Source organism: Cognatishimia activa (assembly GCF_001458335.1).
Classification (GTDB): Bacteria; Pseudomonadota; Alphaproteobacteria; order Rhodobacterales; family Rhodobacteraceae; genus Cognatishimia; species Cognatishimia activa.
This window is the reverse complement of the sequence record NZ_CYTO01000003.1, coordinates 1-54421: the sequence shown is the minus strand read 5'-3', so window position 1 is coordinate 54421 and position 54421 is coordinate 1. Positions and strand designations below refer to the sequence as shown.

The window sequence follows — 54421 nt, the reverse complement described above, 5'->3', positions numbered from 1 at the left end:
AAATTTGCCAAAGCGATGAATTATCCGATCATCCCCTGCGACCTTTGCGGCAGCCAAGATGGGCTACAGCGCCAGCAGGTCAAACAAATTCTGGACCAATGGGAAAAGAACAGCCCCGGTCGCCGCCAAGTGATGTTCCGCGCGCTGACGAATATTCGTCCAAGCCATATGCTTGACCCGAAAATATTCGACTTTTTGGGGCTTGAGCGGGACTCTCTAAAATTAGACGAAAAAAACGAGAACATTCCGATACTGCGTTAAGCGATAGCTTAATCTCCTGAGCTATTCATTGAGAAACGGACCGGCCCTAAGTGCCGGAAAGAACTCATGAAAGGTCTCGCGATGCGGTTTCCATTTCGGATGGACCAAGACGCTGCGCTTGCGCGTTTAAAATGGCTGCAACAAAGACCGGAAATCCTCTGGTTCGGCTTTAGCGCGCTATGCTTAAGCGCCTATGCCATCGGCGATGATCCATTGGTTCTTGCCGCTTTGTTGGTGACCTTTGGGATCAGCTGCCTCATTTTGCGAAAAAGCACTGTGAGGAACAGAAAGCGGTCACCCTCGGATAGTTTGACTGGCCTTCGCCCGCCGGAAGTCATTTCCGAAGTTGGGGAAAAATGGCTTACAAACGGTGCAGAAACACAGCGCGAACTCGCATGTTTTGTTGTCGTGATGGACAATTTTGCGGAATTCAAAGCCAAATACGGTGAAACAGCTGGTCAACAAGCCCAGCGCACAATTGCGTCGCGTATCTTACGCGGTCTGCGAGAGGACGATATGTTGACCCGCATCGGGGATGGCGAGTTTATGTTTATCCTAACGCCAGTGCGCCATTTGGATCTGGAAATTTGCGTACAGCTCGCGTCTCGCTTGAAGGCAGCCATCGAGATGGCATTGCCGATTGACGCGACAACCGTACGAGTCACAGCCTCGATTGGGTTCTGTCGAAGCGACCAAATCGCAGTCAAAAAATTCGAAATCCTCTCTAAGGCCGCAACCTTGGCGATGGAAGACGCTCGGCGGAGCGGTGGGTCCATTCGCGCCTATGCACCTGACCTCGACGAAAAAGAAAGAAGTCGAAACAAGCTTTCTTCAGAAGCCGCTAAAGCGCTGAAGTTGGATCAGATTATTGCTTGGTATCAACCTCAAATCTCAAATGAAACTGGTGCCGTCACCGGATTTGAAGCCCTCGCGCGCTGGAAACACCCGGAACGTGGGATCCTGTCTCCCTTTGAGTTTATGGATACGCTAACTGAAACCGGTCAATTAGAAGATCTTGCAGATGTCATGCTCAAACAAGCGCTTCATGCGCAAATGAACTGGGAGAAAAGCGGGTTTTCGGTGCCGCATGTCGGCGTCAACTTTGCTGGCGAAGAGTTAAGAAACCCGATGCTCGTCGAGAAAATACACTGGGAGCTAGATCGCTTCGACCTTGCCCCCAATCGGATCGCCATTGAAGTCTTGGAAACGGTGATCGCCGATGCAGCTGACGGCGCCATTGCGCGCAACGTCAATGGCTTGGCAAATCTCGGTTGCTACATTGACCTTGATGACTTTGGCACGGGCCATGCCTCTATCAGCTCCATTCGTCGCTTCGCAGTCTCTCGACTGAAGATAGACCGTTCATTTGTGATGAAAGTCGACAAAGACCCTGAGCAGCAGAAACTGGTGGCGGCCATTGTCACAATGGCGGAACGGCTTGGGATGGAGACGCTGGCCGAAGGTGTCGAGACCGCAGGCGAACACGCCATGTTGACGCAGCTGGGTTGCGGTCATGTTCAGGGCTACGGCATCGCGCGTCCAATGCCGTTTGATCAAACGATTCCTTGGATGCGGGAGCATGCTGCATCACAGGTTGCACCGCAGGTCTTACGGATTCAGTAGCTCTTTGACCGGTTTCAGAGGGCTGAGACCCTTTGAAACAAGGAATCCGCTTGACCTTTGGGCTCTACCTCTGTTGAACCACCATGAACAGATCCAACACTGGCCCCTTTGGGGGCCTTTCGTGCTTGAAACGGATCCGGTGAGACAACAGATAAAGCCAGCGTGCTGCGGCGATCCCGACATGGGTCTACCCACACAGCATGCGCCAAGACAGACAGGTGGCCCTGCGCAATGGACGACAATAACAAGAACCTCATTCTTGCAACCGTGCTTAGCATCTTTGTGCTGATCGGATGGTTTTACTTTTTCCCACCGCCGGAACCAGTCATCACCGAAGATCCGAATGCCGTCACGACGACAGAAACAGCACCAACCGCTGCTCCTGTTGCAACTGCAACCGGCACATCCAACGCGTCCACCGCGGCGGTGACCGAAACCGCGGAAAACACCGATGCGCCGCGTCTTAAGATCGACACCGCGCGCTTGAAAGGCTCAATTTCCTTGCAAGGCGGACGGATCGACGACCTGTCTTTGAAGAATTACCGCGAAACGCTGGATGCGGATTCAGACATCGTTCACTTGTTTAACCCAACTGGTTCCGTAGGCAGCTACTATGCGCTTTACGGCTGGGCACCGGGTGCAGGCCTTTCGCTTGATCAAGTTCCGGGCGCAAACACCATTTGGACAGCGCCATCCGGCGGAACTTTGACAGAAACCAACCCCGTTACATTGACTTGGGACAATGGCAACGGTCTTGTATTCACGCGCGAAATCTCTGTGGATGAGAACTACATGTTCTCTGTCAAACAAAACGTGCTGAATAACGGTGCTGGCACCGTATCGCTGGCGCCATATGGCATTTTGGCCCGCCATGGCGAACCACAGGACACAAAGAACTTCTTCATCTTGCATGAAGGCATGATCGCGATGTCTGACGGTGAGCTGACCGAGGCGAGCTATGGCGACCTCGCAGACTATGACTTCAACGCCTCCGAAGGTGCAAAAGCGGAAGTCACTCAGGTGTCTGAAGCTGGTTGGATTGGCTTTACGGATCACTATTGGATGGCGACTCTGATCCCAAATCAGACAAGCCCATTTAAGTCCGTCGCTAAATATGATGAGCGTCGCGACATTTACCAAACCGAAGCGGTGCTGCCGACCCAAAGCCTGTCCAATGGCCAATCTGCCACAGTTGAAACTCAACTATTCGCGGGTGCGAAAGAATGGGCTGCCATTCGTGAGTACCAAAACGCAGGTGGTGTTCTAGGCTTCCTAGACAGTATCGACTGGGGTTGGTTCTTCTTCCTGACAAAACCAATCTTTGCCCTGCTGCATTGGCTGAACTCTATCATCGGCAACATGGGTTGGGCGATTATTGCTCTGACCGTCATCATCAAAATCATCGTGTTCCCATTGGCTTACCGCTCTTACGCCTCCATGGCGAAGATGAAAGAGCTGCAGCCAGAAATGGAGAAGCTGAAGGAAAAAGCGGGCGACGACCGCCAGAAAATGCAGCAAGCGATGATGGAGCTTTATAAGAAAGAGAAAGTGAACCCAGCAGCTGGTTGTTTGCCAATCCTGCTGCAAATCCCAATCTTCTTCTCGCTCTATAAAGTGATCTTCGTCACGCTGGAACTGCGCCACGCGCCTTGGGTTGGTTGGATCACAGACCTGTCCGCTCCGGACCCAAGCTCGATCCTCAACCTGTTCGGCGCCTTGCCTTACGCCGCTCCTGACCTTGGCCTCTTTGCCTTCCTGTCACTTGGTATCCTGCCAATCTTGTTGGGTGTCTCCATGTGGCTGCAGCAAAAGCTGAACCCGGCACCAACTGACCCAACCCAGCAAATGATCTTTGCTTGGATGCCTTGGATTTTCATGTTCATGCTGGGCACGTTTGCATCTGGCCTGGTTGTTTACTGGATCGCCAACAACACGATCACTTTCATCCAGCAGTATTCGATCATGCGCATCCACGGCTATAAGCCGGACGTGTTTGGCAACATCAAAGCCAGCTTCAACCGCAAATCCAAAGCGGAAGAGAAGTAATGACATCTGTCACCGCCCTTTGGCGTCATCCCATCAAAGCACATGGACGAGAGCCCCTTGAGCGCGTTGCGCTCGAGGTTGGCAAGTGCATGCCTTGGGACCGGCATTGGGCTGTGACACATGAGGCAACCAAAGCAGATGGCTCTGAATGGGCCCGCTGTATCAATTTCTCACGCGGTGCCAGCTCTCCACACCTCATGGCTTTGACGGCAAAGTTCAACGAGGCCGAAGGCACCGTGACTCTCTCGCACCCAGATCTGTGGGATCTTACCTTTGATCCCGATCGGGATGCAGAAAAGTTTGTTGAGTGGGTCCGCCCAATCATGCCTTCGAAAAAACGCCAATCAACAGGCATCGTAAAGGTGCCTGGAGTTGGCATGACAGATTCTGACTGGCCCTCCATCAGCATCATCAACGCGTCTTCAAATGCGTCGCTTGGTGAGACCTTTAATGCAGAACTGTCAATGGATCGCTGGCGCGGCAACATCCACGTTGAAGTTCTCTCTGCGTGGCAGGAATTTGACTGGGTTGGTAAGTCCATCCGGATCGGCGATGTCGAGTTCGAGGTGCGTGAACGCATTGAACGCTGCTCGGCAACAACTGTTGACCCAGAAACCGGCGAATACGATTGGGACACGCTAAAACATCTGCGCGACCATTTCGGCCACAAGGATTTTGGCGTGAAAGCCTATGTCACCAAAGCGGGTCAAATCTCCCGTGGTGACCAAGTAGAGGTGCTCTAATGCAACTCCCATTCCCGCTGGTGGAAGAACCAGACCAGATCAGCCTTGAAAAGGGACGTAAGATGTTTGTCGGCAGCAACGCCGACTTCCTCAAAGGCGTCGTGGCCATGAATGGTCTGCCCGGTGACGACCGTGTCGAAGTCTGCTTTGCAGGCCGCTCTAACGTAGGTAAATCCAGCCTGATCAACGCGCTGACCGGCCGCAAGGGTTTGGCGCGCGCATCAAATACGCCTGGCCGCACCCAAGAAATCAATTATTTCACCCTGGCTGAAAGCCACTATCTGGTCGACCTTCCCGGCTATGGTTTTGCCAATGCACCGCTGCCGGTGATTGAAAAGTGGCAAAAGCTGCTGAAACAGTACCTGTCGGGTCGCGTCAGCCTGCGCCGCGCCTTTGTGCTGATTGATAGCCGTCACGGTGTTAAAGCAGTCGACAATGAGATCATGTCGCTGCTGGACAGTTCTGCTGTCACCTTCCAAGTGGTCATGACAAAAGCTGATAAGGTGAAGGACAAAGACCGCGAAAAGACATTGGATCAGGTGCGCGAAGCCCTGTCCAAACACCCTGCAGCCTTTCCCGAGCTAGTGGTTACGTCCAGTGAAAAAGGTTGGGGTCTACCGACCTTGCGCGCTTTGATCGCGAATTTGGATTAAATCCGCCCTCTCTCAAGCCGCAAAGCCCGTAGCCAAATGCGGCCAAACCCAGTAACAGGGTCAGCCAGAGGACCCATCATATGAAGAAGCAAAACATGAACCGCGATTGGATCGCCACCGCCCGTACCCTGTCTCAAGCTCTGCCTTATCTGCAGCGCTATACCGGTGCGGTTGTTGTCATCAAACTGGGCGGTCACGCCATGGGCAGTGACGAAGCGATGGAAGAGTTCGCGCGTGATGTTGTGCTGATGCAAATGGTGGGCATCAACCCGGTTGTGGTGCATGGCGGTGGTCCGATGATCAACGCAATGCTGGACAAACTCGAGATCAAATCCGAGTTCGTGAACGGCAAACGGGTCACCGATCAGGCAACAGTTGAAGTGGTTGAGATGGTCCTGTCTGGCACCGTCAACAAGCGCATCGTTCAAGCGCTGAACCGTCAGGGCGGTAAAGCGATCGGCCTGTCCGGTAAGGACGCGAACCTGATGGTCTGCACTCAAACCAATCCAGATCTGGGCTTTGTGGGCACACCAACGAATATGAACCCAGAAGTTCTGCACGACCTCTTCTCTAAAGGCACCATTCCGGTGATCGCACCACTTGGCGCTGGTGAGAATGGCGAGACCTTCAACGTCAATGGCGACACCGCTGCGGGCGCAATCGCGGCCTCACTCAATGCCGATCGCCTGTTGCTTCTGACCGATGTCGCTGGCGTAAAAGACGGTGCTGGCGACGTGATCACCGAGTTGAAAACGCAGCAAATCCGCGACCTCACTGCCGAAGGCGTCATCGCAGGCGGGATGATCCCCAAAACTGAGACGGCACTAAATGCCATCGAAGGTGGTGTGCGTGCGGTGGTGATCTTAGATGGCCGTGCGCCAAACGCTTGTTTGCTTGAGCTTTTCACGGAACACGGTGCCGGCTCTTTGATCCGCGACGCAGACTGACACTAAAGTGACGGTGCCGTAAATTGACACGGCGCTGCGCGCGCCTAATGTCAGTGTATGGAAAACGAAATCGCCATACGCCTATCGGTTTTCTTCGGACTGTTTGTGGCCTTAGCCTGCGTGGAAACCTTGTTTCCGCGCCGCGAGCGCATACAGACTCGAGCTGCGCGCTGGACCGCAAACTGGGGCATGTCGATCCTCAATTCTGCAACGCTTCACTTAATGGCGTTTGCCTTACCAGCCTTGGCCGCGGGCGCGGCGATGGATGCTTCAACGCAAGGATGGGGCCTATTTAATCAAATAGCAGCGCCGCTTTGGCTTGAGCTGATCCTGGCGATCCTGATCTTTGACTTCGCCATCTGGCTACAACACGTGATCACGCACAAGGTCCCTTTGCTCTGGCGTCTGCACCGTGTGCACCATGCAGATCGCGATATGGACGTCACCACGGCGATCCGGTTCCATCCAGTAGAAATTGCGCTCTCAATGCTTCTGAAAATTGGGCTGGTCTACCTTTTGGGGCCTAGCGTTCTGGCGATCATCCTGTTCGAGATTCTGCTGAACGGGACCGCCATGTTTAACCATTCCAACCTGCGACTGCCGCTACCGCTCGACCGAGTGGTGCGCCGTGTTCTGGTAACTCCGGATATGCACCGCGTGCACCATTCGGTGCATCGCGATGAGCATGACAGCAACTATGGCTTCTCCCTGTCTATTTGGGATCGCATATTTGGCACTTACCTTGCGCAGCCCGCATCGGGTCATGACGACATGACAATTGGCCTACATTGGCAAGACGACCGCCCGGCAAAGCTCAGCTGGCTTCTCGCCCTTCCGTTTCGAAAAAAATGATAACGGCGCGGTTGAAATCCGAGGGTCTGACGGTGGTCGGTGGATTTCGGCCAGAAGACGATACCTGGCTTGAAGGTTGCCAGACAGCGCTGCTCATTGGGCCTGACGAGCCTCACTTTTGGCCCCACTTCAAACAACAACCTGAATACTTAGACGGCGCACCAGATCCAATGGATCGCTTCTCCAAACGTGCCCTACATCAGATCGCGCAAGAACATGAGGCAAAGGTCTATTTCCCATCGGATGGACCGCCCTACCCTCCGTTCATTCAATGGGCCTTTCAGGCGGGCTGCCATTCCTCACCAGTCAATCTCTTGGTGCATGGGACGTCGGGCTTGTTTGCGAGCTTCCGAGGAATATTGGCATTGAAAGAGCGCGTTGCGTTCGAACCACCCCAACCCAATCCATGCCGCTCCTGCGCGACACAGCCCTGCCAAACAGCGTGCCCGATCAATGCGCTGACACCTAAAGGTTACGACGTCGAGGCCTGCCGCACTTATTTGGGCACGGAAGCGGGCAAACCGTGTTTGTCTGGATGCAAAGTCAGATTAGCCTGCCCAGTCTCACAAAACTTCGGTAGGCTGGTGGAACAGTCCGAGTTCCACATGCGAGAATTTTTGAACAATTGACCAAACGACTGATCCTCATGCGCCACGCGAAATCAAGCTGGCACCACTCTGGTCCTGATCATGGCCGACCCTTGAACGAACGCGGTTATGAATCCGCACCTAAAGTGGGGGCTTGGCTTCGCGCTAGGGGCTTTGAACCGGATGCGATCCTCAGTTCCGACGCCAAACGCACGCGCGAGACCTGCGCGGGGCTCGGTTTTGACGTACCAACTCGGTTCGAGCGTAGCCTGTATCTGGCTGATCCTGAGACCATGTTTGCCGAGCTTAAGGCTGAAACCGCGGACACCGTTTTGATGCTCGGGCATAACCCGGGGATTGCTGTTTTTGCCGATGAGCTCGTGAAGACACGTCCGGACCATGCACGGTTCTTTGATTATCCGACCTGCGCCACAACCGTAATGGATTTTGGCATCAACGATTGGTCACAGCTGGCATATGGCAGCGGAGTGGTTCAAGGCTTCGCCATCCCGCGCGAGCTTCCTTAAAAGAAAAAGCCCCGCTAGGCAGCGGGACTTTTCTTTGATCATTTTGGTCGTGCTTAGTGACCCAAGATCTGGCTGAGGAACAGTTTTGTCCGCTCGCTTTGTGGGTTGTTGAAGAACTCTTCCGGTTCGTTCTGTTCCACGATCTGGCCTTGGTCCATAAAGATCACGCGGTTCGCGACCTGACGGGCAAAGCCCATCTCGTGGGTCACGCAGAGCATGGTCATGCCCTCTTCCGCCAGTTCGATCATGGTATCCAGAACCTCTTTGATCATCTCTGGGTCAAGCGCAGATGTTGGTTCGTCAAACAGCATGATCCGTGGCTTCATGCAGAGCGAGCGCGCGATTGCCACACGCTGCTGCTGACCACCAGAGAGCTGGCCTGGATACTTATTCGCCTGATCCGGAATCTTCACCTTTTCAAGGAAATGCATCGCTGTTTCTTCTGCTTCTTTCTTAGGTGTCTTGCGCACCCAGATCGGAGCCAGCGTACAGTTTTCCAGAATGGTCAGGTGTGGGAACAGGTTGAAGTGCTGGAAACACATGCCAACTTCAGAGCGGATCTTGTCGATGTTTTTCAGATCCGAGGTCAGCTCGGTCCCATCCACGATAATGTCACCCTGCTGGTGCTCTTCCAGACGGTTGATGCAGCGGATCATGGTGGATTTACCGGACCCAGAAGGGCCTGCAATCACGATCCGTTCGCCGCGGTTCACCGTCAGGTTGATGTCGCGCAGCACGTGGAACGTACCGTACCACTTGTTCATATTGTTGATTTGGATCGCGACCTCATCAGAGACCTGCATTTTGGAACGATCGATTTCAGTGGCTGTATCAGTCATTGATAGCCTCCTTTAGCGGTGCCCGGTTTGAAGCTGACGCTCCAACCACAGGGAATAGCGGGACATTGAGAAACAGAAGAGCCAGAAGACAATCGCGATGAAGCCATAAAGCTCCCATACGATGCCGTTCCAGTCACTGTCTGAACGAATGGAGTCTGAGATCCCCAGCGGGTCATTCAGGGCCACAATGGACACCAGCGTGGTGTCTTTGAAGACCGAGATGAAGTTGGACACGATACCCGGGATAGAGATCTTCAACGCTTGTGGCAGAATGATCAGACGCTGCGCTTGCCAATAGGTCAGACCCAAGGCGTCCGCCGCCTCGTATTGACCTTTCGGCAACGCTGCCAGACCACCACGGATAACTTCCGCGATATAGGCAGCGGTAAAGAGCGTCACGAGAACCATAACCGCCAGAACCGGATCCAGATCCACAGAACTTGGCAGGAAGTACTTCATCAGAACCGTCGCCACGAAGATCAGCGTGATCAATGGAACACCCCGGATGATCTCAATAAACCCAGTCGAGAGCTTGTTCACAATGAACAGATCAGACTGACGCCCCAGCGCAAGAAGCACCGCAATCGGCAATGAGGCGACAATCGCCACGATACCGATGGTGATCGACAGCACGAAGCCAGAGATCTCGCGAGACGGAACCGATTGCAGTTCAATCGGGACCGCGCTGCCCAAAGCCCCAGCGACCGGTGCCATTGCGAAGTAGATCAGCAAAGCCGTACCCACGATGGCCACAGGCATGGCAAAAGCCATGATCATGAAGCGAGACGCAAAACGATAGATGAAGACACCCGCGATAATGCAAAGCGCGATGGTCAATGGACCCCAAATAGAACCGCCCCAGATCAACCAAGGATACAGGAACAAGGATGCAGCAGTCGCCACATAAAGAACCCGTGGAACATTTGGATAAAGGATCGGCAGAAGCGCAAGGATGATCAGCGCCAAGCCAACCAACGGACGCCAGTACAGTCCTTCGTTCAAGTTACCGAAAGAATACCCAAAGATGATTTGGTCCCAACGGTCCCGAACCACGGCCCAGCACGCGTATTCAGTGCTGTCGCCATAACGCTCGGCAAAGATCTCTCGGCAATGGCTAAGAGAGTCAGCGTTCCAGATCCCAAGGAAAATCCATGGCATCATGCTGGCCAAAAGGCTCAGCAAAAAGAACAGGGTGACAACCGTCAGAATTGAATTCCCAACGGAGGAGAAAAGGTTCGCACGCAGCCAGCCAACAAGCCCCACGCTCGACGCAGGCGGAGCTTTTTGCTCCAGCATTTCGGTGCGGACGTAAGATAGATCAGACATATTACCGCTCCGTCAGCTTTACTTTGTTGTTGTACCAGTTCATCGCAGTCGAGATCGTCAGAGAGATCGCGAGGTAGATGGCCATCAGCATCAGGATCGACTCCATCTCACGACCGGTCTGGTTCAAGGTGATGCCGCCCAAAGTGGACACCAAATCCATGTAACCAATCGCAATCGCAAGCGAGGAGTTTTTCGTGAGGTTCAAGTACTGAGAAATAAGCTGCGGAATGATCACCCGCATCGCTTGCGGTAGGATCACCAGGCTCATGGTCCGACCTGGACGCAGACCCAAAGCAAACGCCGCTTCAGATTGCCCTTTGCTCACCGCCTGAATACCGGAGCGCACCGCTTCGATAATATAGGTGGTGGTGTAAAGGGTCAGACCCAACCAAAGACCGATCAGAGGGGCGCTCATGTTGATGCCGCCTTTGAAGTTAAAGCCTTTGAGTTCTGGTTTGCCCACGTGGAAGCCAAGCGCGATCAGCACTGCCAGAATTGGCACGATGATCATAAGTGCGTTTACGATGGCAGTTGCAGGACGGTCACCGGTTTGCACCTGAATGGCGTTGGCACGTTTGTTGTTCCAACGGCCTGCGTAGATACCTGCAACCAACACACCCAGAAGCACCAACAGCTCGATGCTGATCTTGAAGATACCGATATCGATATCCCCCAGTGGACGACTGAAAAGCGGCTCTGGGAAGTAGATCCCGCGGTTTGTGACCGCGACAGAGTCGTTCAGCAACATGGACGCGTTTGCGTTGTCGCCCCGGAACTCACGCGGCTGCGGCGCAATCGCTGTTAGGGTGAACATACAAACGTAAATCCACAGCAACACCGGCACGTTGCGGAAGATTTCCACATAGGCGGCCACAAGGCGCGACACCAACCAGTTGTTGGACAGACGCAAAACGCCGCCGATCACACCAAGGATGGTGGCAGCGACACAGCCCATAAAGGCCACAAGCAACGTGTTAAGTAGGCCAACCAAAACCGCACGGCCGTGGGTATCGGTGGACTTATATTCGATCAGGCGCTGCGAGATATCGTAGCTCGCGGTTTGGCCTAGGAAATCGAAGCGCAAAGGTTTGCCCAATGCGGCGAGGTTTTGAACTGCGTTATTGGCGAGCCAGAAGATAGCACTCAGAACTAAGAGTAGAACAAAAACCTGGATCGTGATCCCGCGATAGCGGGAGTCATATAGCAGCATACTGAGGCGGAAAGCCTCTTTTGGTGCAACAGTATCTGACATTGATAATCCCCGTAACGTCCTTCTGAGGGACGTTTTATGAACTCGTTTCTTTGCAAACGAGTAGATAAGCAAAGGGGCGCATTAAGCGCCCCTTTGTATTGATAAACTTACCGGAACGGTGGGGAATACTGCAGGCCGCCTTCAGTCCACAGCGCGTTCAGACCGCGTGCCAGACCGATTGGGGTGCTTTCACCGATGGTTTTCTCGAAGATTTCACCGTAGTTGCCTGTCGCAGCAATTGCTTTCACGAAGCAATCAGGTGCGAGTGTCAGCATTTCGCAGAGGTTGCCTTCGGCACCCAGCATACGGTTGATGGATGGGTTATCTGTACCCGCTGCCAGCTCAGCAACGTTTGCAGATGTCACACCCAGCTCTTCCGCTGCAACCAGAGAGTTCTGTGTCCAACGAACCACGTCTTCCCACTCGTTGTCGCCGTGACGTACTGTTGGGCCAAGCGGCTCTTTAGATACGATTTCTGGCAGAATGAGATATGCGGATGGGTCTTTCAAAGACGCACGAACGCCAGCCAACGCGGATGCGTCAGTTGTGTAAACGTCGCAAGCACCTTCTTCAAACAGCGCTTTCGCTTCTGTTGTGCCGCCCACTGGAAGTGGCGTGTATTCCATGCTGTTTGCACGGAAGAAGTCCGCCAGGTTCAGCTCGGTTGTTGTACCGGTTTCGATACAAACGGTCGCGCCTTCCAGTTCTTTCGCGGATGCAACACCCAGTTCTTTTGGAACCATGAAGCCCTGACCGTCGTAGTAGTTGATACCGACGAAGGATGTCTTCAGGTCAACGTCACGAGAGAAAGTCCATGTGGTTGTACGATACAGAACGTCAACCTGGCCCGCAGACAGCGCTGTGAAGCGGTTCTTGGAGGACAGTTCTACGTATTCAACGGCATCAGCGTCGTCAAAGATCGCTGCGCCCAGTGCGCGGCAGAACTCAACGTCGAAACCTTGGTGGCGACCTGTAGAGTCACGAGAGGAGAACCCCAGCGTACCTTCAGTCACACCACAGTTGATCTTGCCGCGCGCTTTTACGTCATCCAGCGTGCCAGCTGCAGCAGCCATAGCAGACACAGATGCGATTGCAGCTGCGCCAAAAATTACGGATTTTTTCATTTTTACCTCTTCCTGAGTTGCCGCTTTTTTGCGGCAAGGCACCGATCTCACAAGCAATCGGTCATTTTTTGTAGCCGATAGGAAACTTTACCGATCGGTGAGGTAAGTTTGGTTTGAATCATCTAGAAAGGTCAAGGGCTTGATCACCGAATTTGATCAATAATTTAATTTGCCAAAATTTTAGCTCTCAAATTGATCTAAGCAGCTTTAAACACGGCATAATTCAAAGTTTTTTTGTGCTTGTAAGAACGCCGCTTTCTTTATTTCTGCAAGCTCATGGGCTTCGTCATCGCGCCCCCATTGTTCTTCTTGCCAGCGTTCGTCCAAACGAGACAGGGACCAAAGCTCTTCATTTGGTCTCAATTTTTCCACTGCTGCAAACCCGAGAATCAGCGAACCAGAAAGCGACACAAGGTCATGAAAAGCCGCCAACTCAAAATTAGAAAAGCGATGAGTGCGCTGGCGCAAACGCTCTAACGTGTTCGCATCCTGAGTCTGGAACATGACCCCTTGCACCGGGATCAGCCGCGCATCAAGCGTATCGGCAGCCCAATCTAGAATTGGATCCCACAACTCTGCCTGACGCTGCGCCAGTTCCTGAGGGTTGTCGGCTCGGTAGCATAGCAAGTCTGTACCGCCATATTCCGCCAACATGTCAGCAACCTCTGCATGCTGCAAAGCCACCTTATCAAGGGCCGCATTGACCCAACGCGTGACAGGCATAGACAAAGGATCAATTTCGTCGACTTGCGCATCCCACTCTGCTGCAATGGCGTCTGCAATTGCTTTTGTCGGCGCCACAACCGGTGTCTTTGCAGGCGTTTTCAACCCACGGCCATCTAGCAGAACGGCAAAACCAGCCTCAGTTTCCGAAACCGTGGCGTCTTTCCAGAATTTCTTCTTCGTGTTCCAGCCCGCCATGGGACTACCTCCAAAGTTCTTCGAGTGCGTTTTCTAAGTCAGTAAAGCGATCGATCACTATATCCGCTGCCGCCAGCTCATTTCGATCATGATAGCCCCAGCTGACGCCGATTGCCTTAAAGCCGGCGGCCTTCGCCATGTCCATGTCAAAGCTGGTGTCGCCAATCATCACCGCTTGATCAGCGGACACGCCTGTATCCGCAAGGCATGCTGACAGCATTGAGGGATGTGGTTTCGACGGATGGTGATCTGCCACTTGCTGCGTGAAAAAGTACCGTTCCATGTCGTAGGCTTGAAGCACTTTGTCCAATCCACGACGGGACTTCCCGGTCGCGATCCCCAGCAGGGTTTCAGGCTGCGCATGCAGCCCTGAAACGGCAGCCAAAGCGCCATCAAAAAGCGGCATATCATCTTGCGGTGTGCCGCGTTTGCGCAGCTCCATGAAGGCATTTTTGTACCCATCCACCAGCTCGGCATGGACTGCTGGCGATTGAGCTGAAGCCAATCGCGGCATGATGATTTCAAGGGAAAGACCGACCAACGGTAGCACGTCTTCACGAGCTGGGGCAGCAAGACCCTGCGTTTCAAAGCCTAGAGTCATCGCGGCCATGATCAGTCCCTGACTGTCGATAAGCGTGCCGTCTACATCAAAGACAACGAGCTTCAAATCGCTCATTGCAGCTCCTCAAACGGATCTTCCGCGGCCATATCCGGGGTCCAGTCAAAGGTCTCAAATGTATGCGCAATATGCTCCGGCAATGGCGCATGCACGGTCAGAATTTGTTTACTCACCGGGTGCTCAAAGCTGATGGTGCGCGCATGCAGGTGCAGCTTCTTGGAGATAATCCCCCCAAGCTGCGCCCCCCAGCCATCACCCAAGTTCTCTTGCCCAGAGCCACCGTATTTGCCATCGCCAATGATCGGGTGACCGATCTCAGCCATATGCGCCCGCAGCTGGTGGGTGCGGCCCGTAATCGGCTCCATCGCCACCCAAGAAGCGCGGCTCGCGACCCGGTAGAGCGTTGCGTATTGGGTGATCGCCCGTTTCGCACCGGGTGTAGACGACACGTCGCGCGGATGCACCGCCAGCATCTTTTCGCCTTCACCGCGCTTCCCGTGACCCGCAGCTTTCACCAAACCGTACTTGATCTCACCAAGATATGGCGTGGGAACGCCGGCCACGACTGCCCAATAGATCTTACGCGTCGCATGGTGGCGGAAAGCAGTGGTCAACTCTGATGCCATCTTGCGGCTGCGGGCCAATACCAAAACACCCGAGGTATCTTTGTCCAACCGATGCACTAGGCGTGGTTTTTCTTCATAGCCAAACTTCAGCGCTTCGCTTAGCCCATCCACGTGGCGGGTCTGTTTACTGCCCCCTTTGGTCGGCAGCCCCCCCGGTTTGTTCAAAATGATAATGTGATCATCCCGGTAGATCACACAGGACCGGATCATCTTTTCATCTGCGGCAGAGATGTGCACTGCGCCGCGCGGCTTTGGCTCAGGCGCTTTATCTGGCAAAGGTGGCACGCGCACGTTTTGGCCTTCGGAAAGTCGCGTCGCCGGTTTCACACGCCCACCATCAACGCGCAACTCGCCTTTGCGGCACATCTTCTCAATGCGGATTTGATTAAGCTGCGGAAACGTCATCTTCAGCCAACGGTCCAAGCGCATGTCTGCGTCATCAGCGGACACAGTCAAATTTTGTACACCACTCATGCGAACATCCCCCGTGCAACCCAAAGGCCCAGCGCCAAAGCTGCAATTGAGCCGATAACCGAAATCAAAATATATGCCACCGCTGCTCCAGTCTGGCCACGCTCAAACAGCGTAACAGTCTCAAGCGAGAATGCCGAAAACGTCGTAAATCCACCCAAGAACCCGGTCATCACCAAGGGACTCAAATGGGTCAAACCGCGTTTGGCGGCCATCACAACAAAAACACCCATCAAAAAAGACCCGATAACATTCACGGTGATCACGCCCATTGGGAAACCCGCCCCCACCAGACGCACAACGCCCAGCCCGGTCAGATACCGCAAAACCGCGCCCAAAGCGCCGCCAAAGGCCACATATATCAGGTTTAAAAACATCGGCTGCCTCTCACCCGCCCCTGCCCCTTTGTCAAGCGCAACAGCCTCCCATTCACCTTTGTTAAAATACTCTGGGGTGAAAGCGCGACAGCGCTGAGGGGCAAAGCCCCTAACTACCCGACCTTTTCGCGCGCAGTTTCGCAAAATACTCAACGCGCTTTTTGAGGTCCCGCTCAAACCCGCGTTCAACAGGTGTGTAGTAATCTGGACGCTTCATGCTATCGGGAAAATAATTCTGCCCAGAAAACCCATCTTCTGCGTCATGATCATAGGCATAGCCCGCGCCATAGCCCTGATCCTCCATCAACCGCGTTGGCGCATTTAGGATGTGTTTCGGAGGCATCTCGGACCCGGTTTTCTTCGCCCCCCGCCGCGCTGCCTTGTAGGCTGCGTAAACCGCATTGGATTTCGGAGCCAATGCCACATAGACCACTGCCTGAGCTAGCGCGAGTTCGCCTTCTGGCGAGCCAAGCCGTTCATAGGTTTCCCAGCTTTGCAAACAACCCGCCTGTGCCTGTGGGTCGGCTAGTCCGATGTCTTCCACCGCCATACGTGTCAAACGTCGGGCCAGAAAGCGGGGGTCTTCGCCTCCCTCTAACATACGCGCAAACCAATAAAGCGCCGCATCCGGATCAGACCCGCGCACAGACTTATGCAAGGCAGAAATCAGATTGTAATGCTCTTCGCCGGATTTGTCGTATTTCGCCGCCCGCTTCATCAAGCGCCCTGACAGTTGATCCGCAGTCAGTGGCGCGTCGACTTTCCAAGCAGCCACTTGTTCGATGAGGTTGAGCAGCGCTCGGCCATCCCCATCAGCCATCTCAAGCAGCGCCGTACGTGCACCATCATCAAGCGGCAGTGAGACACCCAGTTCACCTTCTGCCCGTTTTGCCAAACGTTCCAGATCTTCGGGACCAAGACGCTCTAGCACCAAAACCTGCGCGCGGCTCAAGACAGCGGCATTCAGCTCAAAGCTCGGGTTTTCCGTTGTCGCCCCAACCAGCAAGATCGTGCCGTCTTCCATATGGGGCAGAAAACCATCCTGCTGGGCTTTGTTGAACCGATGGATCTCGTCCACGAAAAGCAATGTGCCCTGCCCATTCTGACGCCGAATTTTTGCTGCTTCAAAAACCTTCTTCAGGTCGGGAATCCCAGTGAAAATCGCGCTGATTTGCACAAAATGCAGATCGGTTTCTTGCGCCAAAAGCCGCGCAATGGTGGTTTTACCCACACCGGGCGGCCCCCAGAAAATGAGCGAGCTCAGAGAACCGGATGACAACATCACGCCCAACGGAGCCTCGGGTCCCAAAACTTGGGATTGGCCAATCACATCGCCAAGAGACTGAGGCCGCAACCGATCCGCAAGCGGGCGCGGCGCGTTTTGTGCAAGGGGTAGCGGCGCAGAATCCGCGAACAAATCAGACATGTTTACAGTCTAAAGCGCAAATTCACCCGACGCGATCCCCGTTGCACCAAAATGCTGACACGACGTGGCACCTCGCGAAGCGCAGCTTCGACGTCAGATGTTCTCTCGATGACGTCTTCGTTGATCTGAAGAATAATGTCGCCAGCGCGCAACCCGACCCGCGCACCTAGATCTCCTGGGCTTTCGACCACAACACCTTCTGCGTTGAGCGCCAATCCGATTTCAGCGATCAAAGCCGGGTTCACGCGCGACACGGTCATGCGCGGCAAAACCGTTTGTTCCGAGGTCTCAATAGTCTCACGATCAGGACTGTTTGGCGGCGCTATTAGAGCAACGTCAATCGCGCCCGGCTTACCGCTGAGGATGCCCGCCATTTCAGCTGTGCCGCCAAGTCCCGCGACAGACATGCGGAAAATCATCTCCGCTCCGTTGGTAACCGGCTGCCCGTCTACCGCCAGGATGACGTCGCCGGGGTTGATCCCGGCCGCCAAAAATGGGCTTGCTGGATGAAGGTCGGAAATCAAAATGCCGCCCGGCCGATCCAGTCCAAGGCTCTCGGCAATATCAGCATCTACTGGCTGTCCCGATGCACCAGCCCATGGCTTTTCAAATCGGTCATTTCCCGCTTTCGCCTGTTCCACAAAGGCGGCGACGAGGTTGGCGGGGATAGCAAAACCAATACCATTACTGCCGCCAGAACGGGTCAAGATACGCGTATTGATCCCGATCAGGTCTCCATTCACGTCGATCAACGCACCGCCGGAGTTGCCCGGATTGATTGGTGCGTCGGTCTGAATGAAATAGCCCTGCCCGGTCCCTGCGGCCGCGCCGGTGCGCGCGAGGCCCGAAACGATGCCGCTCGAAACGGTCTGCCCGACACCGAAGGGATTGCCGATGGCCAGCACAAGCTCCCCCACCTCGACGCTATCACTGTCACGCAATGGCAGATGCGGCATGTCTTCTGGGTCATCCAACTGCAAGATTGCCAAGTCATTGGCCTCATCAGACAAAAGAACCTGAGCCGTAAACTCGCGCCGATCATTCAGCACAACACGAATGTCCGTCGCCATACCAACCACGTGGTAGTTGGAGACAACAATACCGTCTGAGGAAAGGATCACCCCGGACCCGAGGGAGTTCTGCACCCGTGGCCTTGCAGTGCCAAAATCCCGAAACAGGTTTTGAAAGAATGGATCGCCGCTAAACGGGCTTTCGCGCACTTCGACGACACGCTTCGCGTAGATGTTCACAACTGCCGGTCCGGTTTGCTTGACCAGCGGTGCGAAACCCAGCTGGATTTCTTGCTGGTTTTGGGGCACGCGGGTTTCAGCAAAACCCAGCGTTGCGACGCTAAGCAATAGACACGTAAATGCGGCTCTAAACATCGAAAGTCCTTTTGTTGGCACCGTGCCAAAAGATATGCTTAGCCCCCGTCGGCAATGCAAGGGGCTGCTCTCCTCCTTCGCCTACAGTCAGATTGCCACAGGGCTCTAGACCCGTTTTGAAACAGCACTATCTTAGGGTCACAAGTAAGTGATGAGATAGAGATGGCTTCTGCCCCAAAAACCCGTGCTTTGTATAATGGGGACTGTCCGGTCTGCAGCGCGGAAATGTGCCACTACGAGGCATACTCGGAGTCCGAAGCGTTAAATCTGGGTTTTGAAGATTTAAATAAGATCGACCTGTCAGAATGGGGCGTCACCGAAGACCAAGCGACGCGTTTGCTTCACGTCATCCATGAAGGGACGCTTTACGTGGGCTGGGATGCCTTTTTGGCCCTTTGGTCTCAGATGCCACGTTATAAATTGGCTGCGCGTATCGGTGGATGGCCGGTCATTTATCAAATTGCAAAATGGGGATATACCCACGTGGTTGCGCGCGTGATTTATAACCGTCATCAGCGCCGAAAGGCACAAGGGTTGATTGGCGCGGAGTAAGCAAAGGGGCTTTGCCCCTCAGCGCGATTGCGCTTTCACCCCAGAGTATTTTTACAAAGGTGAAGACGGGTTTAGTCTTTAGTGGCTGCACGGCCATAACCGGGGCGGCCAGTGCCACTTTGGGCGACGTCGAAGTTCCAGACGATGGCCATATTGGTAATCAACGCGCCGATAAAGGAATAGAGAAGCTGCGACGGGTTTAGGACCAGCGCAGATGCGGCGAAGACCAAAGCATCTACTGAAAGCTGAAACCAACCGGCCTTAAAACCTGTTCGCTGCTCAAGCATAATACCGAGAATTGTCATCCCACCGGCTGAGGCATTATGCCTGAAGATCGCGATCAGGCCGGCGCCACTGCAAGCGCCGCCTGCGATCGCGGCCACCAAAGGGTCGAGTTTTTCGAAGAGAACCAGTTCGGCCAAAACCTGAGATAAAACTGAAATACCAACCACAACAATAATGGTTCGGGTGGCAAAGACCGCACCGCGTTTGACCCAAGCCAGCACCAGAAACGGAATGCCAATTAGGAAAAACAATGGACCGAAGCCAATTGAAAGGACGTAGGACAACAGCAACGCGATCCCTGCTGTTTGGCCCGTCACAAGACCTGCGGCTTTCAAAAAAACCACGCCAAGGCTTGTCATAACAACCCCAAAGGCCAAGCCCTGGAGGTCAAAAACAGACATGGGTTTTACCAAAGCATCTCTCCAAGTTTCCGTCGGGAATACCAAGCCTTTACACCGCTAGATTCAAAAGAAAAACCCCTACGGAACGACCTGCTGGCCTACATTGTATTCAGTTTTGGATCGCTTTTGCCTGTGCACCAGGAGATTTTTCGCGCCTGAGAAAGTGGGCATAATCCTTGACAGGTCCACGGATTGCCGCCAACTTTGCCTTAAATGAACAATCGTTCATTTTATGGGGGAATTCATGCTCGAACGTAAGTCCACCGTATCGGAAATGGCCAGCGCATTCAGATGGCAAATCCCAGACCTCTATAACCTAGGGGTCGATATCAGTGATCGGCCTGCAGAGCGTTGGCCTGACCGGGTCGCCATCGTGGATGTGGCAGAAACTGGCGACACCCGGAAAATTACATTTAGTGACCTTAAGTGCGATTCAAATCGATTGGCGCAGGGCTTGCAGGCGGTGAGTAAAGTTGGGGACCGCATTGCAGTCTTTCTCCCACAATCGATCGAAACCGCCCTTTGTCACATCGCAATCTGCAAATCTGGCTGTATCTCACTGCCGCTCTTTTGCCTCTTTGGCCCAGACGCCCTGCTGCATCGATTGAAGGACGCAGGTGCCCGGGTGATTGTAACGGACCGGCAAGGCCTGAAGAAGATCAATCAAATCCGCGCCGAATTACCTGCACTTGAGCGGGTCTATTGTGTCGATGGAGAGGCCCCGGATGCCCTAGATTTTGCTGATCTCTTGGTGGGTAGCGGCGCAGATTTCAAACCGGCCCAAACCAAAGCTGATGACCCTGCCCTTTTGATCTACACCTCAGGAACCACTGGAAACCCGAAAGGGGCACTTCACGCCCACCGGGTGCTTTTGGGCCATCTTCCTGGGGTGGAAATGAGCCACAACTTCTTCCCGCAACCAAAAGACGTAATCTGGACACCGGCGGATTGGGCTTGGATTGGGGGTCTTTTGGATGTGCTGATGCCTGCGCTACACCATGGGGTGACCGTCATCGCGTGCCGCTTCAAGAAATTCACCGCCAAAGCAGCTTTCGATTTGATGGAAAACCATCATGTGACAAGTACTTTTCTACCGCCCACGGCATTGAAAATGATGCGCGCTGACGAGAGCATTCAAAAAAGAACGCTTTCACTACGTTCGGTAGCGAGCGGCGGCGAGCCTTTAGGCGCGCCACTTTTGGAATGGGGACGCAAAGCGTTGGGCGCCGACATTAATGAGTTTTACGGGCAAACCGAATGCAACATGATCGTTTCCTCTTGTTCTGAACTGGCGCCCTCGGAACCGGGCATCATGGGATTCCCTGTGCCGGGTCACGTTGTAGATGTCCTTGATGAGCAAACCGGTGTTTCACTTCCCATCGGTGCACCAGGCGATATTGCCGTCCGCGCTCCGGACCCTGTGATGTTTCTTCGATACTGGAATAACCCGGAAGCAACGCAACAGAAGTATCGCACCGTTGACGGCGTGCAATGGCTACTGACGGGTGACAAAGGCACCAAAACTGAAAGCGGTCGCATTGCCTTTTTGGGGCGCGATGACGATGTCATCAACTCGTCGGGCTACCGTATCGGGCCAGCTGAGATTGAAGATTGCTTGATCACGCACCCAAGTGTGGTTTTGGCAGGTGTCGTCGCCAAACCTGATCCGATCCGCGGTAGCATTGTCGCGGCCTATGTCCAGCTAGCGGCAGGTGTGACAAGGGGCGAGAGCTTAGCGGAAGAAATCAAACTACACGTTAAATCAAGGCTAGCAGCCTATGAAGCGCCAAGGATAATCCGGTTTGTTGACGCAATGCCCACGACCACGACAGGGAAAATCATCCGCGCGGAGTTACGCAAATTAGCGGAAGCGGAAGCGCATGCAGAACGATAATGGACCCGTACTCGTCGAGGTAAGCCAAGGCATAGGGACCCTCACTCTCAACCGTCCCAAACAACGCAATGCCGTAAACCCGGCGCTTTGCGACGCCATGCGTAGCGCACTGGGTCAGCTAGAAAACGACCCAAATGTGCGCGTAATTATTCTTAAGGGAGCGGGGCCGGTGTTCTGCGCTGGAATGGATTTAGCAGCGTTTCAGAATGGAGAAGGTGAGCGCATTCTGTTTGGCCCCGGTGGGTTTGCGGGGTTTGTTAGGCGTGCTCGCCGCAAACCAGTCATTGCTTCGGTTCAGGGGGCCGCATTGGCGGGCGGGTTTGAGCTGATGTTGGCTTGTGATTTGGTCGTGGCCGAAACGGGTGCTGTCTTTGGTCTGCCAGAACCCAAGCTCGGCTTGATTGCCGGTGGTGGTGGCGCGCTACGCCTTGCCGCGCGGCTTCCACGAGTGTTGGCCAATGAAATATTGCTAACCGGCGGACAATTTAGCGCCGATCAGATGCTGGCTTGGGGCCTGATCAACAAGGTTGCGCACAAAGACGCGTTAACTGAGACAACAGAACATCTCGCTCGACAAATTGCGGCCAATTCTGCCCAGTCCACCGAAGACACATTGCGCATCGCAAACGCAGCAGCACTTGATCACGAGAAACTTCCTTGGGAATTAAACGATACTTTGCTGAAAGACCGGTTCAAATCCACGGATGCGAAAGAAGGAACCAGCGCCTTCTTGGAAAAGCGAGCGCCAAACTGGACCACATAAAGAAAAACCCCCGCTCTTTCGAGCGAGGGTCATCAAACACCTGAGTGTTTAAGAATTATTCTGCAGCCGCTTCTTCTTCGACCAGACGCGCTTTGTCAGCTGCGCCTTTTGCGTCTTTGTCGCGCTCTACGAATTCGATGATCGCCATTGGCGCCATGTCACCGTAGCGGAAGCCCGCTTTCAGAACGCGGATGTAACCACCCTGACGCTCTGCGAAACGTGGGCCAAGCACTTCAAACAGTTTTGCAACGTGCTTGTCTTGCTTCAGTTGAGCTGCGGCCTGACGGCGCGCGTGCAGGTCGCCGCGCTTGCCCAGAGTGATCAGTTTTTCAACGATCGGGCGCAGTTCTTTTGCTTTTGGCAGGGTTGTTTTGATCTGCTCGTGCTCGATCAGGGAACCAGCCATGTTTGCGAACATCGCTTTGCGGTGCTCGTGTGTCCGGTTGAGGCGACGGTAGCCTTTTGCGTGACGCATAATTTCAATCCTTCTTTGTGCCTTTGGTCAGGCGATGCTTTGTCTGGCTTCCGATGCGTGTCGGTCGCTCTCCTTGGGGCAGGATTGCCCTTGTTTTCCTCGCTACCTGCGAGCATTTGGCGGGCCACTTACATGCCCCGCCAGAATTGTTCAAGACGCTCTTAGAATGCGTCTTCGAATTTCTTCGCCAGATCTTCGATGTTGTCCGGTGGCCAGTCCTCGACATCCATGCCTAGGTGCAGACCCATGCCAGACAGCACTTCTTTGATTTCGTTCAAAGATTTGCGGCCGAAGTTCGGTGTGCGCAGCATTTCTGCTTCGGTTTTCTGGATCAGATCGCCGATGTAAACGATGTTGTCGTTCTTCAAGCAGTTTGCAGAACGCACAGACAGTTCCAGCTCGTCCACTTTCTTCAGCAGAAGTGGGTTGAACTCGAGACCATCGTCTTCGTCCTGACGGCCAGCCGCTTCTGGTTCGTCGAAGTTTACGAAGATAGACAGCTGGTCCTGCAGAATACGTGCTGCGAATGCAACCGCGTCTTCTGGCGTGATGGAGCCATCTGTTTCGATCTTCATGGTCAGTTTGTCATAGTCCAGAACCTGACCTTCACGGGTCGGCTGAACGTCATAAGACACTTTCTTGACCGGAGAGTAGATCGCATCGATTGGCATCAGGCCGATTGGTGCGTCTTCTGGCTTGTTCTTGTCTGCGGACACATAGCCTTTGCCAGTGTTTACAGTCAGTTCAACAAACAGATCCGCGCCGTCGTCCAGGTGGCAGATGACATGGTCTTTGTTCAGAACTTCGATGCCCGCGGAGTCAGAGATATCACCCGCAGTCACTGCACCTGGACCTTTTGCATTGATGGAAAGACGCTTAGGGCCTTCCACTTCCATGCGCAGAGCAACCTGCTTCAGGTTCAGGATGATGTCGGTAACGTCTTCACGAACGCCCGCGACAGAAGAGAACTCGTGCAGAACGTTGTCGATCTGTACGGATGTGATCGCTGCACCTTGCAGAGAGCTCATCAGAACGCGGCGCAGCGCGTTACCCATAGTCAGACCAAAGCCGCGTTCCAGCGGTTCAGCAATAACAGTTGCTTGGCGTGCAGGGTCGTTGCCCGGCTTGATTTCAAGCTGGGTTGGCTTGATCAATTCTGCCCAATTTTTGTGGATCATGCGTCCCTCCATTCCTGTCAAACCCCCATGATCAATCAGGGTCCAACTCCCGAGGTTTCAAAATGACGAACTGGGGCCGTGAAAAAACACGCGGCCCCAGACCTAAAATATCGAATTATACGCGGCGGCGCTTTGGTGGGCGGCAGCCGTTGTGTGCGATTGGGGTCACGTCACGGATGGATGTGATGTTGAAACCAATTGCAGCCAATGCGCGCAGGGCGGATTCACGACCGGAACCTGGACCTTGAACTTCAACTTCCAGAGTTTTTACGCCGTGATCCTGTGCTTTCTTGCCAGCATCTTCCGCAGCCATCTGAGCAGCGTATGGGGTAGACTTACGAGAGCCTTTGAAACCCATGGTGCCAGCAGAGGACCAAGAAATCGCGTTACCCTGAACGTCAGAGATCAGGATTTTGGTGTTGTTGAACGAAGAGTTCACGTGAGCAACACCAGCGGCGATGTTCTTACGTTCCTTGCGCTTAGGCGCTCTCTTATCGCGTGCCATCTAATCAGCCCCCCTTATTTCTTCTTACCAGCAATGGCCTTTGCAGGACCTTTGCGAGTACGAGCGTTAGTGTGGGTACGCTGACCGCGAACCGGAAGGTTACGACGGTGACGCAGACCGCGGTAGCAGCCCAGGTCCATCAGACGTTTGATGTTCATTTGAACTTCACGGCGCAGGTCACCTTCAACGGTGTAGGTTGCGTCGATGTGCTCACGAACAGCCAGAACTTCTGCGTCAGACAGTTCGTTCACGCGACGAGTCGCGTCAATACCAACAGCTTCACAGATTGCTTTTGCGGAGGTGTGACCAATACCAGTGATGTAAGTCAGGGCGATCGGGACCCGTTTATGGGTCGGGATGTTAACGCCGGCGATACGTGCCAAGTGTCTTAGTCCTTCATTGTTGCGGTTCCGTAGCTCCAGAACCTTTTTTCACAACATAAGCCCGAGACATTTCTGCCATCGGGCCGTAGCTGATTCAGGTGATCTGTTTTCCGGGAGCGACCCGAAAAACGAGAATTTGATTCTCTAATAGAGATAGCGCTGAATAAGGGGGATTTAGGGGTGGGTCAAGGGCAGAAACCAATGGAGTTTGGACCACAGGTCAAAAACCTTATGGCCAAACATTTTCAGAAGGTTCAACGCTCCGCCATAATCGCTTTCAGCTTAGTTTCCAGCTCCGCATTCCACTCGTCAATACTGTCGCGAATGACACCCATGTAAGCCTGATTTTCAAGCGCAGGTACAGCAGGATCGTAATGGTCTGCTGCAATCAGCATGGACTTGCGGTCCAGCTCGTTAAAGGTATCCACCATGCGTTGGGCTTGGTCTTCGGAATAACCGAGGCTTTGGATCGCCGATCGACCCATACGCAAAGAGCTATCATATGTGTCACGAATAATATCGCGGCATCCTGCATGCCAGAGGTCATAAACGTGGTTACGATCCACGGCGCGAGCCACCACGTGTAGATTTGGATAGTGCTGCTTTACGTAGTGCACCAGTCCTGTGATCTGTTCTTTGTCATCAATCGCGACCACCAGGAGCTTCGCATCGTGAATGCCAGCCGCATGCAACAAATCCGGTCGGGTTGCGTCGCCGTAATAGGCTTGCACGTTAAACGCCTTGAGCATTTCCAACTGTTTTGAGCTGAAGTCGATCACCGTCGGTGTCATCCCTGCTCCGCGCAGGATACGGCTCACGATCCCACCGACACGGCCATGGCCCGCGATAATGATATCGCTTTGTTCCGCAATGTCATCCATCTCGCGCTCTTCGGCGTCAGAAAAGCGCGGAGCGATGACCTGATCGTATATGATAAACAGCGCGGGTGTCAGGAGCATGGACAGAGCCACGATAAGCAAGAGACGGTCAGCCAGCTCCGCAGGGATCACCGCATTGGAGACCATAAACGACAAGAGTACGAAACCGAATTCACCGGCTTGCGCGAGGCCAAGGGCAAAGAGCCAACGGTCAGATCCCCTAATCTTGAAAATGACCGCTAGCACGAAGAGCACCGCGACTTTTACGACGATCAACAGCAGTGTTAGGCCAACGATCGTCCCAAGGTTATCAAACAGCAGGCCAAAGTTGATGCCTGCGCCGACCGTCATGAAGAACAGCCCAAGCAATAGACCTTTGAATGGATCAATGTCGCTTTCGAGCTCATGACGGTATTCACTATTGGCCAGCACGACACCTGCAAGGAAGGTGCCAAGGGCAGGCGATAGGCCCACCAAGGACATCAATAGCGCGATGCCGATCACCATCATCAAAGCAGTCGCAACAAAGAGCTCACGTAGCTGCGCACCTGCAATGAAGCGGAAAATCGGGCTTGTCAGGAAGGCCCCGCCCCCGATCACCGCCGCGATAGAGCCTAGCGTGACCAAAGCCGCACCCCAACCGGGCAAACCATCCACCAAGCTCAATGATGCGCCATGATGGCCGTCATCGCCATGGGAACCGTGCGACATAGCTTCGACCAACTCGGGCAATGCCAACAGAGGCACCAAAGCCAGCATTGGGATCACAGCGATGTCTTGAAACAAAAGCACCGAGAAGCTGGATTGCCCGCCATCGCTTTTCATTAGCCCTTTTTCCCCAAGGGTCTGAAGAACAATCGCAGTGGAAGACAACGCAAATACAAGACCGATGGCCAAAGCCAATGTCCAAGGCTGTCCCAGCACCATGGCGACGCCCATCACCACTAAGGCGGTAATGCCCACCTGACCACCACCGAGCCCCAAGAGCTTCGCCCTCATCGACCATAAGAGCTTCGGTTCAAGTTCAAGCCCCACAAGGAACAGCATCATCACGACGCCGAACTCCGCAAAGTGTTGGATCGAGATCACATCTACATGCAACCACGCAAGGATTGGACTAATCACGATGCCCGCAATTAAGTAACCCAGCACCGATCCCAACCCGAGCCGCGAAGCAATCGGCACAGCCAAAACGCCCGCGACAAGAAATACGAATGCAAGTAAGAGAAAATCTGTCATGAGGAGCGTCCCTGTTGGCCTTCTTGAATCGAAGCATTCACGTCCAAAGCAGTGTTGTAAAGTGTGCTTCGGCGCAGGTCTGGTGTGCCCCGCGAATTTCTGGGAGAATTTTTGGACACAGGTCGCCTGAATCCAAAGAGCCGACCCATGGGCCGGCTCTTTGTGAATTGACTAATCGGATCGGGTCTTAACCCAGTGCTTCAGCGATCTCAGCTTTCACGTCGTCGATTTCGGCCAGACCGTCGACCCAGACCAGATTGCCCTTGGCATGGTAATAGCCAATCAGCGCATTGGTCTTTTTGTAATACTCCATCAGACGAACCTTGAGGCTTTCCTCATTGTCATCCGCACGAGCGGTACCACCAGCTGCAACCGCTTCCGCGGCGCGACCAACGATACGGTCCACCAGAACCTCGTCATTTACTGCAAGAGCGATCACCGCATCGAGCTTTTCGCCGGTTTCTTCAAGCAGGTCTTCTAGAGCATCCGCTTGGGTCAGCGTGCGCGGGAAACCGTCAAAGATGAAACCGCCCTTTTTGTCGCCTTCTAGCTTTTCCCGGATCAGACCGATGACGATCTCATCGGTGACAAGTTCACCAGCATCCATGATTGCGGCAACTTTTTTGCCCATTTCTGTGCCAGAGGTCTTTGCTGCGCGCAGCATGTCTCCGGTGGACAGTTGGATCATGTCACGGCTTTCCACCAAGTGGGCAGCCTGTGTACCTTTACCGGCGCCGGGTGGGCCAAGCAGAATAATGTTCATCGACGTGCGGCTCCCTTCCGCCCGCGCTTCTTGGCGCCTTTGCCACGAAGCTGCGATTTCTCAATCAGGCCTTCATACTGGTGCGCCAGCAGATGGCTTTGAACTTGCTGGATCGTATCCATGGTCACGGAGACCACGATCAGAACCGATGTCCCGCCAAAATAGAAAGGAATTGCCAGTTGGCCACGCAGAATTTCAGGCAAGAGACAAACTGCCGCAAGATAGGCGGAACCCAGAACCAAGATGCGGTTCACGACGTATTCCAAATATTCTGCGGTTTTCTTGCCTGGGCGAATGCCCGGTACAAAGCCGTTTTGGTTCTTCAAGTTGTCTGCAACATCGTCGACTTTGAAAGACACGTTGAAGGTATAGAAGAACGCAAAGAACACGATCATCGCTGTGAAAAACAGTAGATAGAGCGGCTGACCCGGTCCGAAATAGGCCAGGATTGTCGACATCAGCGGGCTGGTCTGGTTGCCAGAGAACGTAGAAATCGTCGTCGGCAGAAGCAGCAGAGAGCTCGCGAAGATTGCAGGGATAACACCCGCTGGGTTCACCTTAACAGGCAAGTGGCTAGAGCCACCGTCATAGACTTTCATGCCCACCTGACGGCGCGGATATTGAATGTGGATCTTACGCAGCGCGCGCTCCATGAAGACCACAAATGCGATGGTCGCGATGACCATGAAGATCACGCCAACAATCACCGCAGGGCTGATCGCGCCGGAACGGCCGGATGCAAAGAACTGTGCCAGCGCCGCTGGAAGTTCTGCGATAATGCCCACGAAGATGATCAAAGAGATACCGTTGCCGATGCCGCGTGCGGTGATCTGCTCACCCAGCCACATCAGGAACATGGTGCCGCCCACCAAAGTCACCATGCAGGACACGATGAAGAACAGACCCGGATCGGTAACAAGATCACCTGACTGCAGAGATACAGCCAAGCCATAGGACTGTAGCGTCGCCAAAAGCACCGTACCGTAACGTGTGTATTGGTTGATCTTCTTGCGGCCCTGCTCGCCTTCTTTCTTCAACTGTTCCAAAGCTGGAACCATCGACGTCAGAAGCTGAACGATAATGGATGCCGAGATATACGGCATAATACCCAGAGCAAAGATCCCCATGCGGCCCAATGCGCCACCGGTGAACATGGTCAGGATGCCACCAATGCCTTGCGCCGCGCCTTCCATGAACTCACGCAGCGCGTTTGCGTCGATACCTGGCACCGGAATAAAGGTGCCCAAACGATAAACGATCAAAAGCGCGATGGTGAACAGGATGCGGTTGCGAAGGTCGGTCGCTTTACCAAGCGCGGCCCAGCTTGTGTTGGCCGCCATTTGCTCTGCTGCAGATACCATTCGGATCTCTCTTCAAATGACAACGCCGCCAAGAGCGTTTCCCAGCTCTGGCGGCGTCTTTTGGAAAACTCAGAGTGTATGTAAGCGGTCCAGCGACCGCTCACAACCTCTTATTCAGCCGCTGCCGCGGATGTGACCTTCAGAGAGCCACCCGCTTTTTCAACAGCCTCAACGGCGGACTTGGACGCGCCAGTGACTTCGATGTTGGCTTTGGCGGTGATTTCGCCTTTTGCCAGAACACGCACGCCATCTTTCACGCGGCGAACCAGACCGGAAGCAACCAGTGCTTCTTCGGTGATTGGTGCGGATGCGTCCAGTTTCTTTTCGTCGATGAATTTCTGGATCAGACCCAGGTTTACAACGGCAAATGCCTTGCGGTTTGGCTTGCTGAAGCCACGCTTAGGCAGACGTTGGTACAAAGGCATTTGGCCGCCTTCGTAACCGTTGATCGCAACACCGGAACGGGATTTCTGACCTTTGATACCACGGCCACCCATTTTACCTTTGCCGGAACCCGGACCACGTGCAACACGGGTACGTTTCTTAGCGGCGCCTGGGTTGTCGCGCAATTCATGCAGTTTCATATCGCTTCTCCTTGCCGGAACTGACCCCTGAAGCGTAAGCGGGCCAAACACGGCTTTTCTTGGTTTGTGATTCTGTGGCGATTGAGGCCACTGGGGGCGTATAAAAGCTCTGGGCAATGCAATCAAGCTGATTGTAATTTGAGGTAACAAGAAATTTTATCCGCCAAGCACCGGAAAGACTACACATATGAAAATTTCATTTCGAAGAAGCGCCGCTTCCCTTTTGATACATGAGCGAAGAAAAATTATAGTCTACATGCTCTTTGTAACTCCCAATTTGAGAATAGTCGCAGTGTGGACAATCGCAGCCCTACTCGTCTGCGCAGGTGTTATTTGGGCAATAAGGTCGGGAGATGGCGCAAACTTTGCAAGAGCGGGCAGTCTATTGGTGATAATTGCTTCGATTGATTATCTCGAGAGACCTGCGAAACTTAAGGCCCGCTTTGAAGACTACGTTGACAAATCCATTAATTTCTCAACCCACCTGCCGTCATCTTATCGTGACGCGGAGCCACGTGATATAGTGAGGCTTCAAAATATCGGTGAGCGATTGGGTGACGCGGTAAATCGATTTGGTTTGCACATTGCAAATATAGATTTCGACAAAACCGAAACCTATTACCGCCGTTCCTCCCTTGTTATGGCATGGCTTGGAACGCTAATTTGGGGGTTCGGGGATTTACTTCCTTTTGGCGTACACTACTCCGAACAACTCAATTTGAATTAAGCTCTCTAGCCGCCGAGCCTCCCACATTCTTTGATAAGTGGGAGGGGGCTTCACCCCCACACAGGGTCAGGGGCCGCCCTTCACGCAACTTAGTCGCCCCAAAAAACAAAACGCCCCCCGGATTGGGAGGCGTGAAATTCTCTGACGTCGGTAAGTGGCTTAAGTGCCGTAGACGTGCTTTTGTGCGATACCGCGAATGTCGTAGCGAGAGATACCCAAATCGGTCAGTTCCCGATTGTCCAGGCTTTCCAGCTCACGAACGGTTTCGACGTATTTTGCGCGCAGGTCGCGTGCGGCTTTGAAGTCTGCGTAAGCGGCACGGATGCGATCTGCGAAGCTGATTGCTGTGTAAGAAGTGCTAGCGACTGTTGCCATTTTTTCGTTTCCTTATAGAGGGTTCGGGGCCTATTCCCCGAGGTTTCATTCTCAATCTCCTCGTGAAACACATCTAGGCCGCGCTGTTATCGCAAACAACGCACAAAATGGTCTGGCCGTTATGCACGTGCAGCATAGCGCATGCTGCAACCGCATTCAGATCAGCGTGTCATGCATCTTGGTGGCAATCGGCGAGAGCTCTTCTTTCTCAAGTGGTGCAATCACCACAAAGACCCAAGGACCTTCCTGCCAACGAATTGTGTTGAGATCCTGGTCCTTCAAGAACCGGAAAGACGTCTGCACATCCTCATCCGTACGCGCCATAAACAGCGTCAGGCGCTCCCCTTCCGGGGTCTCATACATGTATTGCGCAGCGGCCTTGTCATCAAAGGGCAGCATACGACCACCCACAAATGTGAAACCGTGGTCATCAAGCTGCGGCACGGTCATCTCTCGCCCCATGCGCTTGGCAAGCCACGTTTCCAAATGATCTGTTTCTTCCGCGCGCACTTCTACGGCGTGACGTGCCTCTGCGGTGAAAAGCCTATGCGCGGCAGTTGCGTCCATAGTGGCTTGCACAACAAGGATTTGCGGGTCCGGCGCAACCATTTGATGGGCCCCATAGCCCCCTGCCCCACCGATCACAAAAGTCAGCAACGCAGCGGCGATATGGCGCTTGGCCCAGCGCGGTTCTGACGGAGAATTCGCCGCCATCAATCCTTGCATGTGAGTTTCAGACGGCATCGGCACGAGGGATTGCAACAGTTCGTCGGTATTGCCCCACCCAGCCGCGCGGTCGGCCAGCGCAGGGTCATTCTCCAAACGCTCTTCGAACTCCGCCCGCTCTTCCGGTGTCATTTCTCCGTCTAAATAGGCGGAAAGACGTTCTTCGTCGTTTTTGAAGTCTGTCATGTGACGCTCCTTAAGGTTGGGGCGGCTTTAGCGGCATCTTCGTTTAGTTTCGCACGGGCGCGAGCCACACGCGACAATATGGTACCAGTCGGCACACCGAGCACCTCGGCGCATTCCGCATATGTCAGCCCGCCGAACGCCACAAGCTGCAAGGCTTGCAACTGGGTTTCGGGCAGGGTCTGCATGCGCGCCACAACGGCGTTCAATTCTGATCTATCCTCAACGGAGCGATCTTCAACACTGCCGCTGTATTCGGGTTCAAAGGGCACCTCTGCCAAGCGATTGCGGGCGCGAAAGCGGTCCCGAAAGACGTTCAGAAGGATCTTCATCACCCAAGGTTTCAACGGCTGGCTTTGATCCCAAAGCTTCCGCTTGCGTAACGCACGCTCCACACTGTCCTGCACCAGGTCATCAGCCTGCACCCGATCTCGGGTCAGCGAAAAACCGTAACGCCACAAATGCGGCAGGGCTTCTTTCAATTGGTGATCAAAAGACACGTGCAAAAACCCGTACTGAAACAATGGAAAGAGCATGGACCGGCTGGCTTAAGGAAACCAGCCGGTTTTTTGAGTTCAATTAAGGTTTTGCAATGTGCCAAACACCTTGGACGCCGTCACCAGTGGTTTGGCCCGGCTTTTTGTCTTGGATCCAAAGGTAAAGCGGCTGATCTTTATAAGCGATCTGCTGGTCGCCGTTTTTGCGGCTGATCACGCTGAAACCTTCCGGCAGTGGCTTATCGCTTTCTACCAGCAGCGGAGGCCAAGCTTTGGCGCAGCCCGCATTACAGTTGGATTTTCCGGCTTCGTCTTTGTCAAAGGTATAAAGGGTCATGTCATGGCCGTCGGTGAAGTAACCCGCGTCAGAGGTCTTCACATCGGAAGACGCATGGCCAGCGGCATAAGCGTCACATGCAGCCAACGTCAAAGCGGCGGTTGCGGCAGCGGTCATAGTGAAAAAACGGTTCATTGTGTTAGCTCCTAAAAAATGGGTCATCTGCATGAAGCAGCTATGAGACCTACGAAGCCAATGCGGGTTTTATTCCCGAAAAAATGCAAAAAGTATAAAAATAAAAACGCCCCCGAAAATCCGGAGGCGTTTTCAATGCTTTAAGCGAAAAGAGACTTAGTCTTTTTCTTCGATGATTTTTACCATGTGTGGGATCTTGTTGATCATGCCACGTACGGATGGTGTGTCTTCCAGTTCACGGGTCTTGTTCATTTTGTTCAGACCCAGACCGATCAGAGTTGCACGCTGATCAGCTGGACGACGGATCGGAGAACCGATCTGTTTTACAACGATAGTCTTAGCCATTGTCCGCTCTCCTTACGCTTCTGCTTCCGCAGGTGCTTCTTCCTTTTTCAGGATGTCAGCAACTTTTTTGCCACGACGAGCAGCCACTTGGCGAGGGCTTGCTTCGCCTTTCAGACCGTCGATGGTTGCGCGGATCATGTTGTATGGGTTCTGAGAACCGATGGACTTAGAGACAACGTCTTTAACACCCAGCATCTCAAATACCGCACGCATTGGACCACCGGCGATGATACCAGTACCTTCAGGTGCTGTCCGCATGATGACTTTACCTGCGCCGTGACGACCTTCGATGTCGTGGTGCAGAGTACGGCCTTCACGCAGAGGGACGCGGATCATTTGACGTTTTGCTTGCTCAGTCGCTTTGCGGATCGCCTCAGGTACTTCTTTCGCTTTACCTTTGCCGAAGCCTACGCGACCTTTTTGGTCACCAACAACAACCAGAGCAGCGAAGCCAAAGCGCTTACCACCTTTAACGGTTTTAGACACACGGTTGATCGCAACCAAGCGATCCGCGAATTCTGGAGTTTCCTCTTCGCGCTTACGACCGCGGCCGCGACGATTTTCACGTTCTGCCATTTGGCATTCCTTTAATTTCTGGCGCGTATAGGCGCCGTTAAATCCAATCCTGGTGTCTGGTCAGCGAGGCCAACCAGACCCGGATCATCGGGAGGACGAGACCGTCCTCCACAGTCTTTAGACTTTCAGGCCACCTTCACGCGCAGCGTCGGCCAGAGCCTTCACTTTGCCGTGGAAGAGACGACCACCGCGATCGAAGTACGCTTCGGTGTGGCCAGCTTTGACTGCACGTTCTGCGATTGCCGCGCCAACTTTGGTCGCTGCTTCGATGTTGTTTTTGCCAACAACGCCCAGATCTTTTTCCAAAGAGGAAGCAGATACCAGGGTGATACCTTGAACGTCGTCGATCAGCTGAGCGCTGATGTTCTTGTTCGAGCGGTTCACGGACAAGCGAAGCTTGCCAACGTTGACCTTGCGAAGTTTGTTCCGGACGCGCAGGCGGCGCTTTAGGAACAGTTCCCGTTTGCTGTTTGCCATTTTGCTGGTCCTTACTTCTTCTTACCTTCCTTGCGGAAGATATACTCGTCTTTGTATTTGATGCCTTTGCCTTTGTAAGGCTCTGGCTTACGCCATTCGCGGATGTTTGCCGCGACTTGACCAACGAGTTGTGAATCGGTGCCTTCGATGATGATCTCAGTTGGCTTAGGTGCAGTGACCGTTACGCCTTCTGGAACTTCGAAGTTAACGTCGTGAGACAGGCCCAAAGACAGCTTCAGGACTTTGCCCTGTGCTTGTGCACGGTAACCAACACCAACGATCTCCAGCTCTTTCTTGAAGCCTTCGGTTACGCCGGTGACGAGGTTTTGCACAACAGTGCGGGACATGCCCCACTGTTGACGCGCACGCTTGGACTTACCGCGAGGAGTAACAACTACAGTGTTCTCTTCGACAGTCAGTGTCACGTCGTCGGTTGCGGTGAAGCTGTGGGTCGCTTTTGGACCTTTCACTTCGATGGTCTGGCCGGAGACAGAGGCAGTAACGCCTGCTGGCAGCTCGACCGGTTTTTTACCAATACGAGACATTCAGCTTCTCCTTAGAAGACCGTGCAAATCACTTCGCCACCAACATTGTTGGCACGAGCGTTTGCATCAGACATCACACCTTTAGAGGTGGAGACAATCGACACACCCAGGCCCTGACGGACAGTTGGGATGTCATTGACAGCCATGTATACGCGACGGCCAGGTTTAGAAACCCGCTTCACTTCACGAATAACAGGGGTGCCTTCGTAGTATTTCAGGCTGATTTCGAGAGCCGGGTGGCCGTCGTTACCAGTCGTCTTTTCGTAGCCGCGGATGTAGCCTTCGTCAGCCAATACATCCAGAACCCAGCCGCGCAGTTTAGACGCAGGCGAAGACACTGTGGACTTGCCGCGCAACTGACCATTGCGGATGCGTGTCAGCATATCACCGATAGGATCGTTCATAATGTTCTCTCCTTACCAGCTAGATTTAACCATGCCTGGGATCTGGCCATTGGAGCCCAGTTCCCGAAGCGCGATCCGGCTGACCTTCAACTTACGGTAGTAAGCGTGAGGACGGCCAGTCAGTTGGCAACGGTTGTGAAGACGAGTAGCCGAGCTGTTGCGCGGCAGTTTTGCCAGTTTCAGACGCGCTTTAAAGCGCTCTTCCATTGGCTTGCTTTCGTCGTTTGCGATTTCTTTAAGCTCAGCGCGCTTGGCAGCGTATTTAGCAACCAGGCGTTCCCGCTTTTTCTCGCGTGCGATCATAGATTTTTTAGCCATGATATCCTCTCCCGCGCTTAAGCGTTGAATGGCATGTTGAAAGCTTTCAACAGGCTCTTTGCTTCAGCGTCGGTTTTTGCGTCGGTTGCAATTACGATGTCCATGCCCCAGTTCTCGTCGACTTTGTCGAAATCGATTTCTGGGAAGACGATGTGTTCCTTCAGGCCCATGGCAAAGTTGCCGCGGCCGTCAAAAGATGGCTTTACACCACGGAAGTCACGGATACGTGGCATCGCGATGGTGATCAGACGATCAAGGAATTCGTACATGCGTTCGCCGCGCAGAGTAACCTTAGCACCCATTGGCATGTCTTCACGAACACGGAAGCCAGCGATGGAGTTCTTTGCCTTGGTTGTCAGTGCTTTTTGACCAGCGATCAAAGTCAGGTCTGCTTGCGCGGACTTGGCTTTTTTGGAGTCTTTAACAGCCGCACGACCGCAACCGATGTTCAGAACGATTTTTTCCAGTTTTGGAATTTGCATGTCGTTCTTGTAGCCAAACTCTTCTTTCAGAGCGGCACGGATGCTGTCTTTGTACAGAGACTGCAGACGTGGTGTGTAATCAGCGTTATCAAGCATCGATCACGTCTCCTGTAGTCTTGGCGTAACGCACTTTCTTGTCGCCTTCGATTTTGAAGCCAACGCGTGTCGCTTTGCCGTTTGCGTCCAGGAACGCCAGGTTGCTCAGTTGGATTGGCATCGCCTTTGGCTGGCGGCCACCCTGAGATGTCTGGGTCTGCTTGGTGTGACGGACGGCCATGTTGATGCCATCTACCACTGCTTTGCCCGCTTTAGGATCAACGGAAGAGATTGTACCCTCTTTGCCTTTGTCCTTGCCGGCCAATACGACGACCTTGTCGCCTTTTTTCAGCTTAGCAGCCATCTTACAGCACCTCCGGCGCGAGTGAGATGATTTTCATGAAGTTCTTTGCGCGCAGTTCACGAACAACTGGGCCAAAGATACGTGTACCCACTGGCTCACCTGAGTTGTTCAGGATCACTGCAGCGTTGCGATCGAAGCGGATCGCTGTACCGTCTTCACGGCGAACTTCTTTTGCGGTGCGTACGACAACGGCCTTACGGACGTCACCTTTTTTAACGCGACCACGTGGAATGGCTTCCTTAACTGAGACGACGATAACGTCACCTACAGAAGCGTATTTACGCTTGGAGCCACCCAGTACCTTAATGCACTGAACTCGGCGAGCGCCAGAGTTGTCAGCAACATCCAGGTTTGTTTGCATCTGGATCATGTGGTTTCTCCCGACCTTTGGGAACGGCGATGCGTGCCATTTGTTCCCAGGGTTTCGACTTTGTTAAGTCGTCCGGGAAGCTAAGTTGAACTTAAGCTTCCAGAACTTCCCAACGTTTCGTTTTCGACTTTGGTGCGCACTCAATGATCTTGACTTTGTCACCAACGTTGAAAGCGTTCTTCTCATCGTGAGCCCGGTATTTCTTGGACTTACGGATGGTCTTCTTCAGAACTGGGTGTGTAAAGCGACGCTCTACAGATACAGTTACGGTCTGTTCGTTTGCGTTGCTTGTGACAACGCCGTTCAGAATACGTTTAGGCATATCTCAAGCTCCTTATTCTGCGGCTTGCGCGGCTTTTTCGTTCAGGATGGTTTTCACGCGTGCAGCGTTGCGGCGCGCCGCTTTGATGCCTGCAGTGTTTTCCAGCTGACCGGTTGCCTGTTGAAAGCGCAGATTGAAGCTTTCTTTTTTCAGGTTTGCGAGTTCCTCACGCAGTTGATCTGCGGACTTCTCGCGAAGTTCATTGGCGTTCATTTCGCCTATTCCTTTCTTACACCAGAGGGCGCCTGACGATATGTTCAGGGTGACCCTTTGATCTGGTGGACCAAAACAAAACACACGAATCCCGTCGCCGGGAATCGTGAGATGCGCCTCTATAGGAGTGTTACGGGGTTAGAGCAAGGGAAAGATTCAAGAAATCTCTATATTTTCTTAAGCAATTTGGACTTCAGCCCAACACTCTCTCCTGGAACCAAATCAAACTCGGATAGGCGCAGATCCATATCCAGAAAAACCGATTGAGTCCAAACAAACAGGCATTGGCAAAGTGAAAAGTCGCCGCCACCGCCATCCCAATCCAGAGCGCGAGCGGATGCAGAAGGGTCAACGGAAAGATCACCTCAAAGCCAATCACGCTCCAACTCATCAACCAAAGCACTCTCGGCTGACCCGCCCAGCCCCGCAGCCGTTCCGAAACCGGATAGGCTGAAAAGCGAAACACATCGATCAAAGCCTGCCCCGACCGCCAGTCAGGGTTTTTGATCTTTACGTAGCCCGAAACGAAATAGGACAGCACCAGCTGCACCGCCAAATAGGCCATCGCCAGTTCGGCCCAATCCGGGAAAAGATGCGCCGCACTCAGACAGGTCGTGATCAAGATCGTCATCTTATCCGCCCCGCCATTGTAAGGCCCGCCAAAGCGATGCAGCAGGATCAGACTCGAAATCCACAGTCCACCGATTGCAATCCCCGCATGCCAGCCGCCTAGAACCCAAAGACAAAGAGCGATCCGTGCCGCATAAAGCGCACGATCCCGTCCCTGCCAGAAATGCTCTAGCGCTGTTTGCAAAACGACAAGCGCAAGCAGCACCTCGCTCAAACGCAACATGGCTTCAAAGCTCATGCCCGCAGCTCCGCAAGGTCCTGCAGCTCGCTTTCATAGACCACCGTTCCCGTGATCCCTGCCGCCTCTGACGTCATAAAGACAAGGCGAAACTGCAATTGCCCGTCATGCTCATCTAGCCGTTCAGCAATCAGCCTGTTCAACTCTGCTTTCGAATGATCGACTAATCCCGATACCAACCGTTCCGCCAAGGCCACCATATATAGCTGGGTATTGCGTTCCGGGTTCCAGAACATACGACGCAGCATCTGCAAGGGGCCCACGTGATCGGGGATCGGATGGCTCTCCGCCCAATCCGTTTTCTGATCGTCCCGCAGCACCCGATACTCCACCCTCGGCGAAGGCCCCACCTGTTGAAAAAACCGCCAACTCGGGAACAGCGCGGGCAAAAGCAAATCAATCGTGCGTCGTAACATGCCCAATGATTACCGCCCCGCGATTTCAGCAGCTTTAAAGATAGGGGCAAAGCAAAGGTTTTCCGCCGCCCTCACCCGCGCTATAGAACCCCTATGTCACAGATTGAATCGCTCTTCGTCACCCGCCTCTACCGTGCGCAATTGTCCGAATTCCAACCGGCCATCGACGCGCAAGAGCTAGAGAATTCCTGCATTGTCATCGCAGAAGATGATGACGCAGGCCAAGAATGGTGCGAGGAGAATGGCTATCCGGGCTATACATCCTACGCCTCGCTCACAGATTTGCCTTGGCGCTTCCCGATCTTTGCAGATCTGGTGAAAGTCCTGGATCAACACGTGAACGCATTTGCCAAAGACCTGGAATTTGATCTGGGCCAAGGCACATTGAAGTTAGAAGACCTTTGGATCAACATCCTGCCAGAGGGCGGCTCTCATGGAAGCCATATCCACCCGCATTCGGTGATTTCTGGCACAACCTATGTCTCGATGCCCGAGGGCACCAGCGCGCTGAAGCTCGAAGATCCACGCCACGCGATGATGATGGGGGCACCGGCACGTTTAAAAGGTGCGCGCCGAGAGATGAAGAACTTCATCTATATGGAACCCGATGTGGGGGACGTGCTGCTTTGGGAAAGTTGGCTGCGCCATGAAGTGCCGATGAACATGGCCGAAGACGAACGCATCTCGGTCAGCTTCAATTACAAATGGGAATGAAACATGCCGGGCAATTTGCCCGGCATTCTTTTATCAAGCTCTATTTAGCCAGAATGGCTCATCAACTCATCACCATTCAGCATTAGGCGCGAGCTCCAAGGTATCGGATTGCGCAACGCAAAATGCGCCATACAGGCGTTCTCGGCCTCTTCCATCAGATCACGAATACGCTCTTCTGGCTCATCGCTTTCAATCAACACATGCGTCTCGATCCCCAGCATCTTGCCCGTGGTCGTATGACCAAGGTCTCGCATATTGGACAGGTTGGTTTCAAAACCCACCTTCTGTTCAATCTTCATGGATTTGATGTTGATTTTGCGCGCGGTGTAGATGTCCGTCAGGTGGGTCATCAAACAAAACCCGATCCCGGCACACATAAACGCCAACGGCGGCGGCGCAGTGTCATCGCCAATCGGGGTCTGCTCATCGCAGTAGAGCTTCACCGCTGAGAAGCCCGGAATATTGACCTGAACAACCCCGGTCTTTTTCTGCCGCTCGGTCGCTTCGGCGGTCAGCACCACTTCAAACTCCAAAGGCTCCGGCGGGCGGGCCTTTTTAAAGGGTTTGGATTCAAATTGGGTCGGTTGGGGCAAGTCGTCATTGCGCTCGCCAACATGGAAGAATTTGTCGTCAGACACTTGGTCACTCCTGAAGGATCAGTCTTTTCAAAACCGCGCTGTTGTCGCGCGCTGAGAGAACTGTTTCAGAAATGACCCGCTATGGGAACAAATGATATCAGGTGGACTGAGACGCCATTTCCAATATGCCTTGCAGCCAAGGCTCGGCGATGTCTTCAGGCATTTCAGGACCAGACGCGTCAAACAACCCGCGCTCGCCAAGCCGCTTCGCGCCACATTCCTCTAAAAGTCCCATGACTTTTTCGGACCCTTGGTTGAACGTATCGCTGAAGTTGCTGTCGCCCAATCCGAACATGGCAAACCGCACATGGGAAAGATCGGTTTTGGCCGCCTGCAAATCCTCATAGAAAGGCTGAGCCGTGTTCGGGACATCCCCTGCGCCGTAGGTGGACACGACAAAAACATAAAGCGTGTCGCCGTTCAGGTCCGTTGGGGCAACGTCTTCCATACTGTTGCACTTGGTACTGATGCCCTCAGGCACGGAATTCTCCAGATCTTCACACAGGAATTCTGCGTTACCCATTTCGGTTCCGTGCAAAAACTGAACTTGCATTCGCGTCGCTTTCATTTGGTTCGGGGATTGCCTGATCGCGTTGGATGGCGTTCCTTGATGTCACGATCTTGGTGCGCGGGATACTACGTATGCCGCGCGAGATTTCAAGACATATACACTTAGGCCCGACGCAGGGCAGCCGTCGCCGCTTCAGACAAGATCAAGGTCCCGGCCCCGCCTATGAAAGCCGCCGCGAAACGGTTCAGGCGTTTTAGAGCAGACGGCTGTGTCATCATATTGCGCGCCTTGGCCGCAAGGACGGCATAGGGCGCGAGGGCCCCAAAGATAATCAGAATGGTCAGCACAGCCAGCACAGCCCATTGTGTGAAATGCACATTGTTGAGATCCATCACCGTCGGCAGCAGCGCGAGGTAGAACACAATGGTCTTTGGATTTCCAAGTGTCACGAAATAGCCAGCAACGAAAGATCCTGCGCCTGACTTTTCTTTAGCGCGCTGCACTTTGGTCAGACCCGCATCGCTGGTCCAGAACATATAGGCGAGATAAAGCAGATACGCCCCGCCAAGGACTTTGATCACAATGAACGCGCTCGCAAAGGTTTTGGCGATGGCTGCCAAGCCGATGACCGCGACCGTCAGATAGGTCACATCCCCAAGCGCAATGCCTGCAAGAAACAAGGCAGACGCTTTTTGGTTCCCGCCCAATGCTTGCCCCACTAGGGCGGCAATACCCGGACCGGGAATGACGGCGGCGATGCCGAGCGCAGCGATGTAAGCGAGATATGGGGCGATGGTTTCCATTGGGTTTGTCCTCAGTTGAGAGGCGGACAGAAGCATGGGTCAGAGACAAACTCAAGTCACCAATGATACACCATGCCAAATCTGCGATTTGGCAGCGCCCGAACCGCCCCCACGGGGCGGGCGCTTCGCTTCCACCCCTCGGTTCGGTCGCGACAATGCATCAAACAAAAACCCCCGCCGCTTACGCGCCGGGGGCCAAATCTCATCGTAGGGTGGGGTTTCACCCCACCAACCACTTACCAGTCTTCGCGCAGAACAACGCGTGTTTTCACCGGCAGCTTCATTGCGGCCAGACGCAGCGCTTCACGCGCAACTTCGTCGGACACACCGTCGATTTCAAACATCACGCGGCCAGGCTTCACTTTGCAGACCCAACGGTCAACAGAGCCTTTACCTTTACCCATACGAACTTCGATAGGCTTCGCGGTTACAGGCACATCTGGGAAGATGCGGATCCATACGCGACCCTGACGTTTCATGTGACGGGTCATCGCACGACGTGCCGCCTCAATCTGACGCGCAGTGACACGCTCTGGAGTGGTCGCCTTCAGACCGAAAGAACCGAAGTTCAGAGTGGAACCACCCTTCGCATCGCCCTTGATCCGGCCTTTGTGCGCCTTACGGAATTTAGTACGCTTTGGTTGCAACATAACTTATGTCTCCCTTAGCGACGACCGCCGGCACCGCGAGGTGCTGGACCGTCTTGAACTTCCTGAGAACGACGATCACGTGCCGCTGGATCGTGCTCCATGATCTCGCCTTTGAAGATCCAGGTTTTGATCCCGATGATACCGTAAGGTGTCATCGCTTCGGAGTGAGCGTAATCGATGTCCGCACGCAGAGTGTGCAAAGGCACGCGACCTTCACGGTACCATTCGGTACGCGCGATTTCCGCGCCGCCCAGACGACCCGCAACGTTTACACGGATGCCCAGGGCACCCATACGCATTGCGTTCTGAACCGCACGTTTCATCGCACGACGGAAAGACACACGGCGTTCCAGCTGCTGAGCGATGGACTCGCCAACCAGCTGAGCGTCGAGCTCTGGCTTACGTACTTCAACGATGTTCAGGTGCAGCTCGGAGTCAGTCATCGCGGCAATTTTCTTGCGCAGAACTTCGATGTCTGCACCTTTCTTGCCGATGATAACACCTGGACGCGCAGTGTGGATTGTCACGCGGCACTTTTTGTGCGGACGTTCAATGATCACACGTGCAACACCAGCTTGCTTGCACTCAGTTTTGATGAACTCACGGATTTTCAGGTCTTCAAGCAGAAGATCACCGTAGTCTTTGGTGTCCGCGTACCAGCGGCTGTCCCAAGTACGGTTGATCTGCAGGCGCATGCCGACCGGATTGACTTTATGTCCCATTAGGCTTGCTCCTCTACTTGACGCACCTTGATGGTGATCTCAGCAAATGGCTTGATGATTTTGCCGAAACGGCCACGTGCACGAGGACGACCGCGCTTCATGGTCAGGTTCTTACCTACGTAAGCTTCTGCCACGATCAGCTCGTCCACATCCAGGTTGTGGTTGTTTTCAGCATTGGCGATGGCGGACTGAAGGCATTTCTTCACGTCCTGAGCGACACGCTTGTTGGAGAAAGTCAGGTCGGTCAGAGCCTTCTCAACTTTCTTGCCGCGGATCATACCAGCAACCAGGTTCAGTTTTTGCGGGGAAGTACGGAGCATGCGCAGTTTTGCCATTGCTTCGTTATCTGCCACGCGGCGGGGATTCTTTGCCTTGCCCATGACTTACTTCCGTTTCGCTTTTTTGTCTGCCGCGTGACCGTAGTAGGTCCGAGTTGGGGAATATTCACCAAACTTCTGACCGATCATTTCTTCGGTTACGTTGACAGGAACATGTTTCTGACCGTTGTACACACCAAATGTCAGGCCAACGAACTGTGGCAGGATGGTGGAACGACGGGACCAGATTTTGATCACTTCGTTGCGGCCCGACTCGCGAGCTGCTTCTGCCTTTTTGAGGACATAAGAGTCGACAAAAGGACCTTTCCATACTGAACGAGACATATCTTAACGTCCCTTCTTCTTGGCGTGACGCGAGCGGATAATAAGCTTTTGCGACGCTTTGTTCTTGTTGCGAGTGCGCTTACCCTTTGTCGGCTTACCCCAAGGAGTAACCGGGTGACGACCACCAGAGGTACGACCTTCACCACCACCGTGCGGGTGGTCGATTGGGTTCATAACAACACCACGGACGGATGGGCGGATGCCTTTGTGGCGCATACGACCCGCTTTACCGTAGTTCTGGTTAGAGTTGTCTGGGTTAGAAACCGCACCAACGGTTGCCATGCATTCCTGACGGACCATGCGCAGTTCGCCAGAAGAAAGGCGGATCTGAGCGTAGCCACCGTCACGGCCTACGAACTGAGCGTAGGTGCCCGCTGCACGAGCGATCTGACCACCTTTACCAGGCTTCAGTTCGATGTTGTGCACGATGGTACCAATTGGCAGACCAGAGAACGGCATTGCGTTACCTGGTTTGATGTCTGCTTTTGCAGATGCGATGACCTGATCACCTACCGCCAGACGCTGAGGCGCCAGGATGTAAGCTTGCTCGCCATCTTCATATTTTACGAGTGCGATGAACGCGGTCCGGTTCGGGTCGTATTCGATCCGCTCTACAGTTGCCGCGACATCAAACTTGTTCCGTTTGAAATCAACGATCCGGTACAGACGCTTTGCGCCACCGCCACGACGACGAGAAGTGATCCGTCCGGTATTGTTCCGGCCGCCCGATTTGGTCAAACCCTCTGTGAGGGACTTGACTGGACGTCCTTTCCAAAGCTCCGAACGGTCGATCAGAACCAGCCCACGCTGGCCCGGCGTCGTCGGTTTATACGACTTGAGTGCCATGTTTACTGTCTTCCGTTTAGCAATGCGGGCTGGCCTTATGAGGTGCCGGTACCCGCGATGTTAGCCCCCCATCTTGGAAGAATGGGTGACCGTATGAAGGGCCCCGAAGGTCCCGGTAGAAAAGGCAATCAGCCCCAGAACGAATCTGAGGCCGAATGCGATGGCTGCGTGTAGCAGGGATGGGGTTGGGTGGCAATGGGGGAGACGCACAATGCGAACTTGCTTCGCCCATTCTCTTAACATTGATTATAAATCTAGGTCACCTTGCCAATGATCTACGGCAGATTTATACCGAAATGCATTAGGTATTACGGAAATTCAAAAACGAAATTAATTGTTTGGCTACTGGACGCCTTTGTACCTTTGGTGTGGGGGGCGAGCTTGATTACACTTCCAATGGCTTTTTTCTTTATGCTTTTTGGAGGTGGATCGACTGTATTTCTGAATGCTCTTGTTTGCGCAGTGGTAACTTCGATTCTCATTATAATCTTGAGTCAATTGGCAAAGACCCGCAAACAATAGATTATGGATATCTCGCATTAACTAGTCAGACTTTTTACGCGCTCACTAGAAGGCCAAAACACAAGCTCTTGGGCGTATTGCTAAGGCGTTTGAATTTCCCTCTTTAACCCTGCCAAACCCGCACGACCTATCCAGGCACCACACCGCACTCAAAAGCGCCGCCCCAAGAGGGCGACTCATGCCGAAGGCATGTCTCCGGCATGAAGCTTGGCGCGGCGGCTTTGTTCTGCGACTGTCTTGGTGGCACCGCTGGAAAACAGAAACGTAGGCCGGGCTTCAGCCCGGCAACACCGGCAATCCCAACACCACCAACAAAAAAGCCGGGCTGAAGCCCGGCCTACACGCTCACAATCTGCGCCCTATCTCCGCAAGATACTCTCAAACTTTTCCCGCGGGCAAGCTTATCCAGCTGCGCCTCGCTGCGCTCTTTCTTTTCCACCTTCGCCACGTCATGCGGATCAATGCTGGCACAGCTCATTTTGAAAATTGGATGGAGTTTGGCGGGTTCTGCTGCTCTCAGGCCGCAATTCATTCGCATTCCGGCAAACAAGACCCACTCACCCCGCACACCCAAACGCAACATCGGCACGTGCAAGCACGCGCCTTACCGGAAGCACAAACCGTCAGCCGGTTACGCGTCCGACCGACGCAATTTGCGTTATTGAATCAGTGTTGGCGCTGGCGGTAGCAACAGACTGATATCCGTGTTCACACCGGACAATGACACCCATGCGATCACGCCCAGAACACAGACCATCGCGCCAAAAACAACGACAGACAGCAACATGCGTTGGATCGCCTTCATTTGGCGATTACGCTCTAGGTCTTCCATATGACTCATATACATATGACTATCCTCAGATAGGACACCCCCGCGTCCAGTCTCAGGATGCATATGAAATGTGGCGGAAACCGGGCATTTGCCTGCCGATTGCATGGCGAAAGGTTAAAACCACGACTAAAGCCGCATCGACCCCAGCGCGCGGCGCCTGCGCAACGGCTCACTCTCCACCGCTTCCCGCTGCACGAATTTCAAGTGACCAATCGTGTCCTCAAAATCCTCATGCACCGGTTTCTTTTCCAGATAATCGGCAATCCGCAGGATATTGATCGGCTGGGTTTTGATCAGCCCCTTGATGCGCTCGAGCGCTTTCATCTTGGAATAGCTGTCAATCATCATGCAGGCCGCCTGCGTTGGGGTCAGCAGGTAGTAGTCAAACTCCCCCCGCGGCGTGTAGCGCGCGATGTCAAAGGGGGAGCCGCCCAACGCATGGGACTTTGGCAGCAGGACCCGAATGCCGGTCTCTGCATGTAGAAAACTGCTGCCCGTCACCTGTTTGAACCCCAGCGGTTTCAGCTTCTCCACCGCATGGTCCCGCATGGGGCCAGAGAGCACATCCATATCGGCGCGGTCGTATCTGAGCTCATCAAAGACCGAGATGATCCGCAGCTCGGCATCTGCCAGCTTGATATAGGGATCGCTTTTGAGGCCCACCAAAGCTTCGGTCAGCTTCATATCCGCGGCCGCATCCACGGAAACGGTCGCCCCCACTGCGGGTTTCCCTGCCAGAGCTGAAAATGCTGCCATAAATAAACGGATCATAGGATTACCGTAAGAACTGCGATCGTTTCTACTGTGTTGCGCTTATTCAAGCACCAAAGCCCGCGCGTCTTTGTAAGACAAGAGGCGTTTTCCGTCCTCATCCCACAAATGCAGCTTTGCCGTTTGCAGGCTTTCGCGGATCGTCAATTGGGCACCCACGGCCAGATCCTCATGGTCACGAAGAACCTCTGGCAGCCGATAAAACGGGATGCGGCTATTGAGGTGGTGCACATGGTGGATGCCGATATTGGCGCTGAGCCATTGCAACAGTGGAGGCAGCACATAATGCGAACTGCCATGGAGTGCCGCCTCATGCAGATCCCAGTCAGCGTCCTCTTCCCAATGGGTGTGCTCAAACTGATGTTGGACGTAAAACAACCAGACTCCGATGGAAGACGCCAGAATGGTGGATGGCAGGAAGATCAATAGGATCGGTGCCCAACCCCCGAGGACATAAATTGGACCGAGCAGAGCCAGAATACCAAGGTTGTTGCCCATCGCACTGATCCAGAACTTGCGCTGGTTCATGAATCCAAAGGGCAATCGATTCACAACAAGGAATAAGATCCCCGGTGCAATTAGGAACGTCACAAATGGGTTGCGGTAGACACGGTAATAGAGCCGCGCAATCCAACCTGCTTCGTTATATTCGCGCACCGTCATCGTGTGGATATCGCCCAATCCACGCCGATCCAAATTGCCCGAAGCATTATGATGCACCGAATGCGCATAACGCCACATCTCATAGGGTGTCACAGTCAGCACGCCGAGACAGCGACCAATCCAATCACCCAGCACACGGTTTTCCACGAAAGACCGGTGACCACAGTCATGCTGAATCGCAAATAACCGCACAAGAAAGGGGCCATTCAGCAATGCAATTGCAACTGTCAGCCAATAGCTGATCGACATCGACCACCAAGCCAAGGCCCAGATTGCGAAGAAGGGCACAAGAGTCGCCAACAATTCAAACACACTGCGTGAAATATTTGGTTTGCGGTATTGAGCCAGCACTTTGACCCACTCTCGCGCAGGTTTTGGCCCGGCTTCAGAAGATGTTTTTGAGGTTAGATCAAACATGTGCTCGCATTTCTTATTGTAACATTCAGCGACGCGGCCTTTGCGCAGTATCTGTAGGTCTGCGGCCAACTGAACCAAAACCCAATTGATCGCCGGGAATTGCCGAACATTATTCGTAACTCTCAGCGAAGCTTCGGTTGCTGGAGGTTGGAAAAACAAAAGCCCCTGCTTTCGCAGGGGCTTTCATCACATTTCGTTACCGACTCACAGATCAGAGACCAGTGGAAACGTCGATTGTGTTGCCTTCTTCCAAGGTGACGTAAGCTTTCTTAACGTCTTTGCGTTTACCCATGGTGCCACGGAAACGCTTGGTTTTACCCTTGGTGATGGTTGTGTTGACCGCTTTGACCTTCACACCAAACAGAGCTTCAACAGCTTCTTTGATCTGAGGTTTGTTGCTGTCGATCGCCACTTCAAAAACAACCGCATTGGCTTCAGACGCCATAGTTGCTTTCTCGGTGATGACCGGCTTGCGGATCACGTCGTAGTGTTCTGCCTTCGCGCTCATTTCAGTCGAGCCTCCAGTGCTTCGATACCCGCTTTGGTGATCACCAGAGTGTCACGCTTCAGGATATCATAAACGTTTGCGCCCATTGTTGGCAGGATATCCAGACCTTCAATGTTTGCAGCTGCTTTCTTGAACTCTGCGTTCGCTTCTGCACCGTCGATGACCAACGCGCGCTTCCAGCCCAGGTTTGCAACCTGTTTAGCCAGAGCAGCGGTTTTGCCTTCTGCGGATGCGTCTTCGATCACAACCAGCTCGCCTGCTTTCGCTTTCGCGGACAGAGCGTGCTTCAGACCAAGCTTGCGGAACTTCTTAGGCAGGTCGTGACCGTGGGAACGGACAACCGGGCCTTTGTAGATACCACCACCGCGGAAGATCGGCGCGTTACGGTCACCGTGGCGTGCGCCGCCGGTGCCTTTTTGGCGATAGATCTTTTTGGTGGAGTAAGAAGTCTCGGACCGAGTCTTAACTTTGTGAGTACCCGCTTGCGCGTTGTTACGCTGCCAGCGAACCACACGGTGCAGGATGTCTGCACGTGGCTCCAGGCCGAACAGGTCTTCTGACAGCTCAACGGAACCCGCTTTGCCGCCGTCCAGTTTGATGACGTCTAGTTTCATGCTTCACCACCTTCCGCAGGTGCTTCTTCAGCAGGTGCTTCAGTTGCAGCAGATTTCAGAGCTGCTGGGAACGGAACGTTCTCAGGCAGTTTCTTTTTCACAGCGTCTTTCACTGTGACCCAGCCACCTTTGGAGCCAGGTACAGCACCTTTGATGAACACAAGACCGCGGTCCGCGTCAGTTTTGACGACTTCCAGGTTTTGTGTGGTCACGCGTACCGCACCCATGTGACCCGCCATTTTCTTACCTTTGAAAACGCGACCAGGGTTTTGACACTGACCTGTGGAACCGTGAGAACGGTGAGAGATGGAAACACCGTGTGTCGCACGCAGACCGCCGAAGTTGTGGCGTTTCATCGCACCGGCAAAACCTTTACCGATAGATGTGCCCGCAACGTCAACTTTCTGACCTTCAACAAAGTGCTCTGCAGAAATCTCTGCACCCACTTCAATCAGGTTGGCTTCGTCAACACGGAATTCTGCAACCTTGCGCTTAGGTTCAACCTTCGCTTTCGCGAAGTGACCACGCATGGCTTTGGATGTACGCTTTGCTTTTGCAGAACCTGCACCCAACTGAACAGCTGTGTAGCCGTCACGATCGTTGGTGCGCTGGTCAACAACTTGCAGACCGTCAAGGGAAAGAACAGTCACAGGGATCTGCTTACCGTCTTCCATGAACAAGCGGGTCATGCCCACTTTTTTGGCGATAATACCGGAACGCATATCAGATCCCCTTAAACAGAAATCTGAACGTCAACGCCAGCCGCCAGGTCGAGCTTCATCAGCGCGTCCACGGTTTGTGGGGTTGGGTTAACGATGTCCAGCATACGCTTGTGCGTACGAATTTCGAACTGGTCACGAGATTTCTTGTCAACGTGTGGACCACGCAGAACGGTGAACTTCTCGATTTTGTTTGGCAGTGGGATCGGGCCACGTACATCAGCGCCGGTGCGCTTAGCCGTGTTTACGATTTCCTGAGTGCTTGCATCCAGCACGCGGTAATCGAATGCCTTCAGCCGAATGCGAATGTTTTGACTTTGCATTTCGTCAGCCTTTATTGGCGTCTGAGTTGAGAGGAGGACCTGCGACCACCGCAAACCCTCTTCGAACCCAAAAGGCGGGAATCACCCCGCCTCAATGTTCTTAAAGAGAACTCGCGCGATATACGGCCCAATTGCCTTGCTGGCAAGGGGTTTTGTCGCGAAACGGTTGCTTCGGCAGGGAACTTTAGCGTCAGAGTTTGTTAAGCCGGGCAGCGCCCGACCTCGAGTGGGCATCGAGCTGCCCTCGCGGGGCAGTTTATCTATCCGCTTTTGATCGGACGAAGCGTATGGCGAGAGGTTGAGAAAGCGCCCTCCCGGCGGGAAGTCGGGCGCTGCCCGGCGGCGCTACGCGCCTTGTTCCGGGCTGAGTAAATGGCAGGTTTGAGCCCACTATTGCTGTTGCGCACCGCTAGAGCTTGGATGCAATGACAGCGATCCAAGGTCCGCTTTGGCCGTGATCGTAACCCCCTCCGACATACTCGTGTATCTCGTGAATTTGCCAGTTTACCGATTGCGAATAGGCCTGCTCTAGCTGTTTCCGGGAAATGAAATTGAAGTATCTACCTACAGCGTCGCGACCTTCGATACCGCCAGATTTGTAACTCGCAAAATGCAAACCTCTAGGCCTAAGCGCGGTGTGAACACGCTCCAATACGTTGGGCAGGTCTGTTAGGGGAACATGCAAAAGACTCGCACTTGCCCAAACTGCATCAAATTCTCGCTCGACTTCAAGTTCATCAAATCGTTTCACAAATACAGCGCGCCCTAGTCGTTTCTGTGCCTCAAGCGCAATTCGCTCGCATGCATCCCAAGAGGTTACCTCATATCCATTGGCAAGCAGCGCCTCGCTATCCCTACCTCCACCACAACCGAGATCAAGGACAGCAGCGCCGGTCGGCAGTAGCCGCATAAATTTTGGTAAAAATCTGTTTAATCCGCCTTCTCCAGAAGCTTTATACGTTGGAGCCACATCGGCATAGTATGCCAGAGTTGAAGCGTCGAAACCCTTTTGTTCGGTCATGAAATTAGTACCCTCAAATCACTAAGAAATCCCACGACGTGGCGCAAAATTCAACGGCAGCTTCGTCCGCAAAACAGCCGAACAAAAAAAGGCCGCCCAAGGGGCGGCCTTCGCAATTCACATTCACGACTAAAATTACTCAGTCATCTTAGAAACAACACCAGAACCAACGGTGCGGCCAACTTCGCGGATCGCGAGGCGCAGACCGGCTTCCACCACGATTTGGCACGATCTGCGCGGCATCAAAGGACGGGACCCTTAGTGTACCAAACGCAGCATCTGGATCGACGACGCAATGGAAACAAACGCATCAATCACTTCGGTGCCAGAGACTTCAAAGAAATGTGAAACCGAAGACGCACAGGTTTTGATTTCTTCTGCGGCCACGTCTGATGTTTCCAACGCAACCGTGAACACAACGACGCCCTTGGCTTTAGCAAGGTCACATTGCTTCAGAAAGAGTTCGATATTTTCAGACTGCGAAGATTGCACCGTGCTGTCATCCGCTGGACGAGAGTTCAGCTCAGTATCCTTGTTCTCAGTTTCCAATTCATCGGCAGGACGAACTTGGGACCCGGTGCGGCCATCGGTCAGCAAAACAATGAACTTGCTGTTGTTTTCTGTCACCCATTGCAGAGGACGGTTCGCGTAATCAGCCGGAACGTCCCCCGACAGGCTCAGGTCGGAAAACAAAGGTTGGCTGTTCGGATCAAGCATCGCAAGGCCATACTTCATTCCGTAGTTTGTGCCAGTGCCATCAAACAGGCGAATGCGGTCAATGAAATCGTGCAGTGTCGTTTCATCATCCTGAGCATATTGGATCGCCATGTCATCCTCAGGGCACCAGCCCCAGTTTTGCGTGACCTCGTCAAAATCCCAATGCACAAAGTGAGGGGTCTGCTCTGTCGTCCCTTCCGGCCAGGCGGTGGTCAGGAAGTCGTCATAGGTCAGTTCGATGCAGGAAGATTCATTGTTGGGCACAACCTGCTGGTAGAAGTCGTTAAAATACAACGTCTGGTCCGTCTGGTTGAATTTGGTTGGGCCATCAACATCTTCGCCCGTCGCGCTGAAATATGACGTGGGCTCTTTACCGCCTTTGATGGTTGCGCCAAGGAAACTCAGCTTACCATCCAAGAAGGGGAATTGTTCGGCCACGTAGTCCAACACATAGAGATAATAGGTATCCAGATCGTCCTTGTTGAACAGCTCCACATCGTTGTCGGGGTAGCCTTCGATCTTAATAGAGTAATCGATTTCACCGTCACCTGTGGTGTCGAACCAAAACACAATGTTTGAAATGTCCTGTCCCCATTCAGGGAAATAGTTCTCTGAGGTGGTGGTGCCAAAACGCTCACCATCCATTTCGTCAAAAGCGGTGGTACCGGGGTTCACCTGCCCTGCGAATGGCACAAGGTTGATCGTCGTCCGGTGGCTGTTAATGAGAGAGCCGGTTTCATCGGTGTTTCTAGAAAGAGATGCGGTGACAAACTTTTTCGCCGCCTCCTGCATCCGTTCGAGGCGCTGATTGGTGCCCATACTGCCCGAGATATCCAGCACAACCGAAATTTCGGTGCTCGGTGTGCGTTCATGCGCCGCTGATGTCACATTCAAAGCCATCTGCTCGATACCACTCATTTTCATGAACAGGGTCGGTTGATAGGTAGAGACGCTTGCAGACACCGAGCGTTCGAAAGGATCTTCGTAGATAGCTGTCGCAGAGATATACTCTTCTAAACCTGAGGCCCCCAGATAACTGTCAAGAACCTGCTTTGCCGGCATTTCTTGGGTGAGGCTCGCGGCGGCCAGAACCGCATTGTCCATCGCATCCTGAACCTTGGTGCGCTCCATCTCGTAGCGCATGGCATCAATGCCGATCCCTCCGACCAACATCACGATCATAAAAATCGTAAGGCTCATGTAGGCCATCGCACCATCTTCGTTTCGCTTGAACGCGCAAAAGTGGCGCTTTGTATTTTTAACCCAGGACGCCCTACTGATATCAGGCGCAGTGGATAGAGCCTTCGGTTGAAACTGGGCTTTATTTAGAAAATTTAGCAGCATATCTGCAGAATACTTGCCGGACTAGGGTAGAATTGGGCGAAAATTGGGGCAATTTTGCGCCGCGCTTTTACCAAGAGATAAATTTATGTTAATTTTTGTTGTTTCTCAACACTATACCGGAAGCGATGCTGCTCGAAAAAACTCGCCTCAAAGCATAGCTGACCGGCTGAAACAAAAAAGACCGCCTCTATGGTGGGCTGCCTTGCACGAAAACGCATTGATTTCATGGTAAGCCGCCCACGTTAAGGAATGGTAAATGTGATCTGGTGATAAACGCGTTAGACTTTCGACCCAGCGGCCAAGAAATGTCTACTTGTTCAACCCCTTTAAAAGCTGAAATCGCGACCACAACGCGTTTTAGCGTTCAGATCCCCGCGAAAGCGCAATCGCGGCTTTGAAATCGCCTTGTTTAATCATCTCTCGCGCCAGTGTTGATATCTCAGACACTGTCAAACCAAGCTCCAAGGCTTCGCCCAGTCGCTTCTGGGCGTCCTCCATCCTTCCTTCTCTTACCATGATGCGCGCATCAAGAAGGTAAGACCACATGGTCCATTCCCCGGGAACAAAAGCATGTCGGATCATCTCGCGTGCCAGCGCCGTATCATTAAGACCCAACGCAATTTCGGCCCGCATGTTATCCATGTAGCCGTCTGCAGATGGCAAAAGTTTGGCCTTCTCTGTTGTCGAAAGCGCCGCTTCAAATCGCAAATCGGTTTTCTGAATCTGTGCCAACCAATAATAAACAAAATACTGACCCTCTGGATCAAGGGCGAGATCCGTCAATAGCGCGATTGCTTCGTTGGTTGCCCCCATATCATGTAAAATTCTCGCCTTAAGGACATAGCCAGCGCTGTTGTCAGGGAAATCCTCAATCAGAGACTCTGCATCCTTTATTGCTTGCCGGAAACGAGAGAGCGACCAAAGCGCAAATGCCCTGTGTTCTTTGTAAGAAAGCAGAATGGGCTCTTCTTCTGACGCCAGTTCTATCGCCCTGCTGATATGATCAACGGCAAGCCTATAATCCCCAATATTGTAAAGACTGTAGGAGAGTCCCGCATGGGCATTCTCGTCTTCGGACCATAGCTCAAGCGCTTCTTCAAACACGCTCTTCGCAGTTGCGAAATTTCCGGCGTCGTAGTTGTTCCAACCCTTTTCACGAAGAACCCAACTGCTTTCAGGATCGAGCGAAAGCGCTGAATTGTGTAGTTCATTGGCCGCTGATATTTCGATCTCGCCAGCCCGAAACAATGCCCCGGCCAAACCGGCCAGCCTAAATGCGGAAGGTGCTTCTGATACCGCGCGTTCAAAGAATTCTGCGGCCAGTTGAAAATTCTTTTCGTCAAATGCGATCCATCCCAACCCTTCGTTGGCTCCAGCATCGCCAACCTGAAGTGCAAATATGCTGCGATAGGTTGCTTCTGCGCTCACGTGATCGTTCAGAAACCTTTGCGTGTCTCCAAGGATATTCAACAGCTCGCGACGTTCAACTCTGGTAAGATTGCCATCTTCTAGAGCATTCTTACAAATCTGTTCGAGATTTTCCCATGACACGTTCTGGGCCAAACACGCGGAGATATAGGTATTTTCAGAGTCGGTAATGAGAGGCTTTGATAATGCAGGCAGTGTTCCAAAAACGAACACACTCAAAAAAACAATTCGTTGCAACATCGGTTCGGTCCGAGCAGTTCAGTTTCCTAAGCAATAACATGTTTCAAAGGAAACGAACCAACGAAAAAGGCCGCCCCTAGGGACGGCCTTTTCGTAAGTCTTGCGTAGGGTGGGGTTTCACCCCACCGAACACAGATTACTCAGTGATTTTAGACACAACACCGGAACCAACGG

Annotated in this window: 68 protein-coding genes (1 of these 68 cut by a window edge); 13 read left to right on the top strand and 55 right to left on the bottom strand. The window is 53.4% G+C overall.

Features of this window, described 5'->3' with window-relative positions:
- From ttcA to TA5113_RS00815, 8 genes are all read left to right on the top strand, one after another.
- Positions 1-261, top strand: partial view of a tRNA 2-thiocytidine(32) synthetase TtcA gene (ttcA, locus tag TA5113_RS00855; protein ID WP_058313845.1) — the end only. Its footprint begins 612 nt before the window's first position; only the last 261 of its 873 coding nucleotides appear in the window; its start codon lies off the left edge, out of view; it ends in the stop codon at positions 259-261.
- Between the two features lie 81 nt (positions 262-342).
- Positions 343-1884, top strand: a complete 1542-nt coding sequence (locus TA5113_RS00850) for a putative bifunctional diguanylate cyclase/phosphodiesterase (protein WP_220387183.1) — start codon at positions 343-345, stop codon at positions 1882-1884.
- Positions 1885-2115: 231 nt separating this feature from the next.
- The gene (yidC, locus tag TA5113_RS00845) at positions 2116-3930 is read left to right on the top strand and encodes a membrane protein insertase YidC (RefSeq protein ID WP_058313847.1); all 1815 of its coding nucleotides are present in this window, start codon (positions 2116-2118) and stop codon (positions 3928-3930) included.
- Entirely contained in the window at positions 3930-4673 is a 744-nt protein-coding gene (locus tag TA5113_RS00840; RefSeq protein WP_058313848.1) for an MOSC domain-containing protein, read from the top strand. The genes yidC and TA5113_RS00840 overlap by 1 nt, the downstream gene beginning before the upstream one ends.
- The gene (gene yihA, locus TA5113_RS00835; RefSeq protein ID WP_058313849.1) at positions 4673-5326 is read left to right on the top strand and encodes a ribosome biogenesis GTP-binding protein YihA/YsxC; all 654 of its coding nucleotides are present in this window, start codon (positions 4673-4675) and stop codon (positions 5324-5326) included. Before TA5113_RS00840 ends, yihA begins: the two co-directional genes overlap by 1 nt.
- An 80-nt stretch (positions 5327-5406) precedes the next feature.
- Positions 5407-6273, top strand: coding sequence for an acetylglutamate kinase (gene argB / locus TA5113_RS00830; RefSeq protein WP_058313850.1), 867 nt, complete (start codon positions 5407-5409; stop codon positions 6271-6273).
- A 57-nt stretch (positions 6274-6330) separates the two neighbouring features.
- Positions 6331-7125: a sterol desaturase family protein gene (locus tag TA5113_RS00825; protein WP_058313851.1), complete on the top strand. Its 795-nt coding sequence runs from the start codon at positions 6331-6333 to the stop codon at positions 7123-7125.
- A 646-nt stretch (positions 7126-7771) separates the two neighbouring features.
- Positions 7772-8239, top strand: coding sequence for a SixA phosphatase family protein (locus TA5113_RS00815; RefSeq protein ID WP_058313853.1), 468 nt, complete (start codon positions 7772-7774; stop codon positions 8237-8239).
- A gap of 53 nt (positions 8240-8292) precedes the next feature.
- On the opposite strand, the gene TA5113_RS00810 is transcribed toward TA5113_RS00815, so the two are convergent.
- The 10 genes from TA5113_RS00810 to TA5113_RS00765 all read right to left on the bottom strand — a co-directional run bounded on the left by TA5113_RS00810 (position 8293) and on the right by TA5113_RS00765 (position 18605).
- A complete protein-coding gene (locus TA5113_RS00810) occupies positions 8293-9078 on the bottom strand; it encodes an amino acid ABC transporter ATP-binding protein (protein WP_058313854.1) in 786 nt (261 codons plus the stop codon).
- A 12-nt stretch (positions 9079-9090) separates the two neighbouring features.
- A complete protein-coding gene (locus TA5113_RS00805) occupies positions 9091-10404 on the bottom strand; it encodes an amino acid ABC transporter permease (protein WP_058313855.1) in 1314 nt (437 codons plus the stop codon).
- Position 10405: 1 nt separating this feature from the next.
- Positions 10406-11656 (bottom strand): amino acid ABC transporter permease, encoded by a 1251-nt coding sequence (locus TA5113_RS00800; protein ID WP_058313856.1) that lies wholly within the window; start codon positions 11654-11656, stop codon positions 10406-10408.
- A gap of 107 nt (positions 11657-11763) precedes the next feature.
- Entirely contained in the window at positions 11764-12780 is a 1017-nt protein-coding gene (locus TA5113_RS00795) for an amino acid ABC transporter substrate-binding protein (RefSeq protein ID WP_058313912.1), read from the bottom strand.
- 207 nt (positions 12781-12987) lie between these two features.
- Positions 12988-13701, bottom strand: a complete 714-nt coding sequence (locus TA5113_RS00790; RefSeq protein ID WP_058313857.1) for an ATP12 family chaperone protein — start codon at positions 13699-13701, stop codon at positions 12988-12990.
- A gap of 4 nt (positions 13702-13705) precedes the next feature.
- A complete protein-coding gene (locus tag TA5113_RS00785; RefSeq protein WP_058313858.1) occupies positions 13706-14377 on the bottom strand; it encodes an HAD-IA family hydrolase in 672 nt (223 codons plus the stop codon).
- Positions 14374-15420: an RluA family pseudouridine synthase gene (locus TA5113_RS00780; RefSeq protein ID WP_058316572.1), complete on the bottom strand. Its 1047-nt coding sequence runs from the start codon at positions 15418-15420 to the stop codon at positions 14374-14376. Before TA5113_RS00780 ends, TA5113_RS00785 begins: the two co-directional genes overlap by 4 nt.
- Positions 15417-15794: a fluoride efflux transporter CrcB gene (crcB, locus tag TA5113_RS00775; protein WP_058313860.1), complete on the bottom strand. Its 378-nt coding sequence runs from the start codon at positions 15792-15794 to the stop codon at positions 15417-15419. The genes TA5113_RS00780 and crcB overlap by 4 nt, the downstream gene beginning before the upstream one ends.
- Before the next feature lie 109 nt (positions 15795-15903).
- On the bottom strand, positions 15904-17220 hold the full coding sequence (locus TA5113_RS00770; RefSeq protein ID WP_058316571.1) for a replication-associated recombination protein A: 1317 nt from the start codon (positions 17218-17220) through the stop codon (positions 15904-15906).
- Positions 17221-17222: 2 nt separating this feature from the next.
- Positions 17223-18605 (bottom strand): trypsin-like peptidase domain-containing protein, encoded by a 1383-nt coding sequence (locus tag TA5113_RS00765; RefSeq protein ID WP_058313862.1) that lies wholly within the window; start codon positions 18603-18605, stop codon positions 17223-17225.
- A 162-nt stretch (positions 18606-18767) separates the two neighbouring features.
- Here TA5113_RS00765 and TA5113_RS00760 point away from each other — a divergent pair, with 162 nt between their 5' ends.
- Complete coding sequence (locus tag TA5113_RS00760; protein ID WP_058313863.1) at positions 18768-19157, top strand: thiol-disulfide oxidoreductase DCC family protein; 390 nt, start codon at positions 18768-18770, stop codon at positions 19155-19157.
- A gap of 71 nt (positions 19158-19228) precedes the next feature.
- Here TA5113_RS00760 and TA5113_RS00755 read toward each other — a convergent pair whose 3' ends face one another.
- On the bottom strand, positions 19229-19843 hold the full coding sequence (locus TA5113_RS00755; protein ID WP_058313864.1) for a YitT family protein: 615 nt from the start codon (positions 19841-19843) through the stop codon (positions 19229-19231).
- A 244-nt stretch (positions 19844-20087) separates the two neighbouring features.
- On the opposite strand from TA5113_RS00755, the gene TA5113_RS00750 reads away from it, so the two are divergent.
- Both TA5113_RS00750 and TA5113_RS00745 read left to right on the top strand, forming a co-directional pair.
- The gene (locus TA5113_RS00750; protein WP_058316582.1) at positions 20088-21737 is read left to right on the top strand and encodes an AMP-binding protein; all 1650 of its coding nucleotides are present in this window, start codon (positions 20088-20090) and stop codon (positions 21735-21737) included.
- Positions 21724-22500, top strand: a complete 777-nt coding sequence (locus TA5113_RS00745; protein ID WP_082625787.1) for an enoyl-CoA hydratase-related protein — start codon at positions 21724-21726, stop codon at positions 22498-22500. The genes TA5113_RS00750 and TA5113_RS00745 overlap by 14 nt, the downstream gene beginning before the upstream one ends.
- Positions 22501-22555: 55 nt before the next feature.
- Here TA5113_RS00745 and rplQ read toward each other — a convergent pair whose 3' ends face one another.
- The 8 genes from rplQ to rplO all read right to left on the bottom strand — a co-directional run bounded on the left by rplQ (position 22556) and on the right by rplO (position 29866).
- Entirely contained in the window at positions 22556-22975 is a 420-nt protein-coding gene (gene rplQ / locus TA5113_RS00740) for a 50S ribosomal protein L17 (protein WP_058313866.1), read from the bottom strand.
- Between the two features lie 161 nt (positions 22976-23136).
- Complete coding sequence (locus tag TA5113_RS00735) at positions 23137-24153, bottom strand: DNA-directed RNA polymerase subunit alpha (RefSeq protein WP_058313914.1); 1017 nt, start codon at positions 24151-24153, stop codon at positions 23137-23139.
- Between the two features lie 115 nt (positions 24154-24268).
- Entirely contained in the window at positions 24269-24658 is a 390-nt protein-coding gene (rpsK, locus tag TA5113_RS00730; RefSeq protein ID WP_058313867.1) for a 30S ribosomal protein S11, read from the bottom strand.
- 14 nt (positions 24659-24672) lie between these two features.
- Positions 24673-25041 (bottom strand): 30S ribosomal protein S13, encoded by a 369-nt coding sequence (rpsM, locus tag TA5113_RS00725; RefSeq protein WP_058313868.1) that lies wholly within the window; start codon positions 25039-25041, stop codon positions 24673-24675.
- A 254-nt stretch (positions 25042-25295) separates the two neighbouring features.
- The gene (locus tag TA5113_RS00720; protein WP_058313869.1) at positions 25296-27158 is read right to left on the bottom strand and encodes a cation:proton antiporter domain-containing protein; all 1863 of its coding nucleotides are present in this window, start codon (positions 27156-27158) and stop codon (positions 25296-25298) included.
- A 187-nt stretch (positions 27159-27345) separates the two neighbouring features.
- Positions 27346-27921 carry an adenylate kinase gene (locus tag TA5113_RS00715; protein WP_058313870.1) on the bottom strand — a complete coding sequence of 192 codons (576 nt, stop codon included), beginning with the start codon at positions 27919-27921 and terminating at the stop codon, positions 27346-27348.
- Entirely contained in the window at positions 27918-29282 is a 1365-nt protein-coding gene (gene secY, locus TA5113_RS00710; RefSeq protein ID WP_058313871.1) for a preprotein translocase subunit SecY, read from the bottom strand. Before secY ends, TA5113_RS00715 begins: the two co-directional genes overlap by 4 nt.
- A 110-nt stretch (positions 29283-29392) precedes the next feature.
- Positions 29393-29866: a 50S ribosomal protein L15 gene (gene rplO, locus TA5113_RS00705; protein ID WP_058313872.1), complete on the bottom strand. Its 474-nt coding sequence runs from the start codon at positions 29864-29866 to the stop codon at positions 29393-29395.
- A gap of 187 nt (positions 29867-30053) precedes the next feature.
- On the opposite strand from rplO, the gene TA5113_RS00700 reads away from it, so the two are divergent.
- On the top strand, positions 30054-30593 hold the full coding sequence (locus tag TA5113_RS00700; protein WP_058316569.1) for a hypothetical protein: 540 nt from the start codon (positions 30054-30056) through the stop codon (positions 30591-30593).
- A gap of 159 nt (positions 30594-30752) precedes the next feature.
- Here TA5113_RS00700 and TA5113_RS00695 read toward each other — a convergent pair whose 3' ends face one another.
- From TA5113_RS00695 to TA5113_RS00615, 17 genes are all read right to left on the bottom strand, one after another.
- Complete coding sequence (locus TA5113_RS00695; RefSeq protein ID WP_058313874.1) at positions 30753-30968, bottom strand: DUF1127 domain-containing protein; 216 nt, start codon at positions 30966-30968, stop codon at positions 30753-30755.
- Between the two features lie 156 nt (positions 30969-31124).
- Positions 31125-31880, bottom strand: a complete 756-nt coding sequence (locus TA5113_RS00690) for an anti-sigma factor family protein (protein ID WP_058313875.1) — start codon at positions 31878-31880, stop codon at positions 31125-31127.
- Positions 31877-32377: an RNA polymerase sigma factor gene (locus TA5113_RS00685; protein WP_165589367.1), complete on the bottom strand. Its 501-nt coding sequence runs from the start codon at positions 32375-32377 to the stop codon at positions 31877-31879. The genes TA5113_RS00690 and TA5113_RS00685 overlap by 4 nt, the downstream gene beginning before the upstream one ends.
- Positions 32378-32456: 79 nt before the next feature.
- Positions 32457-32846: a COG4315 family predicted lipoprotein gene (locus tag TA5113_RS00680; protein ID WP_082625788.1), complete on the bottom strand. Its 390-nt coding sequence runs from the start codon at positions 32844-32846 to the stop codon at positions 32457-32459.
- A 156-nt stretch (positions 32847-33002) separates the two neighbouring features.
- The gene (rpmD, locus tag TA5113_RS00675; RefSeq protein ID WP_058313877.1) at positions 33003-33191 is read right to left on the bottom strand and encodes a 50S ribosomal protein L30; all 189 of its coding nucleotides are present in this window, start codon (positions 33189-33191) and stop codon (positions 33003-33005) included.
- 12 nt (positions 33192-33203) lie between these two features.
- Positions 33204-33767, bottom strand: coding sequence for a 30S ribosomal protein S5 (gene rpsE / locus TA5113_RS00670; RefSeq protein WP_058313878.1), 564 nt, complete (start codon positions 33765-33767; stop codon positions 33204-33206).
- Positions 33768-33884: 117 nt separating this feature from the next.
- Entirely contained in the window at positions 33885-34244 is a 360-nt protein-coding gene (rplR, locus tag TA5113_RS00665; RefSeq protein WP_058313879.1) for a 50S ribosomal protein L18, read from the bottom strand.
- An 11-nt stretch (positions 34245-34255) separates the two neighbouring features.
- The gene (gene rplF / locus TA5113_RS00660) at positions 34256-34789 is read right to left on the bottom strand and encodes a 50S ribosomal protein L6 (RefSeq protein ID WP_058313880.1); all 534 of its coding nucleotides are present in this window, start codon (positions 34787-34789) and stop codon (positions 34256-34258) included.
- 11 nt (positions 34790-34800) lie between these two features.
- A complete protein-coding gene (gene rpsH, locus TA5113_RS00655; RefSeq protein WP_058313881.1) occupies positions 34801-35193 on the bottom strand; it encodes a 30S ribosomal protein S8 in 393 nt (130 codons plus the stop codon).
- Positions 35194-35205: 12 nt separating this feature from the next.
- Positions 35206-35511: a 30S ribosomal protein S14 gene (gene rpsN, locus TA5113_RS00650; RefSeq protein WP_058313882.1), complete on the bottom strand. Its 306-nt coding sequence runs from the start codon at positions 35509-35511 to the stop codon at positions 35206-35208.
- Positions 35512-35528: 17 nt separating this feature from the next.
- Complete coding sequence (rplE, locus tag TA5113_RS00645) at positions 35529-36089, bottom strand: 50S ribosomal protein L5 (RefSeq protein WP_058313883.1); 561 nt, start codon at positions 36087-36089, stop codon at positions 35529-35531.
- Positions 36082-36393, bottom strand: coding sequence for a 50S ribosomal protein L24 (rplX, locus tag TA5113_RS00640; RefSeq protein ID WP_058313884.1), 312 nt, complete (start codon positions 36391-36393; stop codon positions 36082-36084). The genes rplE and rplX overlap by 8 nt, the downstream gene beginning before the upstream one ends.
- A gap of 1 nt (position 36394) precedes the next feature.
- A complete protein-coding gene (rplN, locus tag TA5113_RS00635; RefSeq protein WP_058289473.1) occupies positions 36395-36763 on the bottom strand; it encodes a 50S ribosomal protein L14 in 369 nt (122 codons plus the stop codon).
- A 91-nt stretch (positions 36764-36854) separates the two neighbouring features.
- The gene (rpsQ, locus tag TA5113_RS00630; protein ID WP_058313885.1) at positions 36855-37085 is read right to left on the bottom strand and encodes a 30S ribosomal protein S17; all 231 of its coding nucleotides are present in this window, start codon (positions 37083-37085) and stop codon (positions 36855-36857) included.
- Between the two features lie 12 nt (positions 37086-37097).
- The gene (gene rpmC, locus TA5113_RS00625) at positions 37098-37298 is read right to left on the bottom strand and encodes a 50S ribosomal protein L29 (RefSeq protein ID WP_058313886.1); all 201 of its coding nucleotides are present in this window, start codon (positions 37296-37298) and stop codon (positions 37098-37100) included.
- Positions 37299-37491: 193 nt separating this feature from the next.
- Positions 37492-38166, bottom strand: a complete 675-nt coding sequence (locus TA5113_RS00620; RefSeq protein WP_058313887.1) for an HTTM domain-containing protein — start codon at positions 38164-38166, stop codon at positions 37492-37494.
- Entirely contained in the window at positions 38163-38486 is a 324-nt protein-coding gene (locus tag TA5113_RS00615) for a hypothetical protein (protein ID WP_131726397.1), read from the bottom strand. The genes TA5113_RS00620 and TA5113_RS00615 overlap by 4 nt, the downstream gene beginning before the upstream one ends.
- Before the next feature lie 189 nt (positions 38487-38675).
- Here TA5113_RS00615 and TA5113_RS00610 point away from each other — a divergent pair, with 189 nt between their 5' ends.
- Positions 38676-39296: a TIGR02466 family protein gene (locus tag TA5113_RS00610; RefSeq protein WP_058313889.1), complete on the top strand. Its 621-nt coding sequence runs from the start codon at positions 38676-38678 to the stop codon at positions 39294-39296.
- A 44-nt stretch (positions 39297-39340) separates the two neighbouring features.
- On the opposite strand, the gene TA5113_RS00605 is transcribed toward TA5113_RS00610, so the two are convergent.
- The 19 genes from TA5113_RS00605 to TA5113_RS00515 form a co-directional block, all read right to left on the bottom strand.
- Entirely contained in the window at positions 39341-39934 is a 594-nt protein-coding gene (locus tag TA5113_RS00605; protein WP_058313890.1) for an OsmC family protein, read from the bottom strand.
- 97 nt (positions 39935-40031) lie between these two features.
- Positions 40032-40457, bottom strand: a complete 426-nt coding sequence (locus TA5113_RS00600; protein WP_258953910.1) for a flavodoxin domain-containing protein — start codon at positions 40455-40457, stop codon at positions 40032-40034.
- A 149-nt stretch (positions 40458-40606) separates the two neighbouring features.
- Complete coding sequence (locus tag TA5113_RS00595) at positions 40607-41248, bottom strand: LysE family translocator (RefSeq protein WP_058313916.1); 642 nt, start codon at positions 41246-41248, stop codon at positions 40607-40609.
- Positions 41249-41484: 236 nt separating this feature from the next.
- The gene (rplP, locus tag TA5113_RS00590) at positions 41485-41898 is read right to left on the bottom strand and encodes a 50S ribosomal protein L16 (RefSeq protein ID WP_058313892.1); all 414 of its coding nucleotides are present in this window, start codon (positions 41896-41898) and stop codon (positions 41485-41487) included.
- 14 nt (positions 41899-41912) lie between these two features.
- Positions 41913-42620, bottom strand: coding sequence for a 30S ribosomal protein S3 (gene rpsC / locus TA5113_RS00585; RefSeq protein ID WP_058313893.1), 708 nt, complete (start codon positions 42618-42620; stop codon positions 41913-41915).
- Positions 42620-43000 (bottom strand): 50S ribosomal protein L22, encoded by a 381-nt coding sequence (rplV, locus tag TA5113_RS00580; protein ID WP_058313894.1) that lies wholly within the window; start codon positions 42998-43000, stop codon positions 42620-42622. The genes rpsC and rplV overlap by 1 nt, the downstream gene beginning before the upstream one ends.
- 3 nt (positions 43001-43003) lie before the next feature.
- Complete coding sequence (rpsS, locus tag TA5113_RS00575; protein WP_058313895.1) at positions 43004-43282, bottom strand: 30S ribosomal protein S19; 279 nt, start codon at positions 43280-43282, stop codon at positions 43004-43006.
- 3 nt (positions 43283-43285) lie between these two features.
- On the bottom strand, positions 43286-44128 hold the full coding sequence (rplB, locus tag TA5113_RS00570) for a 50S ribosomal protein L2 (RefSeq protein WP_058313896.1): 843 nt from the start codon (positions 44126-44128) through the stop codon (positions 43286-43288).
- Between the two features lie 1180 nt (positions 44129-45308).
- On the bottom strand, positions 45309-45497 hold the full coding sequence (locus TA5113_RS00560; RefSeq protein ID WP_058316568.1) for a hypothetical protein: 189 nt from the start codon (positions 45495-45497) through the stop codon (positions 45309-45311).
- A 111-nt stretch (positions 45498-45608) separates the two neighbouring features.
- Positions 45609-46253, bottom strand: coding sequence for a hypothetical protein (locus TA5113_RS00555; protein WP_106686078.1), 645 nt, complete (start codon positions 46251-46253; stop codon positions 45609-45611).
- Between the two features lie 42 nt (positions 46254-46295).
- A complete protein-coding gene (locus tag TA5113_RS00550) occupies positions 46296-47333 on the bottom strand; it encodes a fatty acid desaturase (protein ID WP_058313917.1) in 1038 nt (345 codons plus the stop codon).
- A 211-nt stretch (positions 47334-47544) separates the two neighbouring features.
- Positions 47545-47841 carry a 50S ribosomal protein L23 gene (locus TA5113_RS00545; protein ID WP_058313900.1) on the bottom strand — a complete coding sequence of 99 codons (297 nt, stop codon included), beginning with the start codon at positions 47839-47841 and terminating at the stop codon, positions 47545-47547.
- Positions 47838-48455, bottom strand: coding sequence for a 50S ribosomal protein L4 (gene rplD, locus TA5113_RS00540; RefSeq protein WP_058313901.1), 618 nt, complete (start codon positions 48453-48455; stop codon positions 47838-47840). The genes TA5113_RS00545 and rplD overlap by 4 nt, the downstream gene beginning before the upstream one ends.
- Positions 48452-49177: a 50S ribosomal protein L3 gene (gene rplC / locus TA5113_RS00535; protein WP_058313902.1), complete on the bottom strand. Its 726-nt coding sequence runs from the start codon at positions 49175-49177 to the stop codon at positions 48452-48454. The genes rplD and rplC overlap by 4 nt, the downstream gene beginning before the upstream one ends.
- An 11-nt stretch (positions 49178-49188) precedes the next feature.
- A complete protein-coding gene (gene rpsJ, locus TA5113_RS00530) occupies positions 49189-49497 on the bottom strand; it encodes a 30S ribosomal protein S10 (protein WP_058313903.1) in 309 nt (102 codons plus the stop codon).
- Between the two features lie 409 nt (positions 49498-49906).
- Positions 49907-50518 (bottom strand): class I SAM-dependent methyltransferase, encoded by a 612-nt coding sequence (locus tag TA5113_RS00525; protein WP_058313904.1) that lies wholly within the window; start codon positions 50516-50518, stop codon positions 49907-49909.
- A 135-nt stretch (positions 50519-50653) separates the two neighbouring features.
- Positions 50654-50761: an EF-Tu C-terminal domain-related protein gene (locus tag TA5113_RS16745; protein WP_220387182.1), complete on the bottom strand. Its 108-nt coding sequence runs from the start codon at positions 50759-50761 to the stop codon at positions 50654-50656.
- A gap of 15 nt (positions 50762-50776) precedes the next feature.
- Positions 50777-52444: a Tad domain-containing protein gene (locus TA5113_RS00520; RefSeq protein ID WP_058316567.1), complete on the bottom strand. Its 1668-nt coding sequence runs from the start codon at positions 52442-52444 to the stop codon at positions 50777-50779.
- 492 nt (positions 52445-52936) lie between these two features.
- On the bottom strand, positions 52937-54247 hold the full coding sequence (locus tag TA5113_RS00515; RefSeq protein WP_058313906.1) for a tetratricopeptide repeat protein: 1311 nt from the start codon (positions 54245-54247) through the stop codon (positions 52937-52939).
- Positions 54248-54421: the final 174 nt, after the last annotated feature.

Coding starts and splice junctions, on each gene's coding strand:
- rpsH (WP_058313881.1), bottom strand. CDS start 35,193: ATGAACGATCCTATCGGTGATATGCTGACACGCATCCGCAATGGTCAG.
- secY (WP_058313871.1), bottom strand. CDS start 29,282: ATGGTATCTGCAGCAGAGCAAATGGCGGCCAACACAAGCTGGGCCGCG.
- TA5113_RS00620 (WP_058313887.1), bottom strand. CDS start 38,166: ATGAGCTTTGAAGCCATGTTGCGTTTGAGCGAGGTGCTGCTTGCGCTT.
- yihA (WP_058313849.1), top strand. CDS start 4,673: ATGCAACTCCCATTCCCGCTGGTGGAAGAACCAGACCAGATCAGCCTT.
- TA5113_RS00520 (WP_058316567.1), bottom strand. CDS start 52,444: ATGGCCTACATGAGCCTTACGATTTTTATGATCGTGATGTTGGTCGGA.
- TA5113_RS00815 (WP_058313853.1), top strand. CDS start 7,772: ATGCGCCACGCGAAATCAAGCTGGCACCACTCTGGTCCTGATCATGGC.
- rpsK (WP_058313867.1), bottom strand. CDS start 24,658: ATGGCACGCGATAAGAGAGCGCCTAAGCGCAAGGAACGTAAGAACATC.
- TA5113_RS00785 (WP_058313858.1), bottom strand. CDS start 14,377: ATGAGCGATTTGAAGCTCGTTGTCTTTGATGTAGACGGCACGCTTATC.
- TA5113_RS00750 (WP_058316582.1), top strand. CDS start 20,088: ATGCTCGAACGTAAGTCCACCGTATCGGAAATGGCCAGCGCATTCAGA.
- TA5113_RS00810 (WP_058313854.1), bottom strand. CDS start 9,078: ATGACTGATACAGCCACTGAAATCGATCGTTCCAAAATGCAGGTCTCT.
- TA5113_RS00700 (WP_058316569.1), top strand. CDS start 30,054: ATGAAAATTTCATTTCGAAGAAGCGCCGCTTCCCTTTTGATACATGAG.
- rpsE (WP_058313878.1), bottom strand. CDS start 33,767: ATGGCAGAACGTGAAAATCGTCGCGGCCGCGGTCGTAAGCGCGAAGAG.
- TA5113_RS00550 (WP_058313917.1), bottom strand. CDS start 47,333: ATGTTTGATCTAACCTCAAAAACATCTTCTGAAGCCGGGCCAAAACCT.
- TA5113_RS00765 (WP_058313862.1), bottom strand. CDS start 18,605: ATGTTTAGAGCCGCATTTACGTGTCTATTGCTTAGCGTCGCAACGCTG.
- rpsN (WP_058313882.1), bottom strand. CDS start 35,511: ATGGCTAAAAAATCTATGATCGCACGCGAGAAAAAGCGGGAACGCCTG.
- TA5113_RS00595 (WP_058313916.1), bottom strand. CDS start 41,248: ATGGAAACCATCGCCCCATATCTCGCTTACATCGCTGCGCTCGGCATC.
- TA5113_RS00560 (WP_058316568.1), bottom strand. CDS start 45,497: ATGTATATGAGTCATATGGAAGACCTAGAGCGTAATCGCCAAATGAAG.
- yidC (WP_058313847.1), top strand. CDS start 2,116: ATGGACGACAATAACAAGAACCTCATTCTTGCAACCGTGCTTAGCATC.
- rplX (WP_058313884.1), bottom strand. CDS start 36,393: ATGGCTGCTAAGCTGAAAAAAGGCGACAAGGTCGTCGTATTGGCCGGC.
- rplD (WP_058313901.1), bottom strand. CDS start 48,455: ATGAAACTAGACGTCATCAAACTGGACGGCGGCAAAGCGGGTTCCGTT.
- rplV (WP_058313894.1), bottom strand. CDS start 43,000: ATGGGCAAGGCAAAGAATCCCCGCCGCGTGGCAGATAACGAAGCAATG.
- rplF (WP_058313880.1), bottom strand. CDS start 34,789: ATGTCTCGTATTGGTAAAAAACCGGTCGAGCTGCCAGCAGGCGTTACT.
- TA5113_RS00690 (WP_058313875.1), bottom strand. CDS start 31,880: ATGACAGACTTCAAAAACGACGAAGAACGTCTTTCCGCCTATTTAGAC.
- TA5113_RS00805 (WP_058313855.1), bottom strand. CDS start 10,404: ATGTCTGATCTATCTTACGTCCGCACCGAAATGCTGGAGCAAAAAGCT.
- rpmC (WP_058313886.1), bottom strand. CDS start 37,298: ATGAACGCCAATGAACTTCGCGAGAAGTCCGCAGATCAACTGCGTGAG.
- TA5113_RS00600 (WP_258953910.1), bottom strand. CDS start 40,457: ATGGGTAACGCAGAATTCCTGTGTGAAGATCTGGAGAATTCCGTGCCT.
- crcB (WP_058313860.1), bottom strand. CDS start 15,794: ATGTTTTTAAACCTGATATATGTGGCCTTTGGCGGCGCTTTGGGCGCG.
- rplP (WP_058313892.1), bottom strand. CDS start 41,898: ATGTTGCAACCAAAGCGTACTAAATTCCGTAAGGCGCACAAAGGCCGG.
- TA5113_RS00515 (WP_058313906.1), bottom strand. CDS start 54,247: ATGTTGCAACGAATTGTTTTTTTGAGTGTGTTCGTTTTTGGAACACTG.
- TA5113_RS00850 (WP_220387183.1), top strand. CDS start 343: ATGCGGTTTCCATTTCGGATGGACCAAGACGCTGCGCTTGCGCGTTTA.
- rpmD (WP_058313877.1), bottom strand. CDS start 33,191: ATGGCTAAGACTATCGTTGTAAAACAGATCGGTTCTCCGATCCGTCGT.
- TA5113_RS00610 (WP_058313889.1), top strand. CDS start 38,676: ATGTCACAGATTGAATCGCTCTTCGTCACCCGCCTCTACCGTGCGCAA.
- TA5113_RS00770 (WP_058316571.1), bottom strand. CDS start 17,220: ATGTCTGATTTGTTCGCGGATTCTGCGCCGCTACCCCTTGCACAAAAC.
- rplB (WP_058313896.1), bottom strand. CDS start 44,128: ATGGCACTCAAGTCGTATAAACCGACGACGCCGGGCCAGCGTGGGCTG.
- TA5113_RS00680 (WP_082625788.1), bottom strand. CDS start 32,846: ATGAACCGTTTTTTCACTATGACCGCTGCCGCAACCGCCGCTTTGACG.
- rplO (WP_058313872.1), bottom strand. CDS start 29,866: ATGAAACTGCATGAATTGCGCGACAACCCAGGCGCCGCTAAGAAACGT.
- rplC (WP_058313902.1), bottom strand. CDS start 49,177: ATGCGTTCCGGTATTATCGCCAAAAAAGTGGGCATGACCCGCTTGTTC.
- rplN (WP_058289473.1), bottom strand. CDS start 36,763: ATGATCCAGATGCAAACAAACCTGGATGTTGCTGACAACTCTGGCGCT.
- TA5113_RS00545 (WP_058313900.1), bottom strand. CDS start 47,841: ATGAGCGCGAAGGCAGAACACTACGACGTGATCCGCAAGCCGGTCATC.
- TA5113_RS00825 (WP_058313851.1), top strand. CDS start 6,331: ATGGAAAACGAAATCGCCATACGCCTATCGGTTTTCTTCGGACTGTTT.
- TA5113_RS00840 (WP_058313848.1), top strand. CDS start 3,930: ATGACATCTGTCACCGCCCTTTGGCGTCATCCCATCAAAGCACATGGA.
- TA5113_RS00795 (WP_058313912.1), bottom strand. CDS start 12,780: ATGAAAAAATCCGTAATTTTTGGCGCAGCTGCAATCGCATCTGTGTCT.
- rplQ (WP_058313866.1), bottom strand. CDS start 22,975: ATGCGTCACGCAAAAGGCTACCGTCGCCTCAACCGGACACACGAGCAC.
- TA5113_RS00760 (WP_058313863.1), top strand. CDS start 18,768: ATGGCTTCTGCCCCAAAAACCCGTGCTTTGTATAATGGGGACTGTCCG.
- rpsQ (WP_058313885.1), bottom strand. CDS start 37,085: ATGCCTAAACGTATTCTGAACGGCGTTGTCACAAGCAACGCAAACGAA.
- TA5113_RS00720 (WP_058313869.1), bottom strand. CDS start 27,158: ATGACAGATTTTCTCTTACTTGCATTCGTATTTCTTGTCGCGGGCGTT.
- TA5113_RS00695 (WP_058313874.1), bottom strand. CDS start 30,968: ATGGCAACAGTCGCTAGCACTTCTTACACAGCAATCAGCTTCGCAGAT.
- TA5113_RS00780 (WP_058316572.1), bottom strand. CDS start 15,420: ATGAGTGGTGTACAAAATTTGACTGTGTCCGCTGATGACGCAGACATG.
- TA5113_RS16745 (WP_220387182.1), bottom strand. CDS start 50,761: ATGCCGCGCAGATCGTGCCAAATCGTGGTGGAAGCCGGTCTGCGCCTC.
- TA5113_RS00745 (WP_082625787.1), top strand. CDS start 21,724: ATGCAGAACGATAATGGACCCGTACTCGTCGAGGTAAGCCAAGGCATA.
- rpsS (WP_058313895.1), bottom strand. CDS start 43,282: ATGTCTCGTTCAGTATGGAAAGGTCCTTTTGTCGACTCTTATGTCCTC.
- rpsJ (WP_058313903.1), bottom strand. CDS start 49,497: ATGCAAAGTCAAAACATTCGCATTCGGCTGAAGGCATTCGATTACCGC.
- TA5113_RS00735 (WP_058313914.1), bottom strand. CDS start 24,153: ATGATCCACAAAAATTGGGCAGAATTGATCAAGCCAACCCAGCTTGAA.
- TA5113_RS00790 (WP_058313857.1), bottom strand. CDS start 13,701: ATGGCGGGCTGGAACACGAAGAAGAAATTCTGGAAAGACGCCACGGTT.
- TA5113_RS00555 (WP_106686078.1), bottom strand. CDS start 46,253: ATGATCCGTTTATTTATGGCAGCATTTTCAGCTCTGGCAGGGAAACCC.
- rplE (WP_058313883.1), bottom strand. CDS start 36,089: ATGCTTGATAACGCTGATTACACACCACGTCTGCAGTCTCTGTACAAA.
- TA5113_RS00800 (WP_058313856.1), bottom strand. CDS start 11,656: ATGTCAGATACTGTTGCACCAAAAGAGGCTTTCCGCCTCAGTATGCTG.
- rplR (WP_058313879.1), bottom strand. CDS start 34,244: ATGGCAAACAGCAAACGGGAACTGTTCCTAAAGCGCCGCCTGCGCGTC.
- TA5113_RS00755 (WP_058313864.1), bottom strand. CDS start 19,843: ATGTCTGTTTTTGACCTCCAGGGCTTGGCCTTTGGGGTTGTTATGACA.
- rpsC (WP_058313893.1), bottom strand. CDS start 42,620: ATGGGACATAAAGTCAATCCGGTCGGCATGCGCCTGCAGATCAACCGT.
- TA5113_RS00525 (WP_058313904.1), bottom strand. CDS start 50,518: ATGACCGAACAAAAGGGTTTCGACGCTTCAACTCTGGCATACTATGCC.
- argB (WP_058313850.1), top strand. CDS start 5,407: ATGAAGAAGCAAAACATGAACCGCGATTGGATCGCCACCGCCCGTACC.
- TA5113_RS00715 (WP_058313870.1), bottom strand. CDS start 27,921: ATGAACATTATTCTGCTTGGCCCACCCGGCGCCGGTAAAGGTACACAG.